At 74.8% G+C, this 57,671-nt stretch carries 49 protein-coding genes (1 of these 49 running past the window's edge); 28 read left to right on the forward strand and 21 right to left on the reverse strand.

What is annotated here, in order from left to right; genetic code table 11:
• The 3 genes from BUB17_RS17090 to BUB17_RS17100 all read right to left on the reverse strand — a co-directional run.
• Positions 1-259 (reverse strand): transposase (locus BUB17_RS17090; RefSeq protein ID WP_175561395.1); only part of this gene is annotated, 259 nt, incomplete at its 3' end.
• An 892-nt stretch (positions 260-1,151) separates the two neighbouring features.
• On the reverse strand, positions 1,152-1,451 hold the full coding sequence (locus BUB17_RS17095) for a hypothetical protein (protein WP_072919898.1): 300 nt from the start codon (positions 1,449-1,451) through the stop codon (positions 1,152-1,154).
• Entirely contained in the window at positions 1,448-2,215 is a 768-nt protein-coding gene (locus tag BUB17_RS17100) for a ParA family protein (protein WP_072919899.1), read from the reverse strand. Before BUB17_RS17100 ends, BUB17_RS17095 begins: the two co-directional genes overlap by 4 nt.
• A 239-nt stretch (positions 2,216-2,454) precedes the next feature.
• On the opposite strand from BUB17_RS17100, the gene BUB17_RS27260 reads away from it, so the two are divergent.
• Both BUB17_RS27260 and BUB17_RS17110 read left to right on the forward strand, forming a co-directional pair.
• A complete protein-coding gene (locus BUB17_RS27260; RefSeq protein WP_072919900.1) occupies positions 2,455-4,347 on the forward strand; it encodes a DUF4407 domain-containing protein in 1,893 nt (630 codons plus the stop codon).
• Positions 4,348-4,774: 427 nt separating this feature from the next.
• Positions 4,775-5,236: a tyrosine-type recombinase/integrase gene (locus BUB17_RS17110; RefSeq protein WP_072919901.1), complete on the forward strand. Its 462-nt coding sequence runs from the start codon at positions 4,775-4,777 to the stop codon at positions 5,234-5,236.
• A 122-nt stretch (positions 5,237-5,358) separates the two neighbouring features.
• Here the strand turns inward: BUB17_RS17110 and BUB17_RS17115 are convergent, their stop codons facing one another.
• Positions 5,359-7,536 carry an FG-GAP repeat domain-containing protein gene (locus BUB17_RS17115; RefSeq protein WP_072919902.1) on the reverse strand — a complete coding sequence of 726 codons (2,178 nt, stop codon included), beginning with the start codon at positions 7,534-7,536 and terminating at the stop codon, positions 5,359-5,361.
• Between the two features lie 308 nt (positions 7,537-7,844).
• On the opposite strand from BUB17_RS17115, the gene BUB17_RS17120 reads away from it, so the two are divergent.
• Positions 7,845-8,621, forward strand: a complete 777-nt coding sequence (locus BUB17_RS17120) for a PIG-L family deacetylase (protein WP_072919903.1) — start codon at positions 7,845-7,847, stop codon at positions 8,619-8,621.
• 670 nt (positions 8,622-9,291) lie between these two features.
• Here the strand turns inward: BUB17_RS17120 and BUB17_RS17125 are convergent.
• The 12 genes from BUB17_RS17125 to BUB17_RS17180 form a co-directional block, all read right to left on the reverse strand.
• On the reverse strand, positions 9,292-10,218 hold the full coding sequence (locus BUB17_RS17125) for a lipase family protein (protein WP_072919904.1): 927 nt from the start codon (positions 10,216-10,218) through the stop codon (positions 9,292-9,294).
• A 1-nt stretch (position 10,219) separates the two neighbouring features.
• Complete coding sequence (locus tag BUB17_RS17130; protein WP_072919905.1) at positions 10,220-11,185, reverse strand: trypsin-like serine peptidase; 966 nt, start codon at positions 11,183-11,185, stop codon at positions 10,220-10,222.
• Between the two features lie 6 nt (positions 11,186-11,191).
• Positions 11,192-13,093 carry a peroxidase family protein gene (locus tag BUB17_RS17135; protein WP_208983428.1) on the reverse strand — a complete coding sequence of 634 codons (1,902 nt, stop codon included), beginning with the start codon at positions 13,091-13,093 and terminating at the stop codon, positions 11,192-11,194.
• 224 nt (positions 13,094-13,317) lie between these two features.
• Positions 13,318-13,725 (reverse strand): hypothetical protein, encoded by a 408-nt coding sequence (locus tag BUB17_RS17140; RefSeq protein WP_072919906.1) that lies wholly within the window; start codon positions 13,723-13,725, stop codon positions 13,318-13,320.
• A complete protein-coding gene (locus BUB17_RS17145; protein ID WP_208983437.1) occupies positions 13,722-15,227 on the reverse strand; it encodes a Dyp-type peroxidase in 1,506 nt (501 codons plus the stop codon). Before BUB17_RS17145 ends, BUB17_RS17140 begins: the two co-directional genes overlap by 4 nt.
• A gap of 35 nt (positions 15,228-15,262) precedes the next feature.
• A complete protein-coding gene (locus BUB17_RS17150; RefSeq protein ID WP_072919907.1) occupies positions 15,263-16,528 on the reverse strand; it encodes a hypothetical protein in 1,266 nt (421 codons plus the stop codon).
• Positions 16,529-16,540: 12 nt separating this feature from the next.
• Complete coding sequence (locus tag BUB17_RS17155; RefSeq protein ID WP_072919908.1) at positions 16,541-17,806, reverse strand: catalase family protein; 1,266 nt, start codon at positions 17,804-17,806, stop codon at positions 16,541-16,543.
• Between the two features lie 103 nt (positions 17,807-17,909).
• The gene (locus BUB17_RS17160) at positions 17,910-18,377 is read right to left on the reverse strand and encodes a hypothetical protein (RefSeq protein WP_083606394.1); all 468 of its coding nucleotides are present in this window, start codon (positions 18,375-18,377) and stop codon (positions 17,910-17,912) included.
• A 305-nt stretch (positions 18,378-18,682) separates the two neighbouring features.
• Positions 18,683-19,003, reverse strand: a complete 321-nt coding sequence (locus tag BUB17_RS17165) for a hypothetical protein (protein ID WP_141243061.1) — start codon at positions 19,001-19,003, stop codon at positions 18,683-18,685.
• Between the two features lie 28 nt (positions 19,004-19,031).
• Positions 19,032-21,212, reverse strand: coding sequence for a hypothetical protein (locus tag BUB17_RS17170; protein WP_141243062.1), 2,181 nt, complete (start codon positions 21,210-21,212; stop codon positions 19,032-19,034).
• 96 nt (positions 21,213-21,308) lie between these two features.
• The gene (locus tag BUB17_RS17175; protein ID WP_072919911.1) at positions 21,309-22,067 is read right to left on the reverse strand and encodes a hypothetical protein; all 759 of its coding nucleotides are present in this window, start codon (positions 22,065-22,067) and stop codon (positions 21,309-21,311) included.
• Entirely contained in the window at positions 22,064-23,449 is a 1,386-nt protein-coding gene (locus tag BUB17_RS17180) for a tyrosinase family protein (protein WP_072919912.1), read from the reverse strand. The genes BUB17_RS17175 and BUB17_RS17180 overlap by 4 nt, the downstream gene beginning before the upstream one ends.
• A gap of 276 nt (positions 23,450-23,725) precedes the next feature.
• Here BUB17_RS17180 and BUB17_RS17185 point away from each other — a divergent pair, with 276 nt between their 5' ends.
• The 4 genes from BUB17_RS17185 to BUB17_RS17200 are packed head-to-tail and all read left to right on the forward strand — an operon-like array spanning position 23,726 to position 26,731.
• Positions 23,726-24,622 carry a zinc metalloprotease gene (locus BUB17_RS17185; protein ID WP_072919913.1) on the forward strand — a complete coding sequence of 299 codons (897 nt, stop codon included), beginning with the start codon at positions 23,726-23,728 and terminating at the stop codon, positions 24,620-24,622.
• Positions 24,623-24,637: 15 nt separating this feature from the next.
• Positions 24,638-25,264 carry a hypothetical protein gene (locus BUB17_RS17190; protein ID WP_072919914.1) on the forward strand — a complete coding sequence of 209 codons (627 nt, stop codon included), beginning with the start codon at positions 24,638-24,640 and terminating at the stop codon, positions 25,262-25,264.
• A gap of 34 nt (positions 25,265-25,298) precedes the next feature.
• Entirely contained in the window at positions 25,299-26,435 is a 1,137-nt protein-coding gene (locus BUB17_RS17195; protein WP_072919915.1) for a M14 family metallopeptidase, read from the forward strand.
• Positions 26,436-26,476: 41 nt separating this feature from the next.
• Positions 26,477-26,731, forward strand: coding sequence for a hypothetical protein (locus tag BUB17_RS17200; protein ID WP_072919916.1), 255 nt, complete (start codon positions 26,477-26,479; stop codon positions 26,729-26,731).
• Positions 26,732-26,751: 20 nt separating this feature from the next.
• Here BUB17_RS17200 and BUB17_RS17205 read toward each other — a convergent pair whose 3' ends face one another.
• A complete protein-coding gene (locus BUB17_RS17205) occupies positions 26,752-27,852 on the reverse strand; it encodes a ferritin-like domain-containing protein (RefSeq protein ID WP_072919917.1) in 1,101 nt (366 codons plus the stop codon).
• Positions 27,852-29,828 carry a hypothetical protein gene (locus BUB17_RS17210; RefSeq protein ID WP_072919918.1) on the reverse strand — a complete coding sequence of 659 codons (1,977 nt, stop codon included), beginning with the start codon at positions 29,826-29,828 and terminating at the stop codon, positions 27,852-27,854. Before BUB17_RS17210 ends, BUB17_RS17205 begins: the two co-directional genes overlap by 1 nt.
• A 371-nt stretch (positions 29,829-30,199) precedes the next feature.
• Between BUB17_RS17210 and BUB17_RS17215 the strand changes: the two genes are divergently transcribed.
• Positions 30,200-30,985: a TVP38/TMEM64 family protein gene (locus tag BUB17_RS17215; protein ID WP_175561396.1), complete on the forward strand. Its 786-nt coding sequence runs from the start codon at positions 30,200-30,202 to the stop codon at positions 30,983-30,985.
• A gap of 63 nt (positions 30,986-31,048) precedes the next feature.
• On the opposite strand, the gene BUB17_RS17220 is transcribed toward BUB17_RS17215, so the two are convergent.
• Both BUB17_RS17220 and BUB17_RS17225 read right to left on the reverse strand, forming a co-directional pair.
• Positions 31,049-32,428 carry a gluzincin family metallopeptidase gene (locus tag BUB17_RS17220; protein ID WP_072919920.1) on the reverse strand — a complete coding sequence of 460 codons (1,380 nt, stop codon included), beginning with the start codon at positions 32,426-32,428 and terminating at the stop codon, positions 31,049-31,051.
• Positions 32,429-32,551: 123 nt separating this feature from the next.
• Positions 32,552-33,757 carry a hypothetical protein gene (locus BUB17_RS17225; RefSeq protein WP_072919921.1) on the reverse strand — a complete coding sequence of 402 codons (1,206 nt, stop codon included), beginning with the start codon at positions 33,755-33,757 and terminating at the stop codon, positions 32,552-32,554.
• 344 nt (positions 33,758-34,101) lie between these two features.
• Here BUB17_RS17225 and BUB17_RS17230 point away from each other — a divergent pair, with 344 nt between their 5' ends.
• Both BUB17_RS17230 and BUB17_RS17235 read left to right on the forward strand, forming a co-directional pair.
• Complete coding sequence (locus BUB17_RS17230) at positions 34,102-34,305, forward strand: hypothetical protein (protein WP_072919922.1); 204 nt, start codon at positions 34,102-34,104, stop codon at positions 34,303-34,305.
• A 201-nt stretch (positions 34,306-34,506) separates the two neighbouring features.
• Positions 34,507-35,187 carry an AfsR/SARP family transcriptional regulator gene (locus tag BUB17_RS17235; protein WP_175561397.1) on the forward strand — a complete coding sequence of 227 codons (681 nt, stop codon included), beginning with the start codon at positions 34,507-34,509 and terminating at the stop codon, positions 35,185-35,187.
• Positions 35,188-35,247: 60 nt separating this feature from the next.
• Here BUB17_RS17235 and BUB17_RS17240 read toward each other — a convergent pair whose 3' ends face one another.
• Positions 35,248-36,357, reverse strand: coding sequence for an endonuclease/exonuclease/phosphatase family protein (locus tag BUB17_RS17240; protein WP_072919924.1), 1,110 nt, complete (start codon positions 36,355-36,357; stop codon positions 35,248-35,250).
• An 883-nt stretch (positions 36,358-37,240) separates the two neighbouring features.
• Here BUB17_RS17240 and BUB17_RS17250 point away from each other — a divergent pair.
• From BUB17_RS17250 to BUB17_RS17340, 18 genes are all read left to right on the forward strand, one after another.
• Positions 37,241-37,699 (forward strand): class F sortase, encoded by a 459-nt coding sequence (locus BUB17_RS17250; RefSeq protein ID WP_141243065.1) that lies wholly within the window; start codon positions 37,241-37,243, stop codon positions 37,697-37,699.
• Between the two features lie 269 nt (positions 37,700-37,968).
• Positions 37,969-39,621 (forward strand): peroxidase family protein, encoded by a 1,653-nt coding sequence (locus BUB17_RS17255; protein ID WP_208983446.1) that lies wholly within the window; start codon positions 37,969-37,971, stop codon positions 39,619-39,621.
• A 165-nt stretch (positions 39,622-39,786) separates the two neighbouring features.
• Entirely contained in the window at positions 39,787-40,191 is a 405-nt protein-coding gene (locus BUB17_RS26925; protein ID WP_175561398.1) for a DUF4032 domain-containing protein, read from the forward strand.
• A gap of 24 nt (positions 40,192-40,215) precedes the next feature.
• Positions 40,216-40,806 carry a Pvc16 family protein gene (locus BUB17_RS17270; protein ID WP_072919927.1) on the forward strand — a complete coding sequence of 197 codons (591 nt, stop codon included), beginning with the start codon at positions 40,216-40,218 and terminating at the stop codon, positions 40,804-40,806.
• A complete protein-coding gene (locus BUB17_RS17275) occupies positions 40,803-41,678 on the forward strand; it encodes a hypothetical protein (RefSeq protein WP_072919928.1) in 876 nt (291 codons plus the stop codon). The genes BUB17_RS17270 and BUB17_RS17275 overlap by 4 nt, the downstream gene beginning before the upstream one ends.
• Before the next feature lie 21 nt (positions 41,679-41,699).
• On the forward strand, positions 41,700-43,535 hold the full coding sequence (locus BUB17_RS17280; RefSeq protein WP_072919929.1) for a phage tail sheath family protein: 1,836 nt from the start codon (positions 41,700-41,702) through the stop codon (positions 43,533-43,535).
• 28 nt (positions 43,536-43,563) lie between these two features.
• Positions 43,564-44,019, forward strand: a complete 456-nt coding sequence (locus tag BUB17_RS17285) for a phage tail protein (protein WP_072919930.1) — start codon at positions 43,564-43,566, stop codon at positions 44,017-44,019.
• A complete protein-coding gene (locus BUB17_RS28280; RefSeq protein WP_072919931.1) occupies positions 44,016-46,046 on the forward strand; it encodes a phage tail sheath C-terminal domain-containing protein in 2,031 nt (676 codons plus the stop codon). The genes BUB17_RS17285 and BUB17_RS28280 overlap by 4 nt, the downstream gene beginning before the upstream one ends.
• Positions 46,043-46,552, forward strand: a complete 510-nt coding sequence (locus tag BUB17_RS17295) for a phage tail protein (RefSeq protein ID WP_072919932.1) — start codon at positions 46,043-46,045, stop codon at positions 46,550-46,552. The genes BUB17_RS28280 and BUB17_RS17295 overlap by 4 nt, the downstream gene beginning before the upstream one ends.
• The gene (locus BUB17_RS17300; protein ID WP_072919933.1) at positions 46,552-47,802 is read left to right on the forward strand and encodes a CIS tube protein; all 1,251 of its coding nucleotides are present in this window, start codon (positions 46,552-46,554) and stop codon (positions 47,800-47,802) included. The genes BUB17_RS17295 and BUB17_RS17300 overlap by 1 nt, the downstream gene beginning before the upstream one ends.
• Positions 47,799-47,981, forward strand: a complete 183-nt coding sequence (locus BUB17_RS26220) for a hypothetical protein (RefSeq protein ID WP_072919934.1) — start codon at positions 47,799-47,801, stop codon at positions 47,979-47,981. Before BUB17_RS17300 ends, BUB17_RS26220 begins: the two co-directional genes overlap by 4 nt.
• Entirely contained in the window at positions 47,974-49,056 is a 1,083-nt protein-coding gene (locus BUB17_RS17310; protein ID WP_072919935.1) for a phage late control D family protein, read from the forward strand. The genes BUB17_RS26220 and BUB17_RS17310 overlap by 8 nt, the downstream gene beginning before the upstream one ends.
• A gap of 13 nt (positions 49,057-49,069) precedes the next feature.
• On the forward strand, positions 49,070-49,741 hold the full coding sequence (locus BUB17_RS17315) for a phage baseplate assembly protein V (protein WP_072919936.1): 672 nt from the start codon (positions 49,070-49,072) through the stop codon (positions 49,739-49,741).
• On the forward strand, positions 49,738-51,435 hold the full coding sequence (locus BUB17_RS17320; protein WP_072919937.1) for a hypothetical protein: 1,698 nt from the start codon (positions 49,738-49,740) through the stop codon (positions 51,433-51,435). The genes BUB17_RS17315 and BUB17_RS17320 overlap by 4 nt, the downstream gene beginning before the upstream one ends.
• Positions 51,432-51,824 (forward strand): GPW/gp25 family protein, encoded by a 393-nt coding sequence (locus BUB17_RS17325; RefSeq protein WP_072919938.1) that lies wholly within the window; start codon positions 51,432-51,434, stop codon positions 51,822-51,824. The genes BUB17_RS17320 and BUB17_RS17325 overlap by 4 nt, the downstream gene beginning before the upstream one ends.
• Position 51,825: 1 nt before the next feature.
• Positions 51,826-54,063: a putative baseplate assembly protein gene (locus BUB17_RS17330; RefSeq protein ID WP_141243066.1), complete on the forward strand. Its 2,238-nt coding sequence runs from the start codon at positions 51,826-51,828 to the stop codon at positions 54,061-54,063.
• Positions 54,063-56,228 carry a phage tail protein gene (locus tag BUB17_RS17335; protein ID WP_072919939.1) on the forward strand — a complete coding sequence of 722 codons (2,166 nt, stop codon included), beginning with the start codon at positions 54,063-54,065 and terminating at the stop codon, positions 56,226-56,228. Before BUB17_RS17330 ends, BUB17_RS17335 begins: the two co-directional genes overlap by 1 nt.
• Positions 56,225-57,671, forward strand: the 5' portion of a protein-coding gene (locus BUB17_RS17340; RefSeq protein ID WP_072919940.1) for a hypothetical protein. It continues 170 nt past the right edge of the window; only the first 1,447 of its 1,617 coding nucleotides appear in the window; the start codon lies at positions 56,225-56,227; its stop codon lies off the right edge, out of view. Before BUB17_RS17335 ends, BUB17_RS17340 begins: the two co-directional genes overlap by 4 nt.

The following is a 57,671-nucleotide window of genomic DNA, read 5'->3' on the forward strand; positions in this document are numbered from 1 at the left end:
ACGAGCCCGAGCGCAGCTTCGGAATGGCGACGTCCAGCGTGCCGGCGCGGGTGTCGAAGTCCCGGGACCGGTAGCCGTTGCGGGTGTTGACCCGCTCGGCCGAGCGGGCGCCGTACTCCGCACCGCAGACCGCGTCGGCCTCGGCCGACATGAGGGTGTTGATGAAGGTGGTCAGCATCTGGCGCAGCAGATCAGGGCTGGCCTGGGCCAACTGCTCGTCCAGAAAGCGGGCAGGGTCGATACTGCTCGGAGCGGTCATCGCGTCGAACTCCTGGGGCTGTGAGAGGTATCCAGAAGATCACGCGGTGGCCGCCTTCACGTACGGGGCCCGCTGCTCACCGGGGCCGTCGCACACCACCTTGGTGGACGCCACTCGCGCTCGGCCTCGCGTCAGCACCCGATCTCCCTCGAGCCGCGTCAGAGACACCGCAGTGGAGGGGCAGTGGGTCGCTGGGGCGACCAGCCCACGACCAACGGACCGCCGTCAACGTCAGGCGCCAGCCAACGGTGGCCGACGATCCGATCTCGCTGTGACCTGCTTGGGCATCGGGTGGGCAACGGTTGCCGATGGGTCAAGGTGAACTCGCAGGCCCGGTCGTCCGACGCCGGGTCACCGGCGCGGCGGTGGACGCACGGATGCGCAGACCGGGCGACCTCGGTCCCGCGGCTGGGCAGGGGGCGGACTGTCCGCACGGACCCTGCGCTACGTGCACACGATCCCGCGGTCCGCGCTGCGCGACGTCGTCGAGGACAGTCGCTGTCGGTGAACCCGGCCGACCGATCCGCACCGCTGAGACCGTCAGGAGCCCGGTCTCCGGGATGGGGCGTGGACGGCTGCCCAACTCGGGCGTTCCCGCACTGGGCGGCGCCGGAGATCCGGACCTCGCGATGGGCCGGCGTCTGCGGGGCGACTGGGTTGCGCAGTGGTGAGGCCCTGGCTCTTCGCTGACGGGACGTGGACCTCGACGCCGGCCGATCCCCGGTCCGGCGCAGCCTCGGCGTGGTGAGGGCCGCCGCGGTGGGCTCGGATCAACCGGTGGGCGCTCCCAGGCCCTGCCCCCGGACCCGCCGGGTCACAAGTCACACCCCGGCGAGCCCGCACCCGATCAGTCGCCTGCCACGTCGGCAGACTGGCCCAGTGCGGGAGCCGGTCAGTGGACGAGGCCCGTCAGGGAAATCCGCACCGGCCCGGCGCTGAGTACGACGCCACCGCGCAGACGCCGGACACCGGGCGCCGACCACTGCCAGAGCGTCACGCGCAGCTCCAGCGTCGGCGTCGACATCGGCGTCCGCACCCAGACCGTGCCGCGGCGCTCCTCCGGCGGCGGAGCCGCGCGGTGCACCGGTTGCGGGACGGGCATCGGCGCAGCCTGGCGCAGGTCGTCGAGCAGGTCGTCCTGCAGGGCGCGGGGGCGCTTGACCCGTGGACGGACCTTGTCGGCAGTTGTCATCGCTGGACCCTCTCGGCGGCGGTCAGGGCCTCGTCGGCGAGCGCGAGGTAAGCGGTCGCCACCGGGCTCGTGGGGTGGGAGAGCACGACAGGACGCTTGGCCAGCGTGCTGGTCGGTACGCGACGGGACAGCGGCACGCGCGTCCGGAGCAGGGGGAGGTCCGTGCCGTCGAGCGCACCGGCGACCTCACGCGCCGCGCGACCGTGCTGGTCCCAGACCGCACACGCGACCCCGACGAGCACGGCCGAGGTGTTCTCGTACGTGCGCTGCTGCTCCAGGAAGGCCGCGACGCGTGCGACGCCGACCGCGGAGCCGGGATCGCTGGTGAAGACGGTGAGGACGGCGTCGGCCGCGCAGATGGCGGCGAGGGTGAGGCCACCGAGGTCCCCACGGGTGTCGAGGACGACGTGCTCGTACTCGCCCACCAGTGGTCGCAGCACCCGCCGCACGCTCGTCACCAGCCCGCCGGTCGTGGCCAGGTGGGCGGCCGCCGTCTCCAGCGACGGGTGGGACGGCAACAGGTCCAGCCCGGGCGTGACGTCGTGCCGGACCACGGCGCGCGCATCGGCGGAGGGGTCTTCGAGGAGTGCGGCCAGGCTGTCCTCGCCGGACTTGGCAACGACCCCGAAGGCCCGACCCAGGCTGTCCTGCGGGTCGACGTCCACGGCGAGCACCCTGCCGCGTCGGGCGAGGGCGACGGCCAGGTTCGCGGCCATCGCCGTCTTGCCCACACCGCCCTTGGAGGAACAGACAGCCAATCGCATGGGCGAAGTGTGCGGACCGCTCGCGGCCACGGGCAGGTGCCGGGCCGCACACGCGGTGTCCGTTGCCCCACCCGACGCACTGTGCTCGATGTCACCACCGGCGGGTGCCCTGCGCCGGGTCGCCGAGTGCTGACAGCCGGAACCGCCCGGGCGCGATCACGCCCCTGGCACTGCCCGCCGATGAGACAGGCGAGGCGACGGCCGATCCTCGACCTCCGTCGCCCGGGGAGAGCGCAGCGATGACTGTTCCAGTCCGGCGGATCGGCGACGGGCTGGCCGTGCTCGCCGGCGCCCACCCGGACGTCCTCGAGGCGGCGCCTCGCGCCCGCGCGCGGTTCGTCGCGCTGGGCGGCGTCCTGCTGAGCACCGGCGCCCTCGCCGTCCTGTCGGCAGCGTTCGCGGTGCACATGGCGCTGGGCGCCTCGTGGCCGGTGGCGTTGCTCATCGGGCTGGGCTGGGGTGCGGTGATCGTCAACCTCGACCGGATGCTGCTGGTGGGGATGGCGCACGATCCGTCGCTCCGGCGGAACGTCGTCCTGGCCGTGCCGAGGATCGGGCTCGCGCTGGTGCTCGGCGCGGTCGTCGCGACGCCGCTGACCCTGCGGGTGTTCGGCCCCGAGATCGACACGGAGGTCGTGTCGATCCAGGCCGAGGCGGCGGATGCCTACAAGGCCGGCCTCGAGTCCGACGCCCGGTTCCGGCAGCTGCCTGCACTGCGGGAGCGGATCGCCGCCCACCAGGCGGTCGTCGCCAGTGGCGGGTACGCGGACCCGGCGTTGGAGCCGGTGAACGACCGGCTGGCGACCGAGCAGGCTGCCTACGACAAGGCGGTCAGCAGCTACCAGCAAGTGGCGGCGAAGGCGCAGTGCGAGATGGACGGTACGTGCGGCACAGGGGACGCCGGGGACGGTGGAGCCTACCGGAGTGCCAAGGCGGCGGCCGAGGCGCAGGCCGCGGTGGTGACCGCCGCGAAGGCCCGTCTCGACGCCGCGGTGACCGCCGCCGAGGGTGCCGGGGCTCGCAGCGCCGCGCAGGCACAGGCCGGCCTGGTCGCCGACGAGGCCACGCTCGCCGGCCTCACTGCGGAGCAGGACCGCCTGCAGGCCGCGTTCGAGGCCACGAACGACAACGCTGACGGCATCCTGATCCGGCTGCAGGCGCTGAGCCGGCTGAGTGACCGCGACAGCACGCTGCAGATGGCACACCTGATGCTCTCCTTGCTCCTCGTCTGCATCGAGCTGCTGCCGGTGCTGATGAAGGTCCTGCTGAACTTCGCCCCTCCGAGTGCCTACGACCAGGTCACCGCGCTGCGCGACCACGAGGACGTCGAGGCCATGCGGCTGCGGCAGAAGGTGCGGCTGGGGGTGGAGCAGGCCCAGGCGGAGCTGCTCCTCATGGCCGAGTCCGAACGGGTGGAGACAAGGAGACAGGGCATCCTCGCGCGGCAGCACGCCGCCGAGGCGGTGAAGGCGGCCCAGGAGCGCGAGGCGGCCGAGGCGGCCGAGGCGCGGCGGGTGGAGCGCCAGAAGCAGGTGATCCTGGCGCGTCAGCAGGCGGCCGAGGCGCGGCGGGCGGCCGAGGCGCGGGACGCGGCCGAGGCGCGCAAGGCGGCCGAGGCGCGGCGGGCGGCGGAGGCCCGGCGGGTGGCGGAGGCCCGGCGGGTGGCCGAGGCGGCCGAGGCGCGCAAGGCGGCCGAAGCGCGGCGGGCGGCCGAAGCGGCCGAGGCGGCCGAGGCGCGGCGCGTGGAGCGTCAGAAGCAGGTGATCCTCGCCCGGCACGAGGCGGCCGAGGCGCGGCGGGCGGCCGAGGCGCGGGAGGCTGCCGCGGCGCGCAGGGCCGTCGAGGCGCGGCGGGCAGCGGAGACGCGCAAGGCGGCCGAGGCCCGCAGGGCGGCCGAGGCGCGGGAGGCGGCGGAGGCGCGGCGGGCGGCCGAGGCGCTGGAGGCGGCGAGGGCGGAGCTGGAGGCCGCGAGGCTCGAGCTGGAGCAGCAGGCGGCGAGGGACGCCGCGGCCGAGGAGAGCGCACGCTGGCCGTGGGACATGGGCCCGTTCGGCTTCGCCCGCGACGCCGCCGTGCGGACCGTCCGGACGGTCACACGCCGAACCTCCAACCGGGTCCCGACGTCGGTCTGACGCCGGCCGGTTGCCGTGAACCTCGACGGCGCCCCTCGTGCCCAGGAGTCGGCGGCCGAGTCGGCCTCCTGCTGCGTCCGAGCGGGGCCCGATCCTCGATCTCCTCTGTCCCAGGGTGGTCTTCGGCCGCCTCCTCACCCGAGCCCCAGCCCGACGCATCAGCGGTGCCACCAGACCTTGACGGCGGACAGCAGCAGCCCAGCGAGGACCGGCAGGAGGACGACCGGGACGACGCCGACGAGCCGGCCGCCGGCGACGCGCGTTGGCGATCGACCCGGCCGGCATCGCGGCAGCGAACCGCCAGTCGTCCCGCAGCACGACGAAGCTCTGGTCTCGGCTGTACCGGGGGAAGGCGACACCATCGTCGGCAGGCTGGTGATCAACGAGAGGCTGCCCGCGAGTCTGCCTCCATGGCCCTGTTCAACCCGTGCTCAGCGATCTCGATGGCACTCACCGGCACCCGGAGCGGTTCTCCCGCCGTTTCGCCGCCGGCCAGGTCGCCCAGGCGCGCAAGGCGCTGGGGGAGGAGCAGCTGCCGGGGATCCGGCTGCACGACCTGCGGCACACCCACGCCACCCTCCCACTGGCTGACGGCGTGCCGGTGAAGGTCGTCTCCGAGCGCCTGGGTCACGCCAGTGGCGCCATCACGCTCACCGTCTACCAGCACGTCCACCCCGGCACGGGCCGTCAGGCCCGCCGACCGCTCGCTGGCCCTGCTCTTCGGCTGATCAGCCGCGAAGTGTCGCAGTGGTATCACGAGGGCCTCGGAGGCCCCGACACGGAAGCGCCCCGGGCTCCTGAGCTGCCCGACACCGGAGCGTTGCTGGGTCCGAGGGCGACACCCCACATACGCACACGCCATCGGGCCCAGGTCAGGCAGCAGTGGTGAGGGACGACAACGCCCGCCGTGGACTCCCGGAAGGCCGCGAGCGCGTGTGGGCGTACACGGTGCCCGGTCCATGTCCGTCGCGACGGCGACGCCGAGCGCTTCGGCGGCCTCCGGCCTCGGTGTCAGGCGATGCCGGCCCGGTGGATCACGTTGTGGACCAGCGTGCTGAGCGTGGCGTCGACGACGAGGCTGCCCCCGAACGTCAGCGATCCAGCGGAGAAGACGAAACCGCCGCCGGGATGGTCGTAGTACGTCATGTCCGCCCCAGGGGCGGTCCCGTCCGACACGCCCTGGGCGAGGACGACGAGACCGCTGGGCAGGGGGGACGGCGGTACTCCACCCGGTTGCAGGACCGCCGGCCGCAGCCCGCAGCTCGTCGGGACGCCGGTCGCGCCGGGGCCGCGGCTGGTGTCGACCTCCCATCCGCTCGCCGCGCCGTTGCCCCTGCCGCCGCTGTGCCCCCGGTTGAGGCCGACGGCGCCCACGGTGTCGCCGTCCGACAGGCCCGTCCCCTCGAACAACGGGTGATCGGCGGACCGCACCACGTAGGCCGACCCCGGCACCTCGCAGCGTTCGGTGGCGACGCCGAGGAGCGCACGTTCCGGCCTGCCCAGCACCCGGAACATGGCGAGCTCGCGGTCGCCGCCCTCCTCGCCCAGCCGGAAGACCATCGCCGTCCGGTCGGCGTCGTACTCCCCGGCCTCGAAGACGCCGTTGCCACCGAGGTAGGCCAGGCTCCCGCCGGCAGCGAGGTACGACGCCAGCCGGTCGTACATCTGCGGCGTCCAGTACTCGGGGTGGGTGCCCACCACGAGGAGGGGGTGCTGCTCCGGATCGCACCCGTCGTCGTGGAAGTCGATGTCGGTGAAGATGTCGGGGGAGTGGCCCTCCCTCTCCAGCCACCCGAGGAGCCACAGCTCGCCGCGGGTGAGGTGGCTGTCCCCGTTCGGCGCGGACTGCGGCATGGGGCGCAGGAAGCTCGTGCGGGCCGCCCCGGAGTACTTCGACCGGCTGCCCCACCCGTTGTAGGCCAGCCAGGTGTTCACGTTCGCGAGCACCGCGATGCCGGAGCGCCGGTCGTCGCCCGGCTCCACCACGAAGGTGATGTCGCAGCGGCCTCCGGTGGAGTCGGTGCAGGCGGCCGAGTAGATGCCCGAGGTCCACTCCGGCGGCACGGTCAGGCTGAAGGTCTCGTCCCAACCGCACCCGTCGCGCCAGGCTGTCGCCGGGGCCACCTGGTGCTCCGCCGTGAACGCCACAGACCGGACCTCGGTGGAGTCGACGGTCTCCGACGTGGAGGTGTGCCGCCGGATGGAGGCGACCGCCTGCCCCTCGTGCGACAGGTGGAACGAGATGGACTCGCCCGGCCGCGCCGACAGCGGCCAGCAGTACCCCTCGATCGGCCGGGTGGGCCACACCCCGACCCACACCGACCCGTTGCCCGGCTGGTAGGCGACGACGTCGTGCCACAGGTCGCCGTTCACGCTGCCGGCGACGACCTGCCAGCCCTCGGCCGGCCGCAGCGGCGGCGACAGCTCCGTGAGGGCGAACCGGTCGCCGGCGTTCTCCCCGATCCACAGCGTGCCGTTGCGGGGGTGGTAGCCGAGGAGGTCGGCCTTGTCCCGTCCGGTGAACAGGCCGGTGCGGATGCGCCAGTCCTGCGCCGGTCTCAGGGTCGCCCACTCGGTGAGGGTGAAGGACGATCCGCGGTTCTCCCCGACCCACACCGAACCGTCGTCCGGTCGGTACCCCACCACGTCGGTCGTCCCGTTGCCGATGACGTCCGCGGTCGCGAACCGCCAGTCCTGGCCCGGCGTCACCGTGGCCCAGGTCCCCCGGAAGGCGAACGCGGAGCCGGTGTTCTCCCCGACCCACAGCGAGCCGCTGTCGCGGTGGTAGGCGAGGAGGTCGGCTCGCGCCCGTCCCGTGAACAGGCCGCAGTCGATCGTCCACCCGGCCGCCGGGGCCAGGTCCGCCCACCGGGCGAAGACGAAGCTCCCCCCGCGGTTCTCGCCGACCCACACGGAGCCGTTGCCCGGGTGGTAGCCGACGACGTCCGCCCGGCCGTCGCCGGTGACGTCGGCGACGACGAACTGCCACCCGTCCGGGGGATCCACGGTGGCCCACGGCTGCGAGAACGCGAACCGGTTCCCGCGGTTGTCCGCGACCCACAGGGTCCCGTTGCCCGGGTGGTAGCCGAAGAGGTCGCTCCCGGCTCCGCCGGTGAAGTGCCCCACCTCGATCACCCACCCGGCGGCCGGCGTCACCGACGCCCACTGGTCGAACCCCAGCTCCGACACGCGGCTCTCCTCTCATGGGCAGGCGGGCGGCGTCCGGTCGTGGAACGGGCGCCGTCGGGCACTGTGCGCGGAACGCCCCGGTCGCGTCGCGGGGTCGTGTCGCGGGGTCGTGGTGGTGTGGGTGACGCGTGCTCGATCGCGTCGCCCGGGGAGCCGAGTCCCGGTGCCGCCCGCGACGGCCGGGATCCCCGTCGGCCGCCCCTGTGCCTTCCGGGCGGTGCCACGCGCCGGGTCCGGGCGTGTCGCCGACGACGCGAGCAGGCTCCCTGTGTGCCCTCCGGGGGAGACCCGAGCACAAGGAGGCAGCCGTGTCCGACGTGGTCTTCTACGTCACCGCCCACACCGATGACGCCCTGCTGTTCCGTGGCGAGGGGCTGTTCACCGACCTGCACACCGCTGGCGTCAGGACGGTGCAGATCCTGCTGACGGCCGACGACGCCGGCCGGACCGACGGCTGGTGGGAGGCGCACGAGGCGGCCTGCGTCGAGTCGCTGGCCGGCACGCTGACCCCCGGCACGCCGACGTCGGCCCGGGTTCCGGTCAACGGGCACCCGATCCAGCGCTTCACCGGTCCGACCTGGGCGCTGTACGCCCTCCGGCTCCCCGACGGCAACGTCGACGGGAACGGCTTCCCCTCCACCGGGAACCTGACGCTCGGCAAGCTGCGGCGCGCGGAGATCCCCTCCCTGCCGGCCATCGACGGGTCGACCACCTACGACAGCTGGGACGACCTGGTGACCACCGTCCGCGGGATCGTCACCTCGCAGCGGGGGACGATGCGGCCGTGGGTCAACACCGCCGACCACGACCGGACCCTCAACCCGGGCGACCACCCCGACCACTACGCGACGGCGGACGCCGTCCTCGAGCTCGCCGCCGCCGACGACCTCGACCGGCTGTGGTGGGTCTCCTACGACGTCGTCAACCGGCCGGCCAACCTGGCCGGCTACGCCCATGACATCAAGTGGTTCCTGTTCCGCCTCTACGGCTGGACGATGGACCACCGCATGGGCACGCCGCCCAACGAGGAGGAGTGGGGCTGGTGGGGGGCACGCAGCTACGCGCGCACCGAGCACGCGGGCTGACGGATTCCCGGGTGGACCGTGGGTCCGGGTCCGGATGGGGAGGGCCGGAGCCGCGCCGGGATCCGCTGGAACGGCCCCCGCGGCATCGGGGCCGCGAGAGGGGTCCGGCCGGCTCCCGGCCCGATGCCCACCCGGACCTATATGCGCCGATGGCGTCCGGGTCGATCGAGCCCGGGGATCCTCAGCGCACCGACCAACGCGCACTGCCGGCTCCGCAGGCAGCCGGAGGCGGTGGACGCCGGGCATCGACGACGCGGCACACGACCGGCTGTCCCACCCGCCGCCCGTCACGCCGCACCTCTCCGCGCCGCGGCCCATCGTCCGCGCCGTCCGGCGGATGCGGTCGGGCGCCTCGCACGTGCTGATCCCCGCTGCGGAAGCGTCCGCCGACGGGTCACACCGGTCCTCCTGGTCTCGGGTGCGCACAGCGACCAGCGACACCGCCGGGCACGGACGGCGTCGGGTGGAGGACACCACGGACGGCGTCACCGCGCCGTCAACCGCGACGAGCCTGCGGGCCGAGGTCCGGACGCGGCGGGCGGGCTTTCGCGCTGCCGTCCTGGGTGCACGAGGTGGCTGCTCGGGGGCCGCCGGAGTCGGGTGCGCGGTCTCCCGCGGACGGCGCAGGGCCTGCCGGAACCCATGCCGGGGCAGGCAGCGGGCGGCTGCGTCAGGAGGGGCGGGTCGCGGCGATCCCGATGGGGCCGGCGACCCGTGCCTGCGCCAGGTAGCGCGAGATCGAGTGCGGGTCGGTGTCGTTCTCCACCTCGAGGTCGGCGAGCGGCGCCCCCCAGGACTGCACCAGGGGGTGCCCCAGGGCGACCACGTCGTTGACGTCGTAGGCGGTCAGCCACTCGACCCCGGGGTGCTTGGACCCCGGGTCGAGGAGGTTCTTCTGCACCGCCTCGAGACCCAGCGGTGACCCGGCCGTCACCCACAGGGCAGTCCGCTCGCGGACGTCGTCGTCGTGCAGCAGGTCCCGGGCCACCACCGTGCCCAGGCTGTGCGAGACGAGCACGAGCGGCCCCTCCGCGGGGAGGGCCTCCCGGACCACCTCCAGGACCTCGTCCCGGCCGTCGCTGAGGTAGAGGGCGACGTCGCGCAGCTGCGCGGTGATCACCAGCTGGTCCACCCGCGACCGCTTGGCGAGCGAGACGAGGAGCTCTCGCGCCGGGCCCCAGGAGAGGATCCGGTCGCGCAGGCCCTCCTCGCGCAGCCGCCCCCCACCCCCCGTCCGCTCGACCGGCGGTGGCGGCTCGTCGGGGTCGGGGACCGCCATCCCGGCGGCCCGGGCCATGTCGAGGAGCAGCTCACGCTCGAGCGCGCCGGTCTCGGGCGGAGTGGCGGGGGAGAACGGCCCCGGTTCGTCCGTCGACCGCGTCGACTCCAGCCTGAGGGCCTTGCCCGCCGACGCCGCGGTGACCTGGTACAGGACGTTGCCGTAGAACGGCAGGACCACGCGGTCGGCGGGCAGCGGGTCGGCGCCGGCCGCGGTGAGCCCGGCGTTCAGGGCTGCCAACCACTTGCGGAGCAGTTGCTCCGGTTTCTTGAACTCCTGGCCGCGGCCGTGGAGGAAGACGAGCGTGGGTGCGGTCATCTCACTGCTCCTCACCGAGGATCGGGGTCAGCAGGCGGCGCTGCTCCAGCGGGACGCCGGCGCCGCGGAGGCTGCGGACGATCCGGCTGACCCGGGCTCCCTCGTTGCCGACGTAGGCCACCGCGTCCTCACCCATGTCCCGTGTCCAGCGCTGCCCGTCGCGGGTCAGCTCGAAGCCCTCGTCGTCGGTCGCGGCGACCCCGCCGTGGTGCAGCGCGACCATCTCCCACTGGTCGTTGAAGACCGGCGCGCCCGAGGAGCCCTCCCGGGTGTCGCTCTCGTAGCGCAGCCACAGGTCGTCCTCGGCGACCATCCGGTTGAACCGGAGGCTGACCCGCTTGCGCTGGCCCGCGGGGTGGTGGATCACGTTGAGCACCTCGCCGATGACGGCCTTGCCCGTCTGCCCGATGAGCGGGATGGAGCCGTACGTCTCACCGGGTGGCCGGCCGTCCCGCAGGGCGACCGCGACGACGGTGTAGTCCAGGTCGGGGTCGGTGACGAAGCAGTCGCCCGGGGCCAGCGGCCACCGGTCCTCGTTCCGGGACTCGCCGTCCTCGTCGTACTCGTAGGCGAACTCCACGGCCATCCCCGCGGCCTCGTCCGGCGTCCGGACGACGTGGTGGTTGGTCAGCAGGAGGCGGTCGGTGACCAGCGATCCCGTGCCGATGGGCACGACCGGCTGGCGCCGCGGCGCCTCGACGACCCGACCCACCGAACGGGCCGCGCGGAGCCCGCAGTCGAAGAAGCTCAGCCAGACGGAGTCGTCCTGGTCGACGATGCCCTCCAGTCGCAGGTGCCGCCGCCGCAGCCGGTCCTCGCGCTCCTGGAGATCCGCCGGGCTGTTGGCCAGGGTCAGGTCCCGCTGGCCGATCGCCGCCTGGGCGTCCGCGCGCTGCTCCTCGCTGGCCACCCACCGTTCCCGGATCCCGCGCAGCCGGTCCTCCACCCCGGTCGCCACCATGGCCATGCCTCCTCAACTCCGGACGCCGGGACGCTGCCACGGCAGGAAGGCGTTGGACACCGAGCGCATCGCCGGTCGCAGCTGCGGGTAGTGCCGCAGGATCACCGAGGCCATGGTGTTGTCCGCCAGCCAGCGCATGCCGGGCACCGTGTAGACCGCCGGGGTGAAGTCCCCGGCGAGGAACCGGTCGCTGTTGAGCCGGCGCGACGCCATGAGGATGAAGATCCGGAACGCGGTGTCGCTGAACGCGAAGCCCTCGGGCAGGCGCTCGGCGAACAGCCCGACCATCAGGTCGACCTTCTCGACGTCCCCGCCGTAGAGCTGCGACATCTGCCGCGCGAGGTCGGGATCGCCGGTCAGCTCCTCGAAGCCGGCGGGCGCCCGCAGCCGCAGCAGCCGCCGGAACTCGCAGTAGCGGGGGACGCCGAGCTCGCGGTGCCGCAGGATGTCGACGGCGGCGAGGTCCATGACCTTCCCGTCCGGCCGGACGAACTCCTGCAGGGACCTCGGGAAGTTGTGCAGGGTCACCACCCCGGGGTGCTCCGTGCCGAAGGAGTACAGGAGGTCGGCCACCGGCACGGTGTCGAGCAGAGCCAGGGACCGCGGGCCGGCCAGCTCGCGCAGGCTGTAGGGCTCCGCCCGGTACCGCCGGTCGTCCTCGTGCGAGCGCAGGTCGAACAGGTCCGGCATGAGCGGGTGCATCCGGTAGACGGCGGTGAACTCCTCGGTCAGGGAGTAGGGGACGCCATGGTCCCGCGTCGGCGACCCCGGGATGCCGCTGACCAGCTCGCTGTCGCTGAGCCGGCCGAGCGCCGTGCTGAGGCGCTCTCCGGCCAGGCCCCACCAGTTGGCCCGCAGCGCGGCGGCCGTGGTGGGGTGGCTGATGACGGCGGGGGTCCACTCGGCGGTGTGGATCTTGGCGGTCAGCGCGGCGACCACGAGCCTGGCACGCTGGAAGAGCTCCTCGTCACCCCAGGCGGGGAACTCGTCGGCGAGCATGTCGCAGACGGCGTTGTGCTCGCGGGTGAAGAGGGTCTGCAGCGGTACCAGGCCGAGCCAGAACCCCGGTTCCTCGAGCGTCGGGTGGTCGCTCCTGGGCGTCGGCAGCATCCCGTCGGCCTCGACGCGCAGCTTGCCGCCCTCGAACGTCCGGGCCTCCCGCTGCTGCTCGGCGGTGACGCCGTAGATCTGCGAGGCGTCCCACCAGTGGGTGCAGGCGTTGACCGACGTCCGCGGTGACGAGGTGTCCGGGCGGGTCGGGTCCTCGGGGGTGCGCATGATCAGCATGGGCCGCTCGGGCCACGGGTCGTCGTCGGCCAACTCGACCCGCCACGGGTCCGCGGTGGGGCTCTTCCCGTGGCTGAACCAGTCACGGATCATCCACTGCAGCCACGGGGCGACGAGCGCGTTGACCGACGTCGCGGGGATGAGCTCGTTCCGGGTCATCAGCTGCCGGCTGACCTCGCGGGGACTGGGCTCGACGACCTCGGCCGGCGCCGGCCGGCCGGCCGCGACGAGCGGCACGTTGCGCCCGAACCGCGAGCCGGCCATCCCCGCGGACGGGACCGCGAGGTCGTTGTAGCTGCCGTCCACCGTTCGCGAGGTCAGGACCCGCGGGTCGAACGGCGGAACGGCCGGGGACCGCGTGGTCGGCAGCGCCCCGGTGTCGTGCAGGTTGTGCCGGCGCAGCGCGTCACGGAGGCCGGCGAGTACCGCCAGCCCCAGGGGCACGGGCAGCCGGTCCCAGCCGAACACCCGATCCAGCGCCCAGGCCGCCGCGCGGTAGAGCCGCCACGGCAGGCCCGGCCGGTAGCCGTTCCCGGACGTGACGGCGCCGGGCTGCGCCGTCGTCCGGGGTGGTCCGTCGCCGACGATCCTGCTCCCGGGCGGCTCGGTCGTGGACGTCCTGGTCATGGGGTCCTCCTCGGGGAGCGCACGGTTCCCTCGTGCGGTGCCGTGGTGTCTCACTGGTCCAGCAGGCCGAGTCGAGCCGGCTCCTGGGAGAGCCGGGCGGCCGGCTCGCTGATACGCGGGAGCGCGTCCGGGTTCGCGGCGCCGGGGTCGGCCCGTGCCGCCCGCGCGGCGGGACCTGCGCGTCCACGTGCGCCTCCTGGATCTCTCCCGAGCCGTCCGGCGGGTCAGCGGGACCGGAACAGGCGCCGTGGCGGGTGGCGGCGCCGCGCGCCCAGGTTGACCAGCGAGAGCACGAGGTTGACCGCGGAGATGGCGGTGGCCATCGCCCCGGCGCGTCGGGGCAGATCGCCCCGGCGCCAGGCGAGGAGGGCCGCGACGGTGTCGCTGCCGTGGACGACGGGGGCCAGCTGCTCCGCGTGCCCCCGCCGACGGGCGTCGGGGGTCAGCAGCTCGGCGCCGATGAGCACGGTCCGGATGCCGAACATCCGCAGCGGATAGCGCATCCCCGGCTGGGTGGCCGGGTCGATGTCCAGCCGGCGGATGACCAGGCCGGGAGCGAGCAGGCCCGCCGTCCCCATCGTCAGGCGGACCCCCGCGAGCAGCACGCGGGGGAGGTCGGCGCTCGACGTCATGGGGTCCTCCTGTCGGCCGAGGGGCCGGAGGCGAGGTAGTGGAGTGCGCGGACGCCGGGGAGGAAGAAGTAGCCGCCGCCGCGGACCCGCACGAACCGGGGCAGGTCGAGCAGGCGGTGGCGGACGGGCTCGGCCGGCAGGGGGAACACCCCGCTGTCCGGCGCGTGGGCCCCGGCAATCGGGTCCGGGCTGTCCTGCAGGCCCGCGAACGCCGGGTTGTTCAGCCAGGTGTGCTGCACGAACTCGAACTGGCGGCTGAGGTTGGCGTTCACGCAGAGGAAGTGCAAGCCGCGCCCGGCGTCCGCCTCCGTCCCGTCGCCGGCGTCCTGGTCGCACGGCAGGACGTCGTACTGCCGGCCGCGGCGCAGGAGCCGGTGCCGGTCGTTGACCCGGACCGAGGCCTCCGAGCCGGGGCGCGGGTCCAGCGAGTCCCGCGGGTTGGCCCGGCGGGCGTGCGCCGCGATCGGGCACCCGAGGCCGAGCGCGTCGCCGTCCCGGTGGTAGCGGAAGGCGTTGTCCACCGGATGGGCCTGGTCGTCGCGGTCGGGACTGATCGTCAGGGACGTGCCGCTGGGCCACCGTCCCACCATCTTCGCCGCGACCTGCTCGGCCGGCAGTCCGGTCCGCGCCGCCCACCGGTGGGCGTGGTCCCAGAAGGCGGTGACGTCGAGGGCGAAGGTCCGGGCGACCAGGTACGTGCCGTTGCGCCCGAGATCGACGCTGGGCGTCCCCGCATCGGGGGCGGGGAACAGCAGCCGGCCGGGGTCCGCCGCCGCGGGCAGGAGGGGGCGTCCGGTGCGCGTGCCGTAGGCGTTGGGGTACCCGAGGAGGAACTCACCCAGGGCCACGTCGCCGTCGGCGCCCTCCCCGTGCAGGCCGGCCACCGTGGGCTGGGAGATCCCGTCGGCGAAGCCGAGGTGGTCACGCTGCGCCAGGGTGGCGGTGGGGAGCGTGACGACCTCCTCGACCCCGTCGGCCGGGACCAGTCGGCGGACCGCCTCGGTGTGCGTCCGGAGCTCCACGTCGGACGCCGCGTAGAGGAGGAGCAGGACGTCGACGCGAGGGTTGGTGGGGCCGCCCCAGGCCCAGGTGGAGGGGGCGTGCTCGCCCTCGTCCCCCAGGAAGGCGCTGCGGGTGGGGGTGGTCATCCCGCCGGTGAACTCGAGGGAGAACTGGTCCAGCGCCGCCTGCGGCAGTCCCAGCCGGGCGAGGCCGCGGTGGCCGAGGGCGACGTTGAGGGCCCGGGTGCCGTGGTCGGCGGCCATGCTGGTCACCAGGGGGAGGAGGCCGGCGAGGAGGGCGCGTCCTGCGGCGCCGTCGTCCACGCGCAGGCCCAGGAACACCGCCTCCGGGAGCCGCCCGTACCCGCTCCCCACGATCCCCTGGACATCGGCCCGGTCGACGCCGCGCCCGCTGCGTGGAGCGGGGCCGGGTGCGGGCGCGGCCGGCCCCCGGGCGCCGCGGTCGACCCGGTGAGGCGCCGCGCTGCGGGTCGGTGCCATGTCCGTTCCCTCCGGGTGTGCGGGTGCTGCGGTCGTCAGAGCAGGGCGAGCCAGTCGCGTGCCTCGTCGTCGGAGAGGGTCCGGCGGGCCAACCCCCGGCGGATCGCGGCGTTGGAGCGGGCGTTGAGCGCGGTGAGGTCCTCGTAGGCTGACCACCAGACGTGGCTGAGGGCCTGGCGGGTGCGCAGGTGGTTCTTGAACTGCTCCTCGTCCCGCGCGCCGCGCCAGAGGAGCAGGATGGTCCGGGGGTAGCCCAGGCCGTTGCTGAAGATGGCGTTGAGACCCCAGGCGACCTTGTCGATGAAGTCGTCCATGTAGCTCTCGAGGCTGCCGTCGTAGCTGCTGAGGAAGATCATCCGCTCGGGGGAGAGGTAGACCCACCGGGCGAAGTGGATGGTCGTGACCCCGGCGAGGCTCCCGCGGTTGAGCACGTGCCGGACGGCGTAGCTGATGGCGAACAGGACGGTCCGGGTGAGGGCGGCCCGGAAGGGTCCGGGCTTGAGGAACCCGACGGCGGCGAACGGGTTGTGCGCGACGTGGTCCTCACCCGCCCGGAGGCGCTCCACCGCGACCGGGTCGGGGCGCTGCCGGTCGGGCACGTCCCGCAACTCGTGGATGAGCAGGACGACGGCCACGAACGGCAGTGCCAGGAGGATGACCGGGAGCAGCGGCAGGAGGACCGCCGGGACCGCCAGCAGGTGGGCCAGTTCCCTGGCCCGCCACCACAGCGGAGGACGCCGCGCGGGTACGACACCGACGCGCAGGTCCGGGTCGGTGAGCGCGTGCCGGCGCAGGACCGCGTGGATCTCCGCCGGCGGGAGGTCCACGAGATCGTCCCGGTGCTCGTCCAGGTATGCCTCCAGGCCCTTCCGCAGCCGGGCCTCGGCGCGCACCTGCGACACCCCGCGTCCCACGGTGTTCACGTAGAAGGCGGCCTCGGGGATGCGGTGGGCCCGCAGCCACGCCGTCCGGCTGGCCGGATCCGGCCGCGTCGGGTAGTCGGTGCAGCAGGAGAACGCGCGGTCCAGACCCGGCCCGGAGACGTCGGCCAGCGCCTGGAGGTGGGCGTCGGCCGGGCCGTCGAGGTCGGCGGTGTAGAGCAGGCTGGGCCCGACCCTCGTGCCGGACGGGCTCACGGCGTCGTCCAGCAGCATCAGCCGGGCGAAGTGCAGGCCGGCGAGCCGGTCGAAGGCCGGGACCGCCCGGTCGGGGCCGGCCAGGTCCGCCAGGGCGGTCGCCGCACGGTCGTGGTGCTCGGCCGGTAGCGGTGCGAGGACGGTCACCGCGGACTGCTCGGGCACGGGGTCCTCCGATCAGCCTTCGGGGACGGCGCGGCGACCGACGACGGTGGCCCGGCGCTGCCGCTCCGGCCGCCGGTCGTCGTCGGGGAACACCTCGCTGCCGTCGGGTTCGACGTGGGGGACGGCGTTCATCGACTGGCGCAGCTGGGCCAGCTCCGCGTACATCCGGCGCCGCGCCCGGTTGGAGTTACCGAGGGGCCGGTGCTCCGGCAGGCTGTGCCACGGGTTGTAGCGGAGGACGTCGGCGAAGGCCAGCTGGGCGTCGGAGTCGAAGCGCTGCGCCGGGAGCCGCAGCCGCGCCACGGGGACGTACGGCGAGAGCCGCTCCGGCCACTTGACCGTGGCGTCCTCGATCGGCATCCGGTGCGGGTCGGTCTGCACCTGCACCATGAAGTCCATCTCCCAGTCGCCCCGGGCCAGGGTGCGGACCATGGCCTCCCGCAGGTAGTTCTCGGTCGGGTGGGCCGGGATCCTGGTCCGTCCCCGCTGCCGGGGCCTCAGGGAGTACTCGACGGCGCGGCCATCCCCGAGGAGGAACGGCACGTTGCTGTAGTACTGGACCTCCAGCGGGTTGGCGTGCATGGGGCTGTACAGCAGCTGCATCGCGAGGTGGAGCAGGTGGCGGCCCGGGGGGTCCAGCAGGTAGCCCAGGGGTGCCTTCGCGCGCACCCACTTCTGCATCCGCGAGTTCTCCCGGACGTCCGGCGTGACGAAGCTCGCGGGCGAGACCAGGATCAGGTCCTGCGTCCGCTCCTCGTCGGGCATGAGCTTCGGGCCGTCCACGCCCATGACCTTGATCGCCACCGAGCACTGGCCCAGGTCCTCGAGGTCGGGTGGCGCGAAGGGGCCGGGCCCGGAGAAGCGCACCCACGCGGGGAACCTGCCCGGCGCGGCGAACAGCCCCTGCCGCAGGTGCTCCGGCAGGTCGGGCAGGACGGTGAACTCACCCCGGAGCACCCCGAACGTCTTGGTGTTGCCGAACCGCTGAGCCGCGCCCGGCAGCCAGTTCTCCCGGGTGAACGCGCTGATCTCGTCGATGATCTCCTGGGTGTACCGCTCCTCGTCCGGCAGCGGCTCCTCCTGCGCCAGGGCGAGGTGCTCGTCCTCGCGCAGGCGGTTCTGCAGGGCCTGCAGCAGGGCGAACAGCGGCGGGCGCAGCCACCGGTCGACGTGCGGCCGGTACAGGAACTCCAGGCGCCGCTCCAGCCGCCACGCCCAGAGGAACAGGTCGCTGAGCGGGCGGAGGACGAAGTACGTGAACGGGCCTCCGGGGTTCACGATCCGGCCCGCGCATCGGGAGGTCGGGGCGGACGTGGAGCGGTCGACGAGCGAGCGGGGGAGGTCGCCGGCCCCCAGCCGGCGACGGCTCGTGCCGACACGGCTACTGCTGACGCAGGGTGAACCACCCGACCCGGCGCTTCCACAACCAGACGACGCCGAGGTACAGGCCCGGAGCGACGAGACGGACCTCGTCGCGGACCATCCGCGCCACGATGGACGTCCTCGAGTAGTCGATGAGGACGCAGTCCCGGTCGTCGACCCAGCTGCGGTCGTGGGACAGCAGGGCACGGATCGTCCGCATGCGCAGCGGCCCGATCAGGTTCTGCAGCGACCTGCCCGAGGGCTCCGTCTCCTTGCCCTGCCAGACCACGAGGTGCACGAGCCAGGCCAGGAGACCGCAGGCAGGGGTTCCCGGGAACAGCAACCCCGTCCCGGGCAGGCGTCCGTGCGGGATGTCCCCCGCGGGACTGCTCCGGAACAGCAGGTCCAGTTCCCGGTTGTCCATGCGCTGCAGCGCCCGCTCGTCGAGGACGTCGTCCCGGACGGCGGTGACGTGTCGGAAGACCACGGGAGCCTCCAGCGGCAGAGGTGGCGGGGTGCGGGACGGCGGCCCCCCCGTCATCGCCGCCCGTCGCCGAGATCGCCACGAGGGTCACGACGGGGGCGACGGACACGGGAGCCCGCGTCGCGGAACAGCTCGGCATGGCACCCCCTGGGTCCGACGACGTCACGACCCAGGTTGCGGTTCCGGCGTCACCGGAACGTCACCGGTCCCGTTGCGGAGGCCCGTGTCCTCGCCCCGCGTGACGGACGCCTGGTCGGGGCACGGGCCACCGGCCTGCGGATGACCGGAGTGCAGCGCCCTCCTGCAGGTCACCGGTCGGCCGGCCGGGACGGCACCCGGCGAAAGGTCACCCGGTCGTCGCCGGCGGAGAGGGTGAGCAACCCGCCCGTGAGGCTCGCCGAGTACGTCACCCCGCGATCGTCCGCCGTCCGGATGCGCACCGACCCGTCGCGCAGGACGTCGAACGACGCCTCGTCCCAGACCGGCCGGCGCACCCCGTCGCCGACTGCGCAGTACGTGCGGTCCGCGAAGAACTCGATCTCCTGCGGAAAGGGAGTCGTCGACCCGCCGTCGTCGACCCTGCTCCACGTCCCGACCAGGTCGCCGAGGGTGACGCCGGTGCCGCTCACGAGGGGAGTCTGTGCCATCCGGCGCCGTTCACCGTGGCCGTCCCCCCTCGTCCATCCGCCGACGAGCGGCCGCGGCGAGCTTCCGCAGCGACCCGGTGTCCGGCGCGTCGTCCGTCCCGGTCACCTCCCCGTGCCGGATCGCCTCCTCGCGCACTCCGTATCGCGCCTCGACGCGGTCGAGCGCCTCGACGGCGCGGCGGCGCTCGGCGGAGCTCACGACCACGTCATCGCCGGCGAGCCGCTCGAGCGCCCGCCGGGACGGCTCGTCGGCCGTCGCCCTGCTCCGGAGTGCGCGCTTCGCGTCGAGCCATGCGTAGTGGGGGCCCAGCGTCGGGTCCGACGCGGCCTGCTCGATCGCCGCGAAGCCGTTCCCGACGTCGGCGGTCGCGGCGATGGCCAGCAGGGTGTCGGGGGTCGACAGGATCCCGTACGCGGCCCGCTCCTGCTCGCCCGAGGTCGCCGCCGTCACGAGCAGGGTGGCCGAGCCGCTGAGCGCACGCGGCGTGCCGCCCTCGTCCCAGCGGACCTCCACGACGATGCGGTGCAGCCCGGCGCTGGGGAGGAGCGCGCCCTGCGGTCCGTGCGTGACGGTCGCCGCGGAGGACAACCGCTCGCCCGGCTCCAGTGAGCGCAGGGGCTGGCTCTCGACGCACGGGACGAGCGGGAGGAACGTCCGCACCGTCCCCGCCGGGTCGATCACCTTCCCCCGCACGGTGCCTCCCCGCAGGCCGAGTGACGCAGGCACGAGCACCGGCGCCGTCGACTCGTTGACCAGCGCGAACTCGACGCGCGCCGGTGCGCCCAGGGGCAGCAGCTCCTCGACGGGACACACCTCGAGCCGCAACCCCGGGGGCCGCTCGACCAGGTCGTCAGCAGCGATCGGTGCCACCGAGTAGTCCTCGCCGAACTGGATGCCGCCGGGACGCACCCACACGTCCGGCATGTGACGGAGCCGCTTCTCGTCGTCCGGGTGGAACGCCCACCGGATGTTCTGCGGGAACGGGCGCCCGGCGTGCGCCCGTCGGGCGATCACGTCCGTCGTGTTCATGAAGCCGTTGTCCGACGCGTTGTGGTACAGCCCCATGGCGTGGCCGAGTTCGTGGACGGCGGTCCGGAAGTAGGTGGGCAGGTCGTCGCCGAACCGCGTCCCCCTGAGGGGGCCCCAGCTGGGGTCGTCCTGCTCGTACACCCAGTCGCAGGCGATCCCGACACCCTCCCGGGCCGTGCCGTTCAGGTCGACGGCGGAGCTGTCGTACATGATGCCCCGCTCGGTCTCGTCGAGGCGCCGCACGCACAGCAGGTGGTAGCGCCACTCCACGTCGAGCAGAGCCTCCCGTCGGTCGCGGTACTCGAGCATGGCCGCGTGCATCTCGGCGTCGCCCCACGACTCGCCGCTCGGCTCGGCGACCGTGTCGTCGCTCTCCACGACGGTCAGGTCCCAGCCCACCGGCTCGAACACCTGCCGCCAGCCGTATCCGTCCGAGCCGTTGGTCCTCGGCGCCACACCTCCCGGGACCCGGTCGACCTCCAGGGTGGAGCGGCGCAGGAAGGGGGAGACCCACCCGAGCGAGAGCGTCCCGGTCACCGCGCCCGCCGCGTTCTCGACGTCACCGGTCAGGTAGTCGGCGCCGGACGGGAAGCCCGATGGCGCGGTCGTCCACGACAGCTGGACCGTCGAGACGCCCTCGTTGGTCCACGCGGTGATCGCCGCGTTGAACCGGAAGAGCTCGAACGTCAGGGTGAAGCTCTCCTGTGCGCCGGGGGAGTCCGACACCCTCGTCACGCGCACGTAGTACCGGTAGTCGGCGCGGGGGAGGACCGGGATGCCGTCGGCCGGGTCCGGCTCACCTGCGGCGTCCGCCGGGCGGCCGCTGGACACGTGACGGAGGTACAGGTCGCCGCTGACGGTGAGGGTCGTCCCCACGCGCTGCACCCGGAGCGATCCCAGGTAGTAGACCGCGCCGGGGCGGGTCGATGAGGTCTGGAGGGGGGTGTAGCGCATGTAGTAGCAGCCACCCCGCAGCGTGCGGGTCGGCGTGATCGGTCCGCTGTCGCTCGTGTCGCCCAGGCCGGCGCGGTAGTCGCGCGCCAGGAACGGGAGCCCGTCCGGCAGCGGGGGCGGCGGTCCGTGGGGGTCCGGCACGCGGCCGGCGTCGACGGAGTAGGCGGCGGCACCGCCGGCCAACGAGCGGGGAGAGGGAGCGGTCATGGCATCCACCTGGAACGGGACGGGACCGCGCGGTCGGTGCGCGGCACGGGCGGGGAACGGTCGGCGTCGGCGGGCGGTCGGACGCCGGCGTCGGGATCAGCCCGGAGCGACGACTCCGGGGAGCAACCAGAGGCCGACGGCGGCGAGGAGCAGCACGGGGACGGGGTCCCGCCACGCGCGCGGGTGCGCCGCCTCCCACCAGGCGGCGACGGAGCCGCCGACCATGAGCACCACGCCGTGGCCGACGACCATCGCAGCCATCACCGGGACGCACAGCAGTGCGCAGCGACGCCACACCACGGCACCGGCGACCGATGCCGACGCCAGGCCGCGGACGCCACCCGGAGCGATCGCCGGCAGCCTGGAGCACCGCCACAGCAGCCGGGTCCGCCAGGCCGAGCGGTTCCACAGCACCGCGGCGGCCACCCAGCCGAGCTGCCATCCTCCGCTGCCCGCCGGTACCGCGAGGGCGTGCGCGACGGAGGCGACGGCCAGGCCGACGGCCAGCCAGAGCACGGTCACCGTGGCCAGGCACGTCGCCACGAGCCGGACGCGCCACCCTGGGAAGGCCGCCCGCCCCACGGCGGACAGGGCCGGCACGGCCAGCGGCCACATCATCGCGGCGACCATGACCGACCACCCGAGGACCCAGGTCCCGGTCCACGGATCGAGGGCCGCCACGCCGTGGTGGTGCACGTGCCCCGTCGCCGCCGCGCCCCCGACCCGCGTGGCCGCCAGCGCCTCCACGGTCAGCACCACCCAGGCGACGAGGGAGCCGGCCAGCACCCACGTCGCCGGAGGCGGCAGGGGGATCCGGACGGGACGAACCCACCGGACCGCCTGGTCGAGGGTCACGGCGTCTGCAGGTAGACCGTGACCTGGCGGACGTGGATGGACCTGTCCTCGTCGTCGGCGGAGTCGGCAGCCCCCTCGTCCGGGACGACCCGGACCGACAGCCGGCCACCGGACCAGCCCTCGGCCAGCAGGTCGGGCAGCACCGACGAGAGGTCGACGACGTAGCTGCGCTCCTCGGTCTCGGGTGTCCCGGCGAGCCCGAAGGTGGAGAAGCGTCCCGCGCGGTGCGCCTGGGCGTCGGGGGTCGCGCGGACCTCCACCGCGTAGGCCTGGTGCGGCGCCATGGCGCTCACCCCGGCGAGCTCGACCAGCAGCCCGGCGGGGGAGGCGTCCGGGAGCAGCCGGGCTCCGCGCTCGAGGGGGACGTCGCGTTCCTCCCCCGATGTCAGTCCGAACGTCGCTGCGACCGGCAACCACGTGGGTTCGGTGTCGTCCACCGCCATCTCCCTGCCCGCCCGGACGGCCCCGCGCCGCTCCTCGACCGCCGCGGCGAGGTCGTCCGGCAGCGTGGCCGACTCGTAGACGTAGTCGAGGGCACGGGTGTCCTCGACGTCGTCCATGGTGTACGTCGCCGGGGAGCCGGCCGCGCCGAACGCGAACGTGGCCGATCGCCACTGGACGACGAGCAACCGGGGCGCCCCGCCGGGATCGGTGAGCTCGATCGACCCGGGCAGCCCGCGCCAGACCTCCCACAGCCGGTCGATGTTCGCGTGGTGCAGCCAGAAGACGGGATCCCGTGCGGCCGTCGTCGTGCTGCCCATCAGGCCGTTCCGGCCCGCGATGCCGCCGTGGACGAAGTTGTGCGGGCGCATCTCGACGGTGGTCGCCCCGTCGAACCCCACCCGGTCCGTCCCACCGAAACCGAACGCCGGGAACCGCCGGACGTATCGGGTGTGGGCCATCGCATCGACGATGCCGACGTCGTCGCGGGGGATGGGCGCGGCGCTCCGCTGGGGTCGGTACAGCGGATTGGGCACGGCCTGCCCGTCGACGGTGCGGGTCTCGACGCTGAACTCGACCGGGATCGTCCGGTCGGCCGTGTCCCCGGGCACCGAGTAGTCCCAGTAGGGGAGCCGCCACTCCTCGTCGCCGGTGAGTTCCCGGATCGTCGCCTCGAACCAGGCGAGGTACGCGCGGTGCCAGGGGAGGAACGCCCACGACGCGTGCGCGCACTGGTTCCACAGCGGTCGCGGCCGGGTGCCCGTCGGGATGCCGTGGGTGTTCGCGGCCCACAGCCACGAGCGCGGGTCGTCCTCGCCGAGCTGGTCCATCAGCCGGACCCCGTGGGCGTAGGTGTCGAGCACCGGGTGCCACTCCTGCGTCCGGGCCTTGGCCGCGTCCGCCAACGTCAGGGCGGCCACGTCGCGTCGGGTGCGGATCATCGTCGACCTCCGTCACTGGCTCGGCGGGACGCCCCTGCCGTCGTCGGCGCCCCGGCGGAGGGGAGCTTGTCCGCGCGGCATCACCACGGCGTCACCGCGGCGTCACGTGCGGGCCGCCGCCGTCCGGGAGCGCCGTGATGCGGGGGTGATGCGGCAGTGACGGGCGGACCGCGAGCATCTCCGCCATCGCCACGAGGTGTCCCTGGACGTCCCCCTCGTGCCGGGTGGTCGCACGCCGCCCCCTCCGGGACGTCCGGGCCGAGACGGAGGAGAGTCATGGAGAAGCTGGTGATCGGGGACCGCGAGTACGACAGCCAGGAGGCATTCGTCCGCGGCGGGCGTCGCTGCGGGACGCCGGAGCTCAACGAGTTCCAGAGGGAGCGCGTCCGCGCACACCTCCGCACCGCCCGGGCGAACGGCATGGACGCCTCCGCCGTGACGCGCCTGGAGATCCCGGTGCACTTCCACGTGGTCCACGACGGCGCGACGGGCGCCCTGACCGACCAGGAGCTGGAGGCCCAGCTCAACGTGCTCAACGACCGGTTCAAGCCGCACGACATCGTGTTCACCCGGGCGTCGGTGGACCGCACGGACGACCCGGTGTGGTTCCGGATGACGATGAACAGCCCGGCCGAGCGGAAGGCGAAGACCGCGCTGGGCGAGGACCAGCACCGGGCGCTGAACTTCTACACCGCCGGCATCGGCGACAACTTGCTCGGGTGGGCCACGTTCCCGACCGACTTCGCGGGCGACCCGGTCAGGGACGGCGTCGTGATGCTCTACTCGACCCTCCCGGGCGGCTCCTCGAGCCCGTACGACCTCGGCCTGACCGCCGTCCACGAGGTCGGCCACTGGCTCGGCCTCTACCACACCTTCCAAGGTGGCTGCACGCCTCCGGGTGACGAGATCGCGGACACGCCGTTCGAGGCCAGCCCCAACTACGGGCCCGCCGACCCGACGCGCGACACGTGCCCGAACGACGGCGGTCACGACCCGACCACCAACTACATGGACTACACGGACGACGCCGGGATGACGGAGTTCTCCCCGGGTCAGGTCACCCGGATCAAGGAGCACGTCACGCTCTACCGGCCCGACCTGCTCGGCGTCGGCCTGGCCGATGCCGCGGACTCCGCGCGGGCCGGGATCGACTTCGAGACCGGCACCTTCTGACGGGACCGGGACGGCATGGCCTACCGAGCCGGCGAGCTGCGGATCGACGACCCCGAGGCCGGAGAGCTGCGGGTGGCGGGCGACGGCTACGCCGCGGCCGGTGAGGTGGTGACCCTGCTGGTCAGCCCGGACGTCCACCTCCTCCTCGGGATGTCCGAGGAGGAGGTGACCCGGGCGGCGCAGATCGAGCGGCGCTTCCGCGAGGCCCTCAGGCAGCTGTACGCGGGAGGCGAGTGGCGCCCTCCGCACGCCGACCCTGCCGCCCGGTCGGCGCGGCAGGAGGTCGAGCGCGAGGCCGGACGACTGCTCGGGGGCGAGCGCGCCGCCCGTCTGCGCCGACTGTCGTGGCGGGTCAGGGGTGGCGACGCGCTCCTGGACGAGGACGTGGCCGACGTCCTGCACCTCACGGCGGAGCAGCGCAGACTGCTGGCGACGGTGGCCGAGGACAACGAGCGGGAGTACGCCCGCGTGCTGGCCGAGGCCGGCGCGGTGCGGGGCCGCGGGGCGCAGCGCAGCGGCGACTCGTCCGGGCTCCAGGGCCGTGCGAGGGACGCGGACGACGCCGGGTCCGCACGGCTCCTGGAGCTGCTCACCCCGGAGCAGCGGGAGCGCTTCACGCAACTGCAGGGAGACGCCGGATGAGGACCGGCGTCCGTCTTCTCGTACGGAGGATCCGATGGCGAGTCTGATCGCGAGGGTCACGTCCACGAGCACCAGGGCTCCGCTCGCCCGCCTGCTCACGAGCCCCCTCGGGCTGGACGTGTGGGAGGTGGGGGCGGACCACCTGGTCCTGCAGGCGGACGAGGCCCAGGCCGGCCGGCTGCAGGCCATGGGCTACGACGTCGAGCAGCTGCGGATGACCGAGCAGTACCTGTCGGCCTTCGCGACCGACGCGGCCGGGTACCACACCGTGGCGACCCTGGAGCAGGACCTGCGCCGTCTCGCCGAGGAGCACCCGGAGATCGCCGAGCTGCACGAGATCGGCCGCAGCGTCGAGGACCGGCCGCTGTGGGCGCTGCGCATCGGTGAGCGCCGCGGCAGCACCCGCAAGGTCGCGTTCCTCGGCTGCCACCACGCCCGGGAGTGGATCTCCGTGGAGGTCCCGTACCTGCTGGCCGAGCACCTGCTGCAGAACTCCTCGTCCGAGCCGGTGCAGGGCTGGCTGCAGCAGGGCGAGGTCTGGGTGGCTCCGATGGTGAACCCCGACGGGCACGAGTACACGCGTACCGAGAACCGGCTGTGGCGGAAGAACCGGCGCCGGAACCGGGACGGCAGCATCGGCGTCGACCCCAACCGGAACTACGGCTACATGTGGGGCACGCTGGACGTGAACACCTCCAGCCACGTCCCCGCCGACGAGACGTACGTGGGCCCACGCGCCTTCTCCGAGCCGGAGGTGCGCGCGGTGCGCGACCTCGTCGCCCGGCAGCTGTTCGGCGGCGTCCTCACGTACCACAGCTACTCCCAGCTGCTCCTCTACCCGTGGGGCTACACCTCCGAGCCCATCGAGGACGAGGCCGACCTGGGGGAGATGCGGGAGCTCGCGGAGGAGATGCACCAGTTGATCAAGGGCGTGCACGGGACGACGTACACCCCGCAGCCGTCCTCGCAGCTGTACCCCACGGCGGGCGACACCGCCGACTGGACCTACGGCGAGTACGACGCCCCGTCGCTCACCGTGGAGCTGCGCCCGGCGTCCGCGCTCGACGGTGGGTTCGTCCTGCCGCCGGACCAGATCCAGCCCTGCTGGGAGGAGAACCGTCCCGCCGCGCTGCACTTCATCGACCACGTCCTCGGCGGGCCGGCGCGCTGACACCCGGCGGGGACGGGGGGAGCGAGCGGAGGGAGGTCGACGTGCCCGGGAGCGAGCAGACGTGGGTAGCGCGGATCACGCCCGCGGCCGGGCACAGCGTCGCGACCCTGCTCGGTCTGTCCCTCGGCCTCGACGTCTGGGAACGCCAGGCCGACGCCCTCGTGGTCGCCGCGCCCGAGAGCCGGCTCGTCGAACTGGAGCGGCGGCGGCTCGCCTCCGTCGAGCGCTGGGGTACGCCGACGGACTACCGGGCCCGGCGGCGCGACCGGTCGGCGGACGCGCCGGACGACTCCTGAGCTCGCCGCCTCCGCGACGGTCACCGCTCGGCCGGCGTCACGGCAGGTCCGCCGAGGACCGGAGCGTGGCCCTGCGTCGTCCGGAGGGCGGGGCAGTACCGGAAGCACAGGCCGGTGGGGCGGCCGTCGGCGTCCGGTGTGGCCAGGGCGTCCTGGGCCAGCAGCCGCAGCTCGAACATCAGGCCGAGGGCGGGCCGCAGGCCTGCGCGTGCACCGTCGAAGGTCAGCTGCAGGGCCTGCAGCAGCCTGGTGTAGCAGTCGGTGAACCGCTCGGCGACGAACCGCGACCTGCTCCCGGGCGGGTGGGTCTCGAGGCGGGGGTCCGGCGGCATCGGCCACACGCCGTCCGGGTCGAACGGGACCGCTGCGCCCGTGTACGAGAAGCCCTGCGGCACCGACGGGTCCGTCACCAGCCGCCGCCCGTGCACGAGTTCCGCGAAGCGGTAGTAGTGGGCCGGCTCGCCCTCCCGGTCGAGCGGGCTGCTGCTCGTGCCCTCGCCCTCCTCGGCGACCAGCTCCAGGGCGGTGACGGCGGTGGCCACGTCGCGGATGGGGAACAGCTGGTCCGGCGGGAACCAGTCGCGGTCGACGACCTGGCGCGTGGGGTCGCCGACGAACGCGGCGTCGCCCAGCTCCGTCAGCTTGTCGCGCAGCGCTGCGTAGAACTCCCCGATCGTGGCGAACTCCGGGTCTGCTGCGCGGTCGGCCGACCCGCCAGGGAGGTGCAGCGGCAGCTCCGGCTCCTCGATGCGCATGAACACGTCGCGGACCAGCTCCCGCGAGTAGGGGGCCAGGCCCACCACGACGGAGTGCCCGACGTTCATCGGCAGCACCGTCGGGTAGTCGGGGACGAAGCCGGGTGCCGCGATCCGAGGCCGGCCCCCGAGAGCCACCAGCAGGTTCGCGGCGATGGTCAGGTGCAGCATCTCCTCGACGGCCACGCCCCGGACGGCCGCCGCGATCCCCTCGTTCGTCCCCGGCCGGAGCGTGTAGTACGCCGTGAGGTAGGGCGGGACGGTCGAGTGCTCGAGCTCGATCGCCAGCTGGACGAAGCGGTGCAGGTCCACCCGGCCCGCGGCATCGCGCACACCGGAGACCAGCGTCCTGTCGACGGCGAGCATCAGTCGTCCCTCCCGGCTGCCCGGAGCAGCTGCTCGAGGGCCTGTGGCAGGGCCACGGCCTTCCCGCCGATCTCGTCGACGTCCCCGGCGCCGCGCCCGTCGTCGGGCGGGGCGGCGGCGGAGTCCGATGCCGCCCGCGGTGCGGGTGCGGCGGGGGCCGCGGCGCTCGGGCGCGGACCGTGCCGGAGGCGGCGCTCGCCGTACCCGTTGCGGTCGCGCAGCCAGGTCAGCAGCATCTCCCGGCGGGCGTCGGACAGCTCCCTGGTGACGGGCATGTGGTTCGGGTCGTCGAGCGGCCGGGAGAAGGCCAGGTCGATGATCGCGGCGTGCTCGCGGACGGCGTCGTAGTCCCCGAGGTCGACCAGCCGCCGGCTCATGATCGGGTAGAGGTCCCCGTACTGGACGAGCACCGGCCGGACGTCGTCGACCCAGGTGGGGAGTGCCGGTGCCGCGTAGGCCTCCCGGACGTGCAGGACGACGACGTCGAAGCGGTGCTGCTGCTCGCGGGCCTGCCCGTCGAGGGAGTAGGCGATCACGTACACCTGACCGTCCAGGTACCCCCGGGGACGTCCCGGGTCGTGCACCGTGAGCGGCAGTTCGGCGCGACCGTCGTCGTCGGTGGCGAGCGAGGGTGGCAGCTCGACGGCCTCCTGCGGGACGCCGATGTCGGGGATCGGCGCCGCCGGTGGGTCCGGGTCGTCGCGTGGACCGCCGCCCAGGCCCGACATGCGCGGTTCCAGCCGCGTCCGGATGGTCGCGGCGGTCAGCGGCCGGCCCCACCGGGCGGCGCAGAACCGGACCGTCGCAGCGACCGCCCCGTCGCTGCGGGCGTCGACGCGGAGGACCACGTCGTCGGCCCGTGCGAGCAGCCCGCCGGCCGTCTCCCGGAGGAGGACCTGCGCCTCGTTCCCGACCGGGCGCACCAGCGCCAGCGGGCGGTCGGCGGCGAGCGCGGCGGCCGGTTCGTCGAGGGCCAGGTCCACGATGCCCGCGGTGCGCGACAGCCAGCCGGGGGAGCTGTGGTCGATCCGTCCCAGCACCAGCAGGTCCCCGAGGGGCACGACGTCGCCCTCGCGCACGCCGGGGGCACCGTCGGGCCGGTCCGGGGTCCGCAGCACCGCGAGGGCGAGCGGGCCGATGGCGGCCGTGGTGCCGACGGGGTCGGTGATCGGCAGGGCGTTGCCGAGGTCGAGGCTGACCAGCCCTGCCTCGGGATCGACCACGGCGTCGGCGAACGTGAGGTTCGCAGCGGTGACGCCGTTCGCCGCCGGTGCCAGCCGCCGGCCGAGGACGAACCGGTGGGGCTCCCCGCGGCGTGCGGGACCCAGGGCGCCCACCACCCGGCCGAGGGTGAACCGCGGGTCCCGCGGGTTGGTGGAGTAGCCGAACGTGGTCAGCCGGACGGCGAGCGTGCCGTCGTCGGAGGCGGCGAGCAGGTCGTCGAGGAACGGGGACCGTCCCGGCGGCAGGTGCGACCGCACGGCCGTCAGGCGGGAGGTGTAGACGGCCGAGGCGGCCTGCCCGTTGGGGGTGGCCGGGGACTGGCGGCCGAAGTGGATGTCGCGGAAGGGCGCCGGCTCGAAGGTGCCCTCGAGGACCGTGCCGCCCCGGGCGTCGGCGAGCCGGATCGTCAGGCCCCAGATCTCCGACGCCATCTGCCACTGGGGGTCGAGGTCGACGAGCTTGCCGCTGACGGAGGACGACGAGCCGCTGACGGAGCAGGTGGCGACCGGGTCCTCGTCCCCCGGAGAGGCGGGGCGGCGGGAGGCGACGGAGCGGACGGCGCACCCGATCAGCCGGAAGGCCCCGCTGCCCGACGGGTTCCACCAGCCGTTCCGCGTGGCACCGGACGCCGGCTGCTGGAAGCGGGGCTCGAACGTCGCGGTGTCGTAGTGGCGGACGTCGTTGTTCACCGTGGAGACGTCGGCCTGGAAGTCGCCCGAGAAGACGAGGCGGGGCAGGTGGAGGGCGCTCATCGCGGTGGCCGGGGAACGGTTCCGCCCAGGCGGGGCTCGCGGACCGCGACCCGCGCCGGCGGACGGAGGACGTCGGCCCCGGCGCCTGCGGGAGTGGCCCGCCCCGGGCCCTCGAGCGCCACGTACACGATCCCCACGACCTCCTCCATGACGCGGACGCCGACCTCCTCGTCCCTCTCGGCAGGCGACCGGCGGCGGCGTCCGGAGCGTGGGCCTCCGCCCGCACGACCGTCGTGGCGGAGGACTTCGGGAAACCGTGCGCCCCCGTGGCCGGGGCCCTGCGCCGCACGCTAGGGGGACGCCGTCACCCGTGCGTCACGGTTCCGTCATCCGCGCCGCGGGACCGTCCCGTCGGGTGCACCATGCCCGGCGTGAGGCTCCGCCGAGCTCTGCCGCTCCGGCTTCCCCGGGTACCCGGGGCCGAGCGGGACCCGTCCGCGGTCACCGGCCCGGCCACGGGGCCCGACGCGATGGCCCGGCGCCCCAGGGGCGGCTACCTGCTGGTCACGGCCGTCCTGGTGGGCGCCGCGCTGCTCCTGTTCGGCCTCGCGGAGTGGGCGGCGTTCCCGGTCCTCACCGATCCCGTCCCCGGGATGCGCCGGGCAGGCGCGTGGGGAGCCCTGGTCGGCGTGGGCTTGCTGACCGGCGACGTCCTGCTGCCCGTTCCGTCCAGCCTGGTGATGATCGCGCACGGCGCGCTCTTCGGCGTCCTCCCGGGGGCGGTGCTGTCGATGCTGGGAGGGGCGGGTGCCACTCTGGTGGGCTTCGTGCTGGGCCGGCGGGGTCGCGGTGTGGTGGCGCGGGTGACCACGTCGTCGCAACGTCGGCGCGCCGATCGCCTGCTCACCCGGTGGGGCGTGCTCGCTGTGGTGGTCTCCCGCCCCGTCCCCGTCCTCGCCGAGGCCGTCGCCGTCCTGGCCGGCACCTCGTCGATGCGCTGGTACGTGGCGACGGGCGCCGGCGTCCTGGGTTCCGTCGCGCCCGCCTTCCTGTACGCGGTTGCCGGGGCGAGCGGTGGCGGCGCAGTGGGGGCGCTGCTGCTGCTCGGGCTCGTCGCCGGGCTCGCCCTCGCCGTCCGGGCCGTGCTCGCCCTGACGCGATCCCCGGTGTGGCGGCGCCCGGGCCGCCCTCGGGGGCCGGAGGATCTGCGGTCGTGAGGCGTCGGCTCCTCCCGGTGTCCTCCGCTCGGCGCCCGCGTTCCGACCCGTCCTCGGCCGTCCTCAGGTCCCGGCCGGCCCGGTCGTCGCGGCGACGCGCCGGTGTCCGTCCGCGGAGGGCTGGTCGGCGACGTGGTCGACGAGGAGCACGCGGGTCGGGGAGTCGGTCGCCTGCTGGGTCCGCAGGCCGCAGTCCACCAGGCTGTGCGGGCGCAGCAGCAAGGAGTCCGGCACGGGCGCGATCTCCCGCCATGCGAAGCAGTCCCTGATGATCGGCTGGTTCGCGCCGCCGGTGATCCGGCGATCCGCGCGGACGAGGCCGCGCAGGACGTCGTGGTAGGTGAGGAAGTCCGGCGAGAGGTCGCCCCAGGTGACCGCCAGGAGCGTCCCCAGGTAGTCGCGAGCCAGCAGGAGCGCGGCCTTGAACTCCTCCGCGTGACCCTCGTAGGCGGCGGAGAAGCGCCGCGCGATGTCCTCCAGGTCCACGGAGCTCCCCGGCAGGTTGTTCGAGTCCTCCCGGAGCTGCTGGTCGATCAGGCCGACCCGCACCAGCTCCTGCTGGAAGACCTCCACCATGGTGTCGAAGAGCGCGCCGGTGAGGGGCAGCGAGCGGTCGTGCGGTTCCTCGCCGACGTCGGACATGCGCCGGGAGTTGAAGGCCACCCGGATCTCCCGGCTGTCGGAGAGCTCGCCCACCCGGTCCAGCCCGTTGATGGTGAGCAGGTTGCCCCTGGTCTCGTCCAGGAGGTGGTCGACGAAGGAGTCGAAGTGCAGCAGGGCGATGATCGCGGTCAGGTCGCCGCCGGACTCGTGCAGGCCGCCGTAGTCGATGCCGCGATCATCGGGGCTGGAGGGCGTCCCGACCTCGGTGAAGACGATGCTGTGCCCGAGCTCGTGGGCGAGGACGTCGAAGTTCTCGCAGTAGGGGAGGTCGTGGTCGATGGCTCCGTTGGGGCGTCGTCCGAACCCGAACTCGAGGAACCCGTAACCGGACTGCGCGTTGTCCCACTCGATCAGCGGGATCAGCTCCAGCCGGGCGAAGTCGGACTCGAAGTGCCAGTCGATGCGGTGGCCGAAGTAGTCCTCCCACAGGTCCAGGACACGGCGGACCGTCGCGTACATCGTCGCGGCGGAGAACGCGCGCGTGCCGGGCACGAGGTGCGTGAAGTGCCCGTCCTCGCCGGGTGTCACGGGGGGATGGGCCGGTCCCCGGTAGGGCGGCCGGTTGAACTGGCCGTAGCGGGTCTTCCCGATGGCGTCGACGACGAACACGCGGTCGTCGGCGGGGCCGGCCCGGACCTCGCCCGGGGGCACCGAGACGGTCACCGTCTCGGGTGCGGGGAACAGCGGGCTGCCGTCCCTCTTCCTCAGGAACCGTGGCTGGGGGAAGAGCAGGAAGCTGGTACCGGTCTCGGCGAGTCGCCTGTCGAGCTCGACGGACATGGGGCCCTCCTCGGGCGATCGGAGTGGTGCGAGGCGCCGAGGATGTCCGCCGGCCGCCACCGTGCCGTCAACGGCACGTCACGACGCCGCGCAGCACGCTGCCGGCCGGTGCCGTGGGCGACCTCACTCCGGGGACGACGTCCTCGCCTCCCCCCGCGCAGTGGCGTGGTGGTCGGGCCCGCCACTGCGCACGCGGTCCAGGACGGTGTGCGCCTGCTGGTCCACCAGGCGGGTGAACAGCTGCTGGCCGTACCCGAACACCAGCGCCCACGCGAGGATCTGCGCGGAGGAGTCCAGGGCGGTCAACCCCGGGATGAACTGGCCGCGCATGAGCAGCAACCCCAGCACCGCCGTCAGCGCCCCGGTGGGCAGCTTCAGCAACGCCAGCGCGACGGGGAGGCCGTGCGGTTCGGAGGACCCGTGGATGCCGCGGATCGCCGCAGCAGCCGCCACCGCCGCGGCGGCCAGCCCGACCACCTCGACGACGAGGATGTCCGCCCGGGAGACGGTGCCGCGGACGAGCTCGTCGACGTCCGGCGGCGTCCCGTCCGCGGCGGCCGGGGCGCGTGACTCGCCCGTGGGACAGACGACCTCGGTCTGCTGGCCCTGTTGCGGCTCGAAGCACAGCGGGATGGCGGTCCGGGCGACGAAGCCGACCACGGCCAGCGCGATGACGAGCAGCGTCAGGAGGACGGTCGTGACGAGCAGGACGTTCCGGAAGCTGCGGATCTGCAGCTGCCGGCGCAGCGCGACCGAGCTGGCCGCGCGGTAGGCCGTCGCGATCGTCGGGCGCTCCCGCTCGACGAGGTCGTTGACGTCCCTCACGGTCGGCGTCGTCGTCTCGTCCGGCAGCGGCCGGGACGAGTCGGCGATCCCCACCTGCCGGGCGATGTGCTCCAGGTGACGCCGCCGGACGTCCGTGGGCGCCAGGTGCCGCTCCACGTCGTTGAGCACCCCGGGGAGCCGGCCCAGGACGTAGTCGGCCGGGGCGACGTCGAGCAGCAGGGCCTCGGCCGCGTCCAGGTTGCTCATCGCGCGTTCGAGGAGCGCCTGGTCCCGGAGCCGGAGCCGCGGTGCGAGCGCGGTCTCCTCCGCCGCCCGGAGGTGGATCCCGACGGCCGCGAAGAGCACGTCCGACCCGTCGTGCGCCGTGGTCCGCCGGAGCCAGGTGCACAGCGACTCGAGTTCCTTGGCGCGGGTCCACGTCCCCTCGCGCCAGGCGGGGTGGACCGGTCCGCGAGCGCGCGTGGCTCCCGACCCGGCGGAGGGCTCATGCCGGTCGTCCGGGCCGACCGCGTCGGGGTGTCCGCGGTCGTCGACTCCCCGCACTCCACGGTCTCCGGTCTCCACCGGTGCCCGACCCGGGCGGCTGACAGCTGCGTCTTCCACCCCGACCTCCACCCCGGCCGTGCCGGACCGCTCGACTCCCCGGCCGTGCCGGACCGCTCGTCCGGCCCTGGGGACGATGCGGCCCCGCTGTCACGGGTGCGTCACCGGCCGGTACCGCCACTCGGACAGCCCGGGCGCCGTCGACGTCGCGACGGTCCGGTGACGGGGACCCGTCAGCCTCGCGACATGGCCGGACACCGAGCACTCGCCTCGCAGCGACACGGCTTCGTCGAGCCGACCCCGGACGTCTGGCTCTGCCATGTCCGGCCCTCCGAGGAGGGGACGTGTCCGAGGTGACGGCTCCCGAGGAGGTGCGGACGGGCGCCTGCGTGGTCCGCGCCGAGACCGATGGCTGCACGGGTCTGCGGATCACCGTGACCGCGCGCCTGGACGTCGAGGACGCGACCGGCGACCGCAGGACCGTCACGACGAGCGTGGCGACGGCGGTCGCGTCCGTCCGCGAGTTCCTCCAGGCGTTCGCCCGGTGAGCGTGAGCGTCGACCTCGCTCGTGATGTGACGAATCGGTGACGGGTGCCCCCCTACGGTCTTCGCGCCCGATCGCGAGGGGGAGGCCATGACAGCTCAGTTGGTGTCGAGATCTGAGACCGTCCCGGGTCCGTCCGTGGCGCGGCCGGTGCTGCACCTGTTCGGGGGTCCCTATGTCCGTGTCGACGGGTGTCGCCGGGAGGTGCCCGAGGGCAGCAAGCGGTTGCTCGCATTCATCGCTCTGCGGCGCCAGCGGGTGGAGCGGCGACACGCGGCCGGCCTGCTGTGGCCCGGGGGCAGCGACGAGCGGGCGGCCGGCAACCTGCGTTCGGCGCTGTGGCGGTTGCGCGGGGCCGACATCGACCTGCTCGCGGTCGACAAGTGCTCGCTGCGCCTGCGCGACGACGTGGCCGTCGACGCCGAACTCGTCGGCGCCTGGGCTGCGCGGCTCATCAGCGGGACCATGCACCCCGACGAGCTGGTGATCATGCAGACGTGGGCGGAGGCGCTCGACCTGCTCCCGGGCTGGTACGACGACTGGGTCCTCCTCGAGCGGGAGCGGCTCAGGCAGCGCGTCCTCCATGCACTGGAGGCGCTGAGCCGGCACCTGATCGCTGCCGGCCGGATCGCCGAGGCGGTCGAAGCGGCGATGATGGCCGTGGGGGTCGAGCCGCTGAGGGAGAGCGCTCAACGCGCACTGGTCACGGCTCATCTCGCTGAAGGCAACCGGGTGGAGGCACGCCGCTGCTTGACGACCTACCGGGGGATCCTCCGGCGTGAACTCGGAGCCGAGCCGGCGGCCGCCCTGACCGCGCTGGTGCACCACGGGCCGACCGGGCCACGGGAGTGGCCGGTGGAGTCCCGTGAGGTGGCCGTCAGCTGACCGTGCGACCGGATGACGATGGCGCCACGGCGCGAGAGGTGGCGCCAGGGACCTGCGGGCCTACACGTCGACGTCCGCCCAGATGACGGCGTGGTCTGAGGCGGCCTGGTGGGGGCCGGACATGTCCGGGTAGTGCTCCCACAGCGTGCCGTTCTTCCCGCCCCAGACTCCCTTGCGGTAGATGCCGCCGCCGGAGGCCGCGGCGAAGAGGGCGGGGGAGAGGAGCACGTAGTCGATCTTGCTGCCCTTGGTGCCGTTGCGGAACGTCCCCGGCCGCCCGTCGCTGGTGAACCGGGGGCTCTCCGTGATGTCCCGCAGGTCGGTGTCGGCCAGGAGCGGGCGGAGAGGCTCCGAGTCCGGGGTGTCGTTGAAGTCCCCGATGACGGCCACGTGGTCCTCTCCGGCGGCGCGGGCGGCCTCGTAGATCTGGGCCACCCGGACGGCCTGGCGTCGGCGCCTGGCGTCGTTGGCGCGCTGGCTGCCGAAGCCCTTGCTCTTCAGGTGGTTGATCAGCAGCAGCACACGGGACCCCTGGGGGCCCTCGATGAGGTACTCCGGGCAGTCCCGGCTGAAGACCGTGCCCTCGTCGTCGGTGTCGTCGACGTGCGACACCATCGAGGTGATCGCGTGGCCCTCCTTCAGCAACACCCCGACGTCGATACCGCGGAAGTCGTTCCCGTCGATGACCATCGCGTGCCCATACGCGGGGGCCTGGACCGCGGGCAGCAGGACCTCGGAAAAGGCCTTGAGGGTCGGCCGGTCCTCGACCTCCACGGTTCCCAGGACGTCGGGTGCGAGGTCGCTGATGACCTGACCGGTGTGACGGGTGGAGAGCTCGTCCACCGGCCCCCTCGTGAGCTCCACCCAGCCCACCCAGTCGGCGCGGCCCGAGGCCGTGATCTCGACCTGCCCGTCGGGATGGCGCGTGAGCAGACGGCCGCGGTTCTGCCGCAGGACGGCGAGGGGCCCGGCATCCGAGGAGGACAGGCCGAGCGCATCGAGGAGGTCGACGATCTCGGCCTTGTCGTCGTCGGAGTACTCCGGTCGGCCCAGCACCGCGTTCAGGCGGGCCTGGTGCTCGAGGGCCGGCCGGCCGGCCTCCCAGTTGGCCGGGTCCAGTGCGCGGGCGCGCTGGAAGAGGTTCTCCACGTTGAACGATGCGATGCGCACGGCCGGCCTCCGTCCGACGTCGGCACCGGGACCTCCGCCGGCGCCGGGCTCAGCTGGGCGACAGCGGCCAGGGTCCGCCGCACCCGTCACCGCCGTGTCACGCCGCCGGCGTGCTGCAGCCGGCGGGTGGGTCCGGGCCGGGGTCGTCAGGTGCGCCCGGTGTGCCGCAGCTGGGCCCGGCCGTGACGGAGGAGTGACAGTGCCGTCCCTACCGTTCGCGGCAGCAGTCCTCGTCCGGGAGGTCGACCGTGACGTACGGATCCGAACCGGCCTACGGCGGCACACCGACCCCGCCGCCGTCCCGTGCTCCTCGCTCCGCCCTGTGGGGTGCCGTGCTCGCCCTCGTGGCGCTCGTCCTGATCCTGTTCGGGGTGTACTCGTGCAACGGCGGGGGGCCCACACCGCCGGCGGCGTCGTCCGGACCGGTTCCGCCGACGGTTAGCGGCCCCGTCACCACGGCGCCGTACTCCGATCCGGGCAGCAGCCCGGTCACGAGCACGGCGCCCGACAGCAGCGCTCCCGCCACGGCTCCCACTCCCAGCGTCTCGGGCGTCCCCGCGCCGTCGCCTCCGGTCGTGGTCCCGACAGCCGTGGAGGCCGGTTCCGGAGGCCGGGCAGGGAGCTCCGCCTCCCCGGACCCGAGGGGGCCGCTGCTCCTCGCGGCCGGGGGCCTCCTCGTCGCGCTGTCGACGGCGGCGCTGGTCCGGGGACGACGACGGCGTCCGTGAACCGCCGTGCGATCCCGTGGGCCGGTGTGGTGCTGGGCGTGGTCCTGGTCGGTTCCGGCTTGCCGGGCTGGCACGGTGCGCCGCCCCGGGGTGATGCCCTCGCGCGGCCTCCCGCCGGCCTCCCCGTGTCCGCGGCGGCACCCGCCCCTCGGGTGATGGCCTCCGTGCCCCTCGGCCCACCCGTCACCGTGCGTCTCCCGACGCTGGGCACCGCAGCCGCCGTCGTCCCGGTGGACGTCGGCCCGGACCGCGCCCTGGGCGTACCGGACGACCCGCGTCTCGTCGGCTGGTGGCAGGCGGGAGCACAGCCGGGATCCGCGGCCGGTGCCGTGGTCCTCGACGGGCACGTCGACACCCGGCGCGACGGGCCGGGGGCACTGTTCCGCCTCACCGAGCTGCAGCCCGGGGACCCGGTCGTCGTCGGCACCGCGGCGGGGGAGCTGACCTACGTCGTCGTCGAGGTCCGCAGCCATCCGAAGGGGCAGCTGCCGGCCGAGGCCTTCGACGCAGGCGGAGCGCCCAGGCTGGTCCTGGTCACCTGCGGCGGCCCGTTCGACCGGCAGCTGCGCCGCTACACCGAGAACGTCGTCGCCCAGGCCGTCCCCGCCCGGTGACCTGATGCCCCGGCACCCCGCGAGGCGGCTGCGCACGACGGCGACGTGACGCGGCGTTGACGGGGACCGGGCACGATCCGCGACCGACACGGGCGACCGTCGTCCGCGCGGCCCCACCCGACGAGAGAGCGAGGCCACCTGTGACCACGACACCGGAACGTCCCCGTGTGGTCGCCGACATCCCGGTACCGCGCGGAGCGGACCGCGAGACGCCGGCGCGGTCCCCGAGGGTGGCGCGCGTCCTGACCCGCGTCCACCACGGTGCCCACGTGGTGGCCGACGACCTGCCGACCGTCGACCCGACCCGCGACCCGGGAGCCGGGATGCGGTGGGTCGAGGTCGAGGGGTCGTCCACGCCCTTCGGGTACATGTTCCGCGACCTGCAGGGCCTCTACCCGGCCGCACACCTGCCGGTGGAGCCCGCCGCGGCCGTGGTGGCGTCCCTGAAGGCGCTCGGCGCCGCGATGGTCGACCAGGAGCAGCCCAGCGACCCAGGAGAGGGGGACTCCGACGTCCCGCCGATCTACACCTACTGGGGTCAGTTCGTCGACCACGATCTCACCGCCAACACCGACCGCGACGACGACATCGGCATCACCGACCTCCCGCTCGAGCCGCGACAGCCGGAGAAGGTGCTGCGCAAGCTGCGGAACCTGCGCGAGCCACGGCTCAACCTGGACTCCGTCTACGGCAACGGTCCGGACCACTCCGGACAGCCCGACCAGGTCCCCTACGACGGGGACCGCCTGGTCATCGGCGAGCTGTCGGACGGGGGGTCCGACGCGCTGCCCGGGGACGACCTCCCGCGCGTCGACCAGGAGGCGCAGATCGGTGACCACCGCAACGACGAGAACCTCATCGTGGCGCAGCTCCACCTGGCCTTCCTGAAGTTCCACAACGCCGTCCTCGACTGGTTCGCCGAGCACCCGGACAGCGACGTCACCGGCGACGGGTCCTTCCAGCGGGCGCGCCAGCTCGTCGAGTGGCACTACCAGTGGGTGACGGTGCACGACTTCCTGACCACGCTCGCCGACGAGGACGTCGTGACCGGCCTCCTCGACGGCGCCATCACGCCGCGGTTGCCGCTGGACGAGGCCACCTGGCCCGACGAGGTGTTCATGCCGCTGGAGTTCTCGGTCGCCGCCTACCGCTTCGGGCACAGCATGGTCCGGGCGGCGTACGACTGGAACGAGAACTTCGGGTTCCCGGGTGACCGCGCCCCGTCGGCCACGTTCGAGGAGCTGTTCCTGTTCACGGGCGGGGGGAGTCTCGCCGGTTTCCCCACCCTGCCGTCCAACTGGCCGGCGCAGTTCGAGCGGCTCACCGGGGCCGAGCCCCGTCCGGTCGAACCGGGACCCGACGGCACGCCGGATCCCGTGCCGCCGCGCTCCGCCCGCAGGATCGACACCCGCATCGCACCGCCGTTGGCCAACCTGGCCAACGAGGGCAGGTCGGCTGACGGTGAACCGGAGGTCTCCGACCGCATCAGGAGGATCCTCAAGCGCCTGGCCGTGCGGAACCTGCTGCGCGGCTACCGGTTGGCGATCCCGACCGGCCAGGCGGTCGCCCGTGCCCTGGGGATCACCCCGCTGACCCGCGAGGAGCTGCTCACCTTCCCCGACCGCGGCTCGGAGCAGTTCTCACCGGTCGACGACGCGCTGATCGACGGCGCCTTCCTCGAAGCCACCCCGCTGTGGTTCTACGTGCTCAAGGAGGCGGAGGTCCTCGAGCAGGGGCAGCGGCTCGGTCCGGTGGGCAGCCGGATCGTCGCCGAGACGATCATCGGTCAGCTGCGCGCCGACCCGACGTCGTTCCTCAACCAGGGATGGGACCCCGGCATGGGCGTCACCACGGGGGCGGACGGCGACGAGCGGGTCGACAGCATCACCGCCTTCCTGCGGTTCGCGGGCATGCACCCCTGAGCGGCCGGCGCAATCCGCGATCGGCAGCGGAGCCACAGCCGCGCGCTGGCCTCGCGGGTGGACCGGGTCCGAGGGCCGGAGGTCCGGGATGCGCTTCGTGTCCAGCCCTGCTGCCGAGGCGGCGGCCGATCTGCTGACCCCGCCCTGGGACGCTCCGCTCTCGCGGTGGACCGACGACCGGAGGGTCCAGAACCCGCAGCACGGGCGCTCCGAGCACGTCGTCCGGTTCGTGGCCGAGGCCGGACGGGTGTTCGTGGTCGAGGAGCTGCCCGAGCAGTCCGCCCGCCGCGAGTACGAGGTGCTGCGCCGGCTGCCGGAGCTGGGCAACCCGGCGGTCGAGGTCATCGGCGTCGTCGTCGACGCGCCGCCATCCCCGCGCACCTGCGCAGCCGGCTGGACGCCGCCGCGATCTTCCGCGAGATCCTGGAGCACCGGTGGTCCCTGTCCGAGGCGGCCGGCGGGACGTCGGGATGCAGGCGGCGGGAACTACGTCGACCGGGGTGCCGTGCCCGGCGGATGGCCGGTAACGGGGCTGACGACGCCGACGGCGATCCAGTGACGGCCCGGTGACATCCCTCCGCCAGTCTCGGCGGCGTGGCGGGATTCGGCGGCATCGCCGCAGTGGGCAAGAGCATCGAGTCGGTGCTCAATGCCGGGTACGCCGTGCAGGAGCCGGTTCCGGGCTCGAACACCAAGTCGCGGCTCGTGCGCACCGAGGACCTCGACCCGCCGGCGCCGTCGGTCACCCGCCCCGGGCTGTCGCTGCTGCTCTACCGGGTGGACTTCACCAAGGCGCTGCGGCCGGCGTGGGCGGTCACGAGCGCCGCGGACGGCAACGTCCACCTGCCGCTGGACCTGCATTACCTGCTGACCGCATGGGGTGACAACGCCGAGGACGAGCACCGGGTGATCGGCCGGTCCATGCAGATCCTGGAGGAGCTGGGCGGCCTGACCGGGCCACAGCTGCAGGTGGGGGGCGACTGGTCGGTCGCGGAGTCCGTACAGCTGTACCTCGAGGACATGCCGACCGACGACCTGATGCGGACCTTCGACAGCCTGCGCTGCGAGTTCCGGCTGAGCATCCCCTACCTCGCCCGCGTGGTCGTCGTCTCCACGCGCGGGGGCTCGCCGGACGGCGACGTGCTCACCTCGATCCGCGGCGCGCGTCCGGGAGTGGGGCCGTGAACACGTTCTTGCCGCCCGTCTGGGCAGAGGGCGTGGCGCGGCTGCGCCTGGGGATCGAGCCCGTCGACGCGCTCGACCCGGAGCCGGGCGCGCGCGGACGCCCGCCCGGAACCGCGGTGCACCTGGAGCACGTGCCGCGCCCGCATCCCCTGCCGCGGGGCGTGGACCGCACCGGCCGGGTCCCCGACGACGTCGGGCTGCCGGCGCTGCGGCGCAGCCCGACCGGCCGCTTCGCCGTCGCGTTCGGCGCGCCCGCGACGGACCGGCCGGACCGCCTGGTGGTGCGCATCGTCGACCGGTTCCGCCGTCAGCTGCCGCGCCGGCTGTCCCTCCCCGCACCGGACCTCGGCACGGTGCTCGCCGGCGAGGCGGCGGGCGCGCCCCCCGCCCGCGGATGCCGCCCGGCGCTGTTCCCGTCGATCACCTATGGCATCGCCCCCGGCGCGACCGCCATCCGGGGCCAGGTGTTCTGGCAGGCCGACGGGGCCCCCGCCCAGTGGGTGCGGGTGGAGGGCCGCTCGGCCGGCGCGCCGACCACCACCTGGTGGGCGCACGGGGACGAGCGCGGGGAGTTCCTGCTGGTCGTCGGCCCGCTGGAGCGACTGCAGGCGATCTCCCTGTCCGGCGTCGTTGACGTCGACCTGAACGTGCACGCCCGGACCCGCCCAGCGGGGACCGAGCCCGTCGACTCGCCCACCGGCTCCCGCGCCGACCCGTTGTGGCTGCTCCCGGTGGAGCGGGTGACCGACCTCGCCGGGGACCCGGTGACGGCCGGGACCGCCCTCCCGCCCGGCTACACGACGACGACCACCGGCACGGTGCGCTGTCGCCGGGGGTCCGTCGTCCGCGCCGATCCGTTCCTCCTGCCCTGATCGCGACCGAGAGAGGCGGCCATGCCCGAGTACCTGGCTCCCGGCGTCTTCGTCGAAGAGGTCAGCTACCGCGCGAAGTCCATCGCGGGGGTGCCCACCTCGACCACCGGCTTCGCCGGCCGCACCCGATACGGGCCGGTGCGCTACCCGGACGGGCCGCTCTCCACCGAGCCCCGCCTGGTGACCAGCTATCCCGAGTTCGAGCGGGTCTACGGCGGGCTGGCACCGTTCTCCGACGGCAACCTCCCGTACCTGGCACACGCCGCCCGGGCGTTCTTCCTCAACGGCGGGCAGCGGCTCTACGTCTCCCGCGTCCACGAGCGGGGCGACGACGACCCCACCGGGGTGTCCAGCGCCGAGATCACGGTACCCACGCAGCCCCAGCCCCGGCGCGCGCTGTTCGTCGCGCGGTGGCCCGGCGTCGACGGCGACGTCACCGTGGAGGTCTCCGCGGTCCGGGGCGGGGACGTGGGCCTGCACCGGGAACCGGTCGCCGAGGTCAGCCGCGCCGTCCGGAACGGCACCTTGCTCCAGGTGGTCCCGCCGGGGCAGCAGCCCCGGCCCGACGCGCCGATCGACCCGGCCTCCCTCCGGCTGGTCGGCATCGCCCCGGACGGCACCCAGACCTTCACCGACCAGGGGGGCAACCCCAGCCCGCCCGCGGTCGCCGACTGGCTGCTGCCGGTGGAGGTGACCGTCGACGTCCACGTCGACGACGAGCGCACCGACAGCTACCCGAGGCTCGGCCTCGCCCCCGACGGCACGCGGGCCATCGACCGCGTGCTGCACCGGGACGACCCCCTCGACGAGAACTGCGTCGTCTGGTTCGACCGGGACACCGCCACCGGGGCCACGCCGATCGAGATCCTGCGCGGGCTGGTGGGCGCGGAGGAGCCGCGCCGGCAGTTCCGGCTCACCGGTGGCAGCGACGGCGACCCGCTCACCGCGGAGGGGTTGCTGGGCCGTGAGGCGGACCCGGACGTCGCCGCGGCCAAGGCCACCGGTCTGGCGGCGCTGGCCGAGGTCGACGACGTCGCCATCGTCGCCGCGCCCGACGTCGGGGGTATCGCCGACGAGGACCAGCGCTTCGTCGCCACGCAGAACCTCATCCGGCACGCCGAGGCGACGCGGTACCGCATCGCGGTGGTCGACGGTCCGCGCAACGCCTCCATGAACGAGATCCGGGCGTTCCGCGGCAACTACGACAGCAAGTACGCCGCCCTCTACCACCCCTGGATCGAGGTGCTCGACCCCCGCGGCCCGGTGGCTCCGGGGGTGCCCACGGAGAAGCTGCTCCTGCCGCCGTCGGGCTTCGTGGCCGGGATCTACGCGCGCAACGACGTCACCCGGGGCGTGTACAAGGCGCCGGCCAACGAGGTCGTCTTCGGCCTGACCCGATTCGAGTCGACGATCAACCAGCGGCGCCAGGAGGTGCTCAACCCCGAAAACATCAACGCCCTGCGGTTCTTCCCCGGCCGCGGCAACCGGGTGTGGGGGGCGCGGACGCTGAGCTCGGACCCCGAGTGGCTCTACGTCAACGTCCGCCGGCTGTTCATCTTCCTCGAGCACTCGATCGACCTGGCCACCCAGTGGGCGGTGTTCGAACCGAACGGCGATGCCCTCTGGCGCATCATCACGCGCACCGTCGAGGACTTCCTGGACGTGCAGTGGCGCAACGGCGCGCTGCTGGGCAGCACGCCCGAGCAGGCCTACTTCGTGCGCTGCGACCGCTCCACGATGACGCAGAACGACCTCGACAACGGGCGGCTGATCTGCCTGATCGGCGTGGCCCCGGTCAAGCCCGCCGAGTTCGTGATCTTCCGAATCGGCCAGTTCACCGCTGACGCCCGCGGCTGACCGGCACGGGAACGCAGAGGAGCAGGACATGCCCGCGATCGTGCGCCAGAACCCGTACGGCGCCTTCAAGTTCAAGGTCGAGTTCGGTCCGGTGGACGGCGGCGGTGCGATCGACGCCGGCTTCTCGGACGTCTCCGGCCTCGGCAACGAGATCAACTACTCGGAGTACCGGGAGGGCACCGACCTGCCCAACACCGTCCGCAAGATCCCCAACACGTTCAAGCTGGACGAGGTCACGCTCAAGCGCGGCCTGGTCGGGTCGACCGAGATCTTCGCCTGGATCAAGGCCGTGCGGGAGGGCCGGTACCAGCCGCGGTCGGTGACGATCGTGGTGTTCGACGAGGCCGGCGACCCTGCGCTGGAGATCGTCCTGACCCGGGCGCAGCCGAAGAAGTGGCTCGGTCCGACGCTCGCGGCCAAGGGCGGCGGCGAGGTCGCGATGGAGGAGCTGCACCTGGTCCACGAGGGCATCGAGTACCGATGAGCCTCGCCGGAGTGGTGCTCGGCGCCCCCGGGGTCTACCTCGCCCCGCCGGCGCCGCAGCCGCGGACGGCCACCGAGCCGATGGACGTCGCCGCCTTCGTCGGCGTGACCCCGCGCGGGCCGGCCTACGAACCGGTGAGCGATCCGTCCCTGGCCGGTGAGGGGGTAGGCCTCGCGCCCTCGGTCGCCGTCCCCGTCGACAGCTGGGACGAGTACCAGGAGCTCTTCGGCGGGTTCGACGGCCCCGGGCTGCTGCCGCACGCGGTCGCCGCGTACTTCGCGCAGGGCGCGCGGCGCGCCTACGTGGTGCGCATCGTCCGCCGGGTCCCGCGCGGCCGGGTGGAGCGCCCGCCGGGCTGCGCGCACTACCGGCTGCCGGGCGGGCTGGCGCTGCGCTCGCGCAACGAGGGGACCTGGGGCAACCGGCTGACCATCCGGCTGCGCTTCGTCCCGCGGGCGCTGGCCGCCCGGATCCGGGCCGGCGCGCGCCTGCCCCGGCACGCGGTTCCCGGCGCCGTCGTGGTGCCGGCACCGGGATCCGCGGTCCCGGTCGGTGCCCTGCTCCGGCTCCGGGTGCCCGACCGGGCCGACGCCCTGGCCGTGGTCGCCCGCCTGGAGCGGGTGCCGCGGCCCGGAACCGGCGGCCGCGACCTGGTCGCGGTGCTCGACCGGGTCGTCGCGCCCCCGGGCGACGACGACGCGGCAGCGGCCGCGGTGGTGGAGCTCGTCGAGGGGGAGCTGACCGTGCTCGACGGCGACCCCGCGCACCCCCGTCGCGAGCACTTCGCCGGGCTGGGGCTGCAGCCGGCGCACCCGAGGTTCCTGCCCGACGTCGTCCGGCGCGAGTCGCGGCTGCTCGCGCCGCCGCCCGGCCAGCCGCGGGGCTACGAGCCGGCGCCGGACCTCGGTGACTGGGCGAGCGGCACCCCCGAGGTGCCCGGCCGGGATCGCTGGTGCTTCGTCCGCGAGGAGGACCTCTTCGGTGGCGCCCGCGGCGGGGACGCCGAAGGAACCGAGGGGGTCGAGGCACTGCTCGACGTCCCCGAGCCGGCCAGCGTCGTCGTCCCGGACCTCTACGCCCCGGCGGGGGGGCCGGCCCGTGCCGAGCCGGCCTCCGTACCCGGGAGCCCGGACTTCCGGGTCTGCGGCGAGACCACCGCCCGTCCGCCCGCCCCCGCCCCGACCGGCCGGGACCTGCGCCGGTTGGACGGGCTGGCCCTGGACCCGGCCACCCCGGCGGGACTCGAGCAGGTCGTGCGCCGCCAGGGCCGGCTGGTCGAGGTGGCCGAGCGGCTCGGTCTGGTCGCCCTGCTCGACGTCCCCCCGGGACTGCAGGCCCCGCAGGTGCTGCGCTGGCGGTCGGCGTTCGACTCGTCGTACGCCGCGGGCTACCACCCCTGGCTGCGCACGCCCGGCCCGGACCCGGCTGGCCCGTTGGAGCAGCTGCCGCCGTCTGCCGTCGCCGCGGGCATCCTCGCCCGCTGCGAGCTGCGGGCCGGGATCAGCCGTGGGCCGGCCAACGAGCTCGCCGCCGGCGTCGTGGACGTGTTCGACCGGGTCGACGAGCCGGCCCACGGCGAGCTGCACCGCGCCGGCGTCGACGTCTTCCGGGTCGAGCCCGGCGGCGTGTGGCTGACCGGCGCGCGGACGCTGTCGTCGGAGCCGCGGCTGCGCCAGCTGACGACCCGCCGGCTGCTGCTGATGCTGCAGCGGGCGGTGCGCCGGCAGCTGGCGTGGACGGTGTTCGAGCCGATGGGGGACGCGCTGCGCGCCGGCCTGCGCCGGCACCTCGAGCAGCTGCTCGGTGACCTCGCCGACACCGGTGCGTTCGCCGGCGCCACCCCGCAGGAGTCCTGGTTCGTCGACGTCGGCCGTCCGGAGGCCGACGGGCCGGGCCGGCTGCTGGTGCGGGTCGGCGTGGCGCCGTCCGAACCCCTGGAGTTCCTCGTGCTCCGGGTCGTCCTCGACGCCGGGGGAGCGATCGAGACCGACCTGGACGTGGGCCAGGAGCGAGGGGTGCCGACGTGACCGAGCTGTTCGCGCGCACGTTCCGCTTCCGGGTCACGCTCTCACCGTCACCGCCGGTGCCGCCGCCCCCCGGCGCCCGGCCGGCACCGGCGGCGGGCCCACCGCTGGGCAATGGCGCCTTCCAGGAGTGCTCGGGCCTGGACCTGGAGATGGACGTGGGGGAGTACGTAGAGGGCGGCCGCAACAACGGGGTGGTCCAGCGGGCCGGCCGCGCGAAGGTCGCCCGCATCGTCCTGCGCCGCGGCATGCTGCACCCCGCCGGCGGGTCGGTCGATCCCGCCCTGTGGCGCTGGTTCCAGGACGTCGTGGACGGGGTGCGGCCGCTGCGCCGCTACGACGGCACCGTCGAGGTGCTCGACGAGGACCGGGCCGCCGTCGTCACCTGGACGTTCGTGCGCGGGCTGCCGGCCAAGGTGGTCGGCCCCCAGCTCAACGCCCGCACCGGCGAGGTGGCCGTCGAGGAACTGCAGATCGCCCACGAAGGCCTCCGGCTGGAGCTGCGCTGATGGAGTTCATCAAGGCCACCCTCGAGGAGGTCACCACCAGGCCGGACGCCGCGCCGACTCGGGTCGGCGACCCGATCGTCGTGCAGGTCAACCCGGCCACGCTGCGCCTGCAGATGGCCAGCACCGTCGACTTCGGCAAGGACACCGGCCGGCAGAAGGTCCAGTACCAGGGGTCGACGTCGACCCTCTCCTTCGACCTGGTCTTCGACACCGCCGACGAGGGCACCACCGAGCAGCCGGTCGACGTGCGCACCCGCACCCGCCGGCTGGAGCGGTTCGTGCTCCCCGCGATGAAGCAGCCGAAGGCGGTGCCGCCCCGGCTGCGGTTCACCTACGGCTCGTTCTCCGTGATCGGCGTGATGACCGGGCTCAACCAGGACTTCGACTTCTTCGCCGCCAACGGCGTCCCGCTGCGGGCCAAGTGCGCGGTGACGATCAAGGAGCAGAAGCCGGAGTTCGACGCGACCCTGGCCGGGCCGGGCGCGAACACGGGCGCCGGAGCCGTGCCGCCGGTGCCACCGGCGGCGCCCGGCGGGTCCACCGCGCCGGGCACCGGGGGCGGCGCGCCGCTCCCGCCGCCGGACCGCACCGGCACCGCCGTCGCCGGGGAGAGCGCGCCGGACTTCGCCGGCCGGATGGGGCTGGACCCCCGCGCCTGGAAGGGGCTGCAGGGCATCACCGACCCCCGGGAACTGCCCGCGGGGCTGCGGGTCGACTTCGCCGCGGCCCTCACCCCGGCCGCCGGGCTCGGCGTCGCCGTCACCGCGCCGCGGGCCGCGCCCCCGGCCGGGCCGCCCGCCGCGGCCGTCCCCCCGGCGGTCGCTGTCGACGGGCCGGCGCTGGCCGCGGCCGGCGGGGTGGCGGCGGTGCTGGACCGGGCCGCCGCCACCAACGCCGCGGCCGCCGCCACGGCCACCCGGTCCGCCTTCGCGCCCGGTCCCGACCCGGTCCTCCCGCCCGCCGATCCGGGCAGCCCGGTCCCGGCCCGGCCTGCGCCGGATCCGCGGGCGCTGGGGTACGGGTTCGGGGTGCCGCTGCGGCCGCGGCTCGGTGCCGGGCGCGTCGCCAGCCGGGCGCTGGTCACGACCGCGGCGCAGCGGGGCACGGCACCACCCGGGGCCACCGGGCGCGCGGCCGGGGGGCTGCACCCGCCGGAGACCGACGACCCGACCGTGCCGCGGTGGCGGGCACTGCCGCCCGGGACCGGCCGCACCGCCGCGGGGCCGGAGAGCTGCGGAGGCCTCCGATGACCGTCCACGTCGGCGAGGTCAGCAGCTCGGTGGAGCTGCAGGGTGTGCCCGGCCAGCGGCCGGCCCCGGCGGCGCCGGACCGCCCGGCGGGCTGGGACGAGCGGCAGCGGCACCGCGAGCTCGCCGAGGAGGAGGCCCGGCTCCGGGCCCGCACCGCCGGCGGTGGCTTCGATGGCTGAGCCGGCCTTCGCCTCGGCGTTCCCGGTCTTCACGGTCGGCGGCACCCGGCAGCCGGAACTGGCCCGCGACCTGGTGCGCCTCGACGTCGAGGAGGACGTCGAGGGCCTGCGGACGCTGAGCGCGCACCTGCTGGCCGCTGCTCCCCGGCGCCGGCCCAGCACCGACGTCGTCGAGTACCTCGACGGCGACGTGCTGGACTTCGGCGCGCGGCTGCAGGTCTCGCTCGGTCCGCCGGGCAACGAGCGCGTCGTCTTCACCGGCTCGATCTCCGCACTGGAGATCCGGTTCACCGAGGCGGACGTCCCCGCCGTCCGGGTGTTCGCCGAGGACGACCTCATGCGGCTGCGGTTCAGCCAGCGCAGCGCGACCTACGTGCGGTCCTCGGACGAGGACGTGGCGGCTTCGGTGGCCCGCCGGCACGGCCTCGCGCCGCGGCTGGCGGCGGCCGGCCCCACCTACGACACGGTGCAGCAGCTGAACCAGAGCGACCTGGCGTTCCTGCGTGAGCGGGCGCGCCGGATCCAGGCCGAGCTGTGGGCCGGGGACCGGGAGCTGCACCTGGCCACCCGCGACCGGCGGCCCGGGTCGCGCGTCACCCTGACCCGGGGCAGCGACCTCATCGACGTCACCGCCCGCGCGGACCTCGCCGAGCAGTGCACGTCCGTGCACGTCTCCGGCTACGACGCCACCACCCGCTCGGCGATCGAGACCGAGGCCCCGGCGTCCACGGTCGAGGCCGAGACCACCGGGGGCCGCACCGGCCCGCAGACCCTGCGCCGGGCGTTCGGCGACGTGGCCGGACGGCGGGTCCGCGACGTCCCGCTCCTGGAGGTCGAGGCCAGCGTCCTCGCCCGCGCCGAGATGCTCCGCCGGTCCCGGCGGTTCGTGCAGCTGCAGGGCACGACCACCGGCACGCCGCAGCTCGTCGTCGGCAGCCGGGTCACCCTCGCCCGCTGCGGGCGGCCGTTCGACGGCGGCGGCTACTACGTCACCCGCTTCCACCACAGCTTCGACCTGACCCGCGGCCTGCGCACGCGGTTCGCGGCCGAGCGCCCCACTGTCAACGCCGGCTGACCGGAGGACCCAGATGCTCGACAGCGCCGCGCACCCCCCGCACTGGACCGGGTCGAGCTTCTTCGGGCTCTACCCCGCCCTGGTCACCGACATCGTCGACCCCGACCGCCTGGGCCGTGTCCAGGTGCGCTTCCCGTGGCTCGGGGACACCGGGGCCGACGTGCGTTCCTGGGCCACCCTGCTCAGCCCCTACGCCGACGACGACCAGGGCTTCGTGGCGCTGCCCGCCGTCGGCACGCAGGTGGTCGTGGGATTCGAGGCGGGCGACCTCGGCCGGCCGTACGTGGTGGGGTCCTGCTGGAACGGCCGGGAGATGATGCCGGTGACGCCGACCCGGCCCAACGACAAGCGCGTCCTGAAGTCCCGCACCGGCGCGGTGCTGGAGTTCGACGACAACGCCGCCGCCCCGAAGGTGACCCTGGTCAGCCGCGACGGCCACCGGGTGGTGCTCGACGACGGCGGCCGCAGCCTGCAGGTGACCCACTCCGACGGCTCCACCGTGACCTTCACCCCCAGCGGGCAGATCTCGCTGCGCGCCAACGCGACGGTCGAGGTGACCGCGGCGGCGCTCAACGTGCACGCGCCGACGGCCGTGTTCGACGGGATGATCTCCTGCACCAACGTCGTCACCTCGGTGGCCGTGGTGTCCCCCAGCTACAGCCCGGGCGCGGGGAACGTCTGGTGACCACCGTCGAGACCCGCACCGCCCAGGAGTGGCGGATCATCGCGCCCTGGTGGCACTGGCCCCGGCTCGACGGTGCCGCGCCGCCGGGCAGCCCGGCCGACCGCCGGGCCGTGCGGGTCAGCGCCCCTGTGCTGCAGAAGTACGACGGCCCCGACCTGGTCAACACCTTCCTCGCCGACCCGCAGCAGCGGCTGGAGTTCGTCGATGCCACCGACCGGATCGCCCGGCTGTCCGGGGCGGGGCTCGGCACGCTGCCCACCCGCGTGCCCGACGGTCCGCGCAAGCTGTACCTGCCCAGCCACCACCGCCACTACCTGGTCGTCTGCTCGCTGCACTGCGACGGCGCGGGCCTGCCGCGGGTGCGCCGCGAGGACGTGTGCGAGGCCGGGTTCGTCGTCCGCCACCGGACGGGCGACCTGCCGGGCGGCCCGGGCGGTCCGGCCGCGACGGCGCTGCGGGCATGGGCGGTGGCCCGGCGCCGGCGGCGGGCCCTCGAGCAGCGACTGCGGGGCAGCACCGGACCGCTGCGCCGCAGTGCGCTCGAGCGCCGGCTCGTGGCGGCGACGGCGAGCGCGGCGAGCGCCGAGCGGGCCGTGCGCGAGCACGCGACCACGGCGCTGGCCGCGGGGCCGATCCGCCGGCTGCACGGCTGGGTGCCGGTCGGCGCGGACGCCGCCGGCGTGCCGGCGCCGATGACCGAGCCCGCCGGCGAGCGGACCCCCCTCGCCGGCCGTGGCTCGTGGGTCCCGGTCGAGGAGATGCCCCTGGACGTCACCGAGGTCGCCCATCCGCTGGTACCGCTCGTGCCCGACCCCACCCGCCCGGACCACGACGCGGCGGGCGAGGTCGTCTACTTCGGCGTCGTCCCCACCGGGTCCGCCGACGTGGACCTCACCGGCGCCGCGCGCTTCGACGACGAGCAGGAGTACGAGATCCGCTGCTTCGCCCGTCGGCACCGGCCCGAGTGCCCCCGGGACGGGCGGCACTGCGGGTGCCCGGTCACCTGGTCGGAGCCCACCGGGCCCTACCGCCTCGCCGGCCACTCCGACCTCGAGGGCAGCAGCAACCGGCCGGTCACCGTGCAGATGCCCGACCTGCGCCAGCTGCAGGCCGACGCGTTCCGGCTGGGTCCCGGCGGGGCCGGCGGGGTGCGCTTCCGGACCCCGCCGAACTCCGAGCTGTCGTTCACCACCGACGAGCTGGAGGCGACCAGGGCACCCGGCGCCATGAGGAACGACCGCTTCCAGGTCTGCTCGTTCGCGATCCCGCTGATCACCATCGTGGCGTTCTTCGTGCTGCAGCTGTTCCTGCCGATCGTCGTCTTCGTCTTCCAGCTGTGGTTCCTCCTGACGCTGCGGTTCTGCCTGCCCCCGGACGTGACCATCGACGCCGGGCTGGTCGCCGACTTCGAGGCGCTTGGTGGCGGGCTGGACATCGACGCCGGCCTGGCCGCGACCGTGGTGGCCCGGCCGAGCTTCACCGCGGCACTCGCCGCGCTGTTCGGCGGCACCCGGTCCGGTGGCCGGTCGCTGGCAGCCGCCCTCCAGCAGGCGCGCGGCGCACCGCCGCCGGACACGCTCGACGCCTCGACCCTGGCCGGGATCGGCCGCGGCGCACTGCGGCAGACCCCGGCGCCGCCGCAGGCCGCCCGCTTCGCCCCCCGCGTCACACGGGCAGAGGTGGTGCGCCCGTGACCGCGCCACCCGATCCGCTGGGCCGGGGGTGGGCGTTCCCCCCGGTGCCGGAGAACGCCGCGCTGCCGATGCGCTCCGGCCCCGCCCTGGTCCGCCAGTCGATCCTGCTGATACTCGACACCGAGCCGGGCGAGCGGGTCATGCGCCCGGAGTTCGGCTGCGGGCTGCGTCGTCACCTGATGGAGCCCAACAACCCGGCCACCCGCGCCGCGATCGCCCGCGACGTCGACGCCGCGCTGAGGACGTGGGAGCCGCGGATCGAGCTGCGGGAGGTCGACGTCGTCCCCACCGACGACCTCGCGACCGTCCTGGTGACCATCACCTACGCGCACGTGCGCGACCAGAGCCCGGGCGGCCTGTCGGTGCCCCTGACGCTGGCCGGAGGGTGACGTGACGCTGCCGCTCCCGGTGCTCGACGACCGCGACTACGACCAGCTGCTGGCCGAGCTGCGGGCGCGGATCCCCGTCTACACGCCGGAGTGGAGCGACCTGGGACCCAGCGACCCGGGGATCACGCTGCTGGAGCTGGTCGCCCACCTCGGCGAGACGCTGCTGTTCCGCTTCAACCAGATCCCCGACCAGACCCGGCTGTGGCTGCTGCGGCTGCTCCAGGTGCCGCCGTACCCGCCGCGGCGGGCCACCGGCCTGGTCGCCTTCCGGGCCGAACGGGCCGACGGCCCGCCGGCGCCGGTGCCGCTGGGCTCGGAGGTCCGGGCCGGGGCGGTGCCCTTCCGCGTGGGCAACGACGTGACGGTGTTCCCGGTGACCGCCACCGGCGTCGTCAAGGCCATCGCGCCCGTTCCGGAGGACCCGATCCTGCGCGACGAGCTCGACGCCATCCTGGACGCCGCCGACCTCGACCTCGCCAGCGCGCAACCCTACGAGGCGGTGGTGCTCGAACCCGACCCCTCCGTCGCCGGGTTCGAGCCGCTGGACGTCAGCGTCGCCGCCGACCGCTGCCTGTGGGTGGCGGTCTCCGCGCCCGAGGGCGCGCCGGGCAGCCCGGAGGAGCAGCGCCGGACCCTGCTCGACCCCCAGGGGCTGCTGGTCCGCCGGCCGCTGGTCCTCGGTATCGGCATCGACACCCACCGCCCGACCATCGACGACGTCGGCTCCTGCCCCGGCGAGCCGGGGGTCGCCGGGACCGGCGCCACCGTGGCGCCCGGGGCCGAGCGCCCCGGCGGCCCGGCCGACCGGGTTGACTCCAGCCTGGTGTGGCAGGTCGGCGTCACCGACGGGGGCTACGCCGCCGCCGCCGTCGTGCGCGACACCACCGACGGGCTGCGGCGCAGCGGGGTCGTCGCGCTGCAGTTGCCGACGGCGCGGCTGGCCGAGATCGGCCCCGTCGAGCCGGACGACCCGGACCTGGCCGGGGTGGGCGACGCGCCTCCGGCGCTGGGCGACCGGCCCGAGCCGCTCTTCTGGCTGCGGGCCTTCCCCCGCGAGGGCGTGCCGGACATCGGCCGGCTGCTGTGGGTGGGCGTGAACGCCGCCGAGGTCGAGCAGGTGGCGCAGGCGCCGCCGGAGCTGCTCGGGACCGGTCACGGCCTGAGCGCCCAGGAGCTGCCCCTGACCAACGCGCCGGTCGTGCCCGGCACGCTGCAGGTCGAGGTCCTCGAGGACGACGGGACCTGGGTGCCCTGGGAGGTGGTCGACTCCCTCGCAGCGGCCGGCCCCGGGGACCGGGTGCTCGCGCTCGACCCGGTGGCCGGCAGGCTGCGCTGCGGGGACGCCGTCCGCGGCCGGGTCCTGCCCCTCGGCGCCGCGGTGCGGGCGGCCGGCTACCACCACGGCGGCGGCCGGGTCGGCAACGTCGCACCCAGGGCCATCGACCGGGTGGTCGACGTGCCGGTGGTGCAGGTCGGCAACCCGCTGCCGACGTCCGGGGGCGAGGAGGCGGAGACGATCACCCGCGCTCTCGAGCGCATCCCCGGGGAGCTGGCCCGGCAGGACCGGGCGGTCGTCGCCGAGGACTTCCGCGAGCTGGCGACCGTCCCCGGGGTCGGCCGCGCGGAGTGCCTGCCCCGGTTCCACCCGCCCAGCCGCGCGACGGACGCGGCGGGAGTGGTCACCGTCGTGGTGTGGCCGACCGAGGACCCCCGCCACCCGGACGCCCCGTCCGCGGACACCACTCTGCTCCGCGCGGTGTGCCAGCGCCTCGACGCGCGGCGCCTGGTCACCACCGAGCTCTACGTCGTACCCCCCACCTACCACCCGGTGGCGATCTCGGTGGGGCTGGCCGTCAAGCGCGGTCACAGCGAGATCGGGGTGCGCCGCTGGGTGGAGCTGGTGCTGCGGCAGTACCTCTCGCCGCTGCCGCCCTACGGGCCCGAGGGGCGGGGCTGGCCGCTGGGGCGGCGGGTGCACGGGCCGGAGCTGGAGGCCGCCGTGCTGCAGGTCGAAGGCGTCGAGTTCGTCGAGGACCTGCTGGTCGCCGACCTGGCCGGCGCCGCGCCGGTGCCGGGCACCGTCGCGCTGGCCGGCTGGGAGGTGCCCGAGTTGCGCGAGGTGACCGTGGTGGTCGGTGCACCCCCGGCCGCGGGCTCGAGCCCACCCGGGCCGCTGCCGCCGCCCTCACCGCAGGCTCCTGCCCCGGTGCCTGTGCCCGTGCCCAGGGACGAGTGCTGATGTCCACGCCGTCGCCGGACCTCGCCCCGCCGGGTCGCACCCGGCGGTGGGCGCCAGTGTCCGGCCCGGACTGGCGGCGCTGCGGTCACGTCGGCACCGAGATCGACGACGAGACCGGTGAGGTCGTCCTCGAGCGGCAGCCCGTGAGCGGCCCGCCCGCCTGGGCGACCGCACCGGCCGGCGGCGCGGCGGGCTGCCCCCCGGCGCCCGCCCCGGTGCCCGCGCCCGCGCCGGAGCGGGCCGGCCTGGCGTTCGACGCGCGGGGGTGCCGGTACCGCGGGGTCCCGGAGCGGGGACAGGTCCAGCGCGTCCCCTGGCCCGACCGGCAGCCACCCGTGGACCTGCTGGAGGGTCCGGCGCAGGTGGCCGCGGCCCCGCCGGGACGGGGCCGCTTCGTCGCGAGCGGCGCGGACCCCCGGCGCCCGCTGCGGGCCTGGGCGCTGGCCGCCGACCACGACGACCACTTGTTCGTGCTCGACGGCGGCACCGGCACCGTCGCCGTCCTCGACCTGGCCGACGGGCACCTGCTGCGCACCGTCGTCCTCGACCGGCTCCCGGCGGACCTCGCCGCCGGTGCCGACGGCACCGTCCTCGTGCTGACCGGGTCGCGCGAGGCCCCGATGGCCCACCTCGACGCCATCGGCGCGCCGGTCGGCCGGCCGCTGCCGCCCGGCGCGCTGGCCGGGATCCCGCCCGGCGCCCGACCCTCCCGCCTGGCCGTCGCCCCGGACGGCACACCGTGGCTGCTGCTGCGCCAGGGCGCCGACGCGTGGATCGTCTCGCTCGGGGCGCCACGTCCGGCGCCGCTGCGGGTGCCCGGCGGCACCGAACTGGAGATCGACGGTGCCGGGCGCGTCGTCGTCGCCGGCCCGCCCGGCGGGGACCTGGTGACGTGGGCGGCGGGCCGCGACGCGCTGATCCCCGGCATCCCGCTGCGCGCCCGCGGCTACGACGGCCGAGGCCTGGTGCGCACCCCGGACGGGCGGATCGGCTTCTCCACCGGCACCGGCTTCCGAGCCGCCGTCCGGGAGCGCGTCCGGTACGCCTGCGAGGGCACGGTCGACACCGCCGCGTTGGACAGCCGGTCCTACCGGCAGCAGTGGGGGCGGGTGTTCGTGGAGGCGTGCATGCCGCCGGGGACCCAGCTCGCCGTCGCGGCGGCCGGCGGCGACGACGTGCCCGACGGCGCGGCCCTCGCCCAGGCACCGCTGTGCCGGCTGCACCGGCGCGAGACCGGCCGGGAGGTGCCGTGGTCCCCGCTGCCCCCGGGGGACCGGTACGCGGTCTACGAGGCGCCGGTGCGCGCCGAGCCCGGCCGGTTCCTGCGGCTGCGCCTGCGGCTGGCCGGCGCCGGGGCGACGACGCCGCGGATCCGCGCCCTGCGCGCGGAGTTCCCCGCCACCGGGCTGGTGGAGCGGCTGCCGCGCGCGTACCGCACGGACCCCGGCGCGGCGGACTTCCTGCGGCGCTACCTCGCGCTCGTGGACGGCCAGCTCGGCGACCTGGAGAGCCGGGCGGTGCACCGCGATCTGCTGCTCGATCCCTGGGGCGCGCCGACCGAGTTGCTGAGCTGGCTCGGGTCGCTCGTCGGCCTCTCGCTCGACGCCCGCTGGCCCGAGCGGGCCCGCCGCACGCTGCTGGCCGAGGCCGTCGCCCTGTTCCGCCGCCGCGGGACGCCGGCCGGGCTGCGGCGGGTGCTGGAGATCTACCTCGGCGCCCCCGTGGTGGTCCTCGAGGCGTTCCGGCTGCGCGCGGCGACGGCGGCGCTCGGCGGGAGGGACGGCAGCCCGGCCGTCGTGGGCACCGCGCTGCGGGTCGGAGGAGGAGTGGAGCCAGGCGACGGGGATCCGTTCCGCTCCTCCGCCCACCGCTTCACCGTGCTGCTCACGCGCGAGGTCGACGACGCCGAGCTCGCCGTCGTCCGCGACCTGCTGGACGTTGCACGGCCGGCGCACACCCTGGTCGAGGTGTGCACGGTCGGCCAGGGCATGCGGGCCGGCATCGGGCTGCACGTGGAGATCTCCACCGTCGTCGGGCCGGGCTCGGGAGTGACACCAGTGCGGGTCGGCGGCGAGCTGGCCGCGGACTCCGTGCTCGGGCGCGGCCGCGCCGGCCTCCGGATCGGGGTCGGGCACGCCGGCGGTGGGGCGGTGGTCGACGGATGACCGGCGACAGCATGGGGCGGCTGGCTGTGACCTGGCGCCCGGACGCCGACCTCGATCCCGCGGGCTCCGCCCGGCTCGACCGGCTGGTCGCCGCGCTCGTCGACGGCGGGCTCGACGGCGGCCTGGTGCCCTCGTCCGACGGCGCCCCCACGTGCGTGCGCCGCGTCGTCGTACCGGTGCACCGCATGCAGTGGGACGGCGCCGACGACCACCTCGTCGCCGGGTGGGCGACTGCCCTGCGTGCGGCGGTGGAGGGCGCGGTCGACGCCGGCGGCGAGGACGTCGTGCGTTTCCGGAGCCGGCCCGCCGCCCGGCAGGACCTGGTGACCGCGTTGTTGCGCGGGGACCGGGCCCGGGAGTGGGCCTGGCGGCTGCTGGGGTTGTGGCCGGCCGGCGGCGCGGACGGGACCGCGGACGTGCTGCACCGCGTCCTGCTCGAGCTCGGGCGGAACGAGCCCTCCGCAGTCCCGGGGCTGCTCGTCGCCGTGGCGCGGGCGCGGCTGATGCCGCAGCTGGTCGCCGCGGCCGGCGCCGAGCTCGTGGCCGGCCTGGTGGAGCGTGCGTGGCAGGCCGCCGGCGGCCCGCGTGTCGGCGCGCCGACACCCGGGGGGTCCCCGGTCCCTGATGGACCCGTCGGCAGCGGACTGGTCCCGGCGCCGGGGGCCGCCGAGGACGAACTGTGCACCTACCTCCTGGACCGCTCCGAGGTCGCCCGGGCGCCGGCCGGCGCGGTCCCGGCCCGGTCCCGTGGCGTCCTGCTGCCCGCCCTGGCCGCGGCCGCCGTGCTGGAGGTGGAGCCCGCACTGGCCCGCCGGCCCGGGGCCCGGGCGCTGCGCGCCGCGCTCGCAGCACGCCTGGCCGGCGCACCGGTCACCGCCGCACCGCCGGAGCGGCCGGAGCCGTACCCGACCGCGACCGGCCGGGGGATCCGGCCGGGCCCGTCAGATCCGCCGTCGCACCCGGCCGGGTCCGGCACCCTCGATGCGCCGCAGGCAGGAGGAGCGGGGACCGAGCCTGCCGCGGCTCCGCCGCCGCCCGCCGCGCCAGGCGACCCGGCGCCCGGCGGGCCGGCGGAGGCGACGGCTCACCGGGCGCCGGCCGGCGCCACGGGCTGGGGTGGGCTGCTGTTCCTGCTGCCGGTCGTCGCAGACCTGGCGCTGCCGCAGCGCGTGGCGGACGATCCCCGGCGGTTCGGCCCGGTGCTGCGGCTGGTGCTGCACGAGCTCGCCCGCACCATCGTCGCCCGCGCCGACCCCGACGGGCACCCGGCCGCCGCGGACGATCCGGCCGTGCTCGCGTTCGCCGGCCTGCCGCCGACCGCGCCGCCGCCGCGACTCCTGCGGGCCGACCTGCGCCTCGACCCGGAGGTCGACGCGGTCGCCGCGACCCTGGCGGAGCGGCTGCCCCGCACAGCCCGGGACGGTGACCGGGCGGCGGGCGAGC

Source organism: Geodermatophilus obscurus, from assembly GCF_900143215.1.
GTDB lineage: Bacteria > Actinomycetota > Actinomycetes > Mycobacteriales > Geodermatophilaceae > Geodermatophilus > Geodermatophilus obscurus_A.

What these genes read in the sequence shown, in the direction of transcription:
- BUB17_RS17095 (WP_072919898.1), bottom strand. Translation starts at nt 1,451, where the DNA reads ATGACAACTGCCGACAAGGTCCGTCCACGGGTCAAGCGCCCCCGCGCC.
- BUB17_RS17100 (WP_072919899.1), bottom strand. Translation starts at nt 2,215, where the DNA reads ATGCGATTGGCTGTCTGTTCCTCCAAGGGCGGTGTGGGCAAGACGGCG.
- BUB17_RS27260 (WP_072919900.1), top strand. Translation starts at nt 2,455, where the DNA reads ATGACTGTTCCAGTCCGGCGGATCGGCGACGGGCTGGCCGTGCTCGCC.
- BUB17_RS17125 (WP_072919904.1), bottom strand. Translation starts at nt 10,218, where the DNA reads ATGACCGCACCCACGCTCGTCTTCCTCCACGGCCGCGGCCAGGAGTTC.
- BUB17_RS17130 (WP_072919905.1), bottom strand. Translation starts at nt 11,185, where the DNA reads ATGGCCATGGTGGCGACCGGGGTGGAGGACCGGCTGCGCGGGATCCGG.
- BUB17_RS17135 (WP_208983428.1), bottom strand. Translation starts at nt 13,093, where the DNA reads ATGACCAGGACGTCCACGACCGAGCCGCCCGGGAGCAGGATCGTCGGC.
- BUB17_RS17140 (WP_072919906.1), bottom strand. Translation starts at nt 13,725, where the DNA reads ATGACGTCGAGCGCCGACCTCCCCCGCGTGCTGCTCGCGGGGGTCCGC.
- BUB17_RS17145 (WP_208983437.1), bottom strand. Translation starts at nt 15,227, where the DNA reads ATGGCACCGACCCGCAGCGCGGCGCCTCACCGGGTCGACCGCGGCGCC.
- BUB17_RS17170 (WP_141243062.1), bottom strand. Translation starts at nt 21,212, where the DNA reads ATGACCGCTCCCTCTCCCCGCTCGTTGGCCGGCGGTGCCGCCGCCTAC.
- BUB17_RS17180 (WP_072919912.1), bottom strand. Translation starts at nt 23,449, where the DNA reads ATGATCCGCACCCGACGCGACGTGGCCGCCCTGACGTTGGCGGACGCG.
- BUB17_RS17185 (WP_072919913.1), top strand. Translation starts at nt 23,726, where the DNA reads ATGGAGAAGCTGGTGATCGGGGACCGCGAGTACGACAGCCAGGAGGCA.
- BUB17_RS17190 (WP_072919914.1), top strand. Translation starts at nt 24,638, where the DNA reads ATGGCCTACCGAGCCGGCGAGCTGCGGATCGACGACCCCGAGGCCGGA.
- BUB17_RS17195 (WP_072919915.1), top strand. Translation starts at nt 25,299, where the DNA reads ATGGCGAGTCTGATCGCGAGGGTCACGTCCACGAGCACCAGGGCTCCG.
- BUB17_RS17205 (WP_072919917.1), bottom strand. Translation starts at nt 27,852, where the DNA reads ATGCTCGCCGTCGACAGGACGCTGGTCTCCGGTGTGCGCGATGCCGCG.
- BUB17_RS17210 (WP_072919918.1), bottom strand. Translation starts at nt 29,828, where the DNA reads ATGAGCGCCCTCCACCTGCCCCGCCTCGTCTTCTCGGGCGACTTCCAG.
- BUB17_RS17220 (WP_072919920.1), bottom strand. Translation starts at nt 32,428, where the DNA reads ATGTCCGTCGAGCTCGACAGGCGACTCGCCGAGACCGGTACCAGCTTC.
- BUB17_RS17250 (WP_141243065.1), top strand. Translation starts at nt 37,241, where the DNA reads ATGGCCTCCGTGCCCCTCGGCCCACCCGTCACCGTGCGTCTCCCGACG.
- BUB17_RS17280 (WP_072919929.1), top strand. Translation starts at nt 41,700, where the DNA reads ATGCCCGAGTACCTGGCTCCCGGCGTCTTCGTCGAAGAGGTCAGCTAC.
- BUB17_RS17285 (WP_072919930.1), top strand. Translation starts at nt 43,564, where the DNA reads ATGCCCGCGATCGTGCGCCAGAACCCGTACGGCGCCTTCAAGTTCAAG.
- BUB17_RS28280 (WP_072919931.1), top strand. Translation starts at nt 44,016, where the DNA reads ATGAGCCTCGCCGGAGTGGTGCTCGGCGCCCCCGGGGTCTACCTCGCC.
- BUB17_RS17300 (WP_072919933.1), top strand. Translation starts at nt 46,552, where the DNA reads ATGGAGTTCATCAAGGCCACCCTCGAGGAGGTCACCACCAGGCCGGAC.
- BUB17_RS26220 (WP_072919934.1), top strand. Translation starts at nt 47,799, where the DNA reads ATGACCGTCCACGTCGGCGAGGTCAGCAGCTCGGTGGAGCTGCAGGGT.
- BUB17_RS17310 (WP_072919935.1), top strand. Translation starts at nt 47,974, where the DNA reads ATGGCTGAGCCGGCCTTCGCCTCGGCGTTCCCGGTCTTCACGGTCGGC.
- BUB17_RS17315 (WP_072919936.1), top strand. Translation starts at nt 49,070, where the DNA reads ATGCTCGACAGCGCCGCGCACCCCCCGCACTGGACCGGGTCGAGCTTC.
- BUB17_RS17335 (WP_072919939.1), top strand. Translation starts at nt 54,063, where the DNA reads ATGTCCACGCCGTCGCCGGACCTCGCCCCGCCGGGTCGCACCCGGCGG.